Genomic DNA, 56752 nt, shown 5'->3' with positions numbered 1-56752 from the left:
GTGGTTCAACAAGGAGAAGGGCTTCGGCTTCGTCGAACTCGGCGACGGTTCGGGCGATGCCTTCCTCCACATCCGCGCCGTCGAGGCGGCAGGCCACGATGACCTGATGCCGGGCACCCGGCTGACGGTCACGACGGCCCAGGGTCAGAAGGGCCCGCAGGTGACCAGCGTCACCAGCGTCGACACGTCCACGGCCGAGGCGCCTGCGCCCCGGCGCGAGTTCCGTCCGCGCACCGGCGGCTTCGGTGGTGGCGCTGGCGGCGGCTACGGTGACCGCGACCGCGGCGGCGGTGGTGGTTACGGCGGCGGCGGCGGTTTCGGTGGTGGTGGCGGTGGTGGCCGCTTCGCCAGCGGCCCGTCCGTCGAGATGAGCGGCACCGTGAAGTGGTACGATCCCGCCAAGGGCTTCGGCTTCGTGTCGGTGAACGACGGCGGTAAGGACGTCTTCGTGCACCGCTCCGCTCTGTCCCGCGCCGGGCTCGATTCGCTCGCCGAAGGCCAGCAGGTCACGCTCGGCGTGGTCGAGGGTCAGAAGGGCCGCGAGGCTCAGAGCATCAACGTCGAGGATTGAGGGCGCGCGGCGGTCGCTTTGCCGCCGCGATCCTGAGAAGACTACGAGGCGGCGGTCCTGTCTGGGACCGTCGCCTTTCTCGTTCCTGGACGATCGATGCGCTGCTTGATGCTGCCGACGGCTCTGCTCCTGCTTTCGGGCAGCGCCCGGGCTGAGGATTTCACGGGCTTTTATGCCGGGATCAACGCGGGCTACGGCTGGGGCACCGGGCACCGCGGCCCTGAGGGAGGCCGCCCCGTGACCGCCGGATCGTCGGCCCTCTCCAAACCGGAGGCCGGCCCCGATCTGCCGCCGAGTGCCCGGAATGCCGCCATCGCGATCCGCGGATCCGACCGATCCGCAACGCCCGGAACGACCGGTCGTTGAGACGGGCTGCCGCGCAAGCCGGGACTTTCATCTCTCGGCCCGACCCGGGCCATCCTAACCGCCTCAATTCACACTGGAATCGTTCTGGAACATACGCGTTGCCTGCCGGGCGCAGCCGCTGCTAGGTCGCGTTATGACTTCACGGAAGCGAGAGGGCGCGCGATGAGTGCCCATGCCGTGCCCACGCTGGCCGATCGCTTGGCGGTCGCCGGCCGGGTGCTTCTGGCGGCGTTCGGCGGTTATGCCGTTGCCGCACTCGCGTGCGCCTGGCTCGCGCTGATTCTCCCCGGCCCGAGGGCCGAAGCGGTATCCGCCGCGACCCTCGCGAGCTTCAGCATCATGGCGGCGGCCGTGATCTGGGTGTTCGCCGCCCGGACGATCGCGCGTGCCACCCTGGTCCTGGGGGCTGCGGCGCTTCTCCTGACCGTGGCCTTATTGCTGGCCGGCGGCTTCAGGCACGGGGTCGCCCTGTGAGCCGCGCGCGGAGCTTCCGCCAGTCCATGGCGTGGCTGCACACGTGGTCCGGCCTCGTGGTCGGCTGGGTGCTGTTCGCCATCTTCGTCACCGGGACGGCCAGCTATTACCGCAGCGACATCTCGCGATGGATGCGGCCCGAGCTGTCCGAGGAGGCGCCGGATCCGGTGGTGGCGGCAACGCGCGCCGGTGTGTTCCTGCGCAAAACCATGCCGGACGCCGCCGGCTGGTCGGTCAAGCTGCCGAACGCCGAGGCTTCGGTCGTCGAGGTCTACTGGTGGCAGAACCTGGATGGGCCCTACCATCAGGCGCTGCTCGATCCGGTGACGGGCGAACCCGCACGCGTCCGCGACACGCGGGGCGGCGACTTCCTCTACCGCTTTCACTTCGAGTTGAGCCTGCCGCCGATCTGGGGGCGCTGGATCGTCTCGGGCTGCGCGATGATCCTGCTGATCGCGCTGATCTCCGGGATCGTGACACACCGGCGCATTTTCGCCGACTTCTTCACCTTCCGCCGGGACAAGTCCGTCCAGCGCGGCTGGCTCGACGCCCACAACGTGATGGGCGTTCTGGCGCTGCCCTTCCACCTGATGATCGTCTACACGGGCCTCGTCACCCTGTCGTCGATGCTCATGCCCTGGGGCGTGAAGGCCGTCTACGGCGACGACCTGCTCCGGTACTATGCGGAGGCGGGGTTGGCGGCGCCGGGAGCCGGCCCCGCCGGGCGTCCGGGCGCGCCGCTCCCCTTGGGCGAGATCGTGGCGCGCGCCAGCGCGGCGGGCGGCGAGACGCCCGAGATGCTGATGGTGACGCTTCCCGGGGACGCCAATGCGACCGCGACGGCGTATTTCGAGGAGCCGCATGGGCTGGCGCATCTCCATCCGCAGATCGTCTATGCGGCCGGAACCGGCGCGGAACTTGCGCGCGTCAGCGACGCTGGCGCCGCGACCCGGACGGCCGCCGTGATGGCGGGGCTGCACGAGGCGCATTTCGCGGCCGCTCCGTTGCGTCTCGTGTTCTTCCTCTGCGGCGTGATGGGCGCGGCCACGGTTGCGAGCGGGCTGGTCCTCTGGACCGTGGCGCGGGCGCCCAAGGGCGCGGATCCCGACCGATTCGGTCTACGGCTCGTGCGATTCCTCAACCTCGGCACCATCGCGGGGCTGCCGGTGGGACTCGCGGCCTATTTTCTGGCCAACCGTCTGCTGCCCTACGGGCTCGAGGCCCGGGCCGATTGGGAAGTCCGCGTATTCTTCGCCGCCTGGGTCGCCGCGGCGCTCGCCGCAGCCCTGTATCCGCGACAGCGGGCGTGGCCATTCGCCCTCAGGGTGGCGGCCTGCGCCTTCCTGGCGATCCCGTTGGTCGATGCGGTCCTCGTGGGCCAGAACCGGTTCCTCGGCTTCGATGCGGCGATGGCGGCTGTGGGTCTGGCCCTTGTCGCGGGCTCCCGGCTGGCGGCACGGCGACGGCCGGCGGAATCGCGGCACGGCCAGCCCAGCCTGTCCCGGGCGGCGGAAGCATGACTGCGGCGGCACTGATCCTCAGCCTTCTCCTGAGCTTCTCGGGCTTCGCCGCCCTGGCCCTCAGCCTCGACCGGCATCACCGGGCAGCCTACCGGATCAGCGTCCCGGACCGGCGCGTCGCCAGCTTGCGGATGGCAGGCTGGTGCGGGCTCGCCCTCTCGTTCGCGGCGGCCATCGCGGCGGCCGGCTGGAATTTCGGCCCGGTGCAGTGGATCGGATCGCTGACCGGGTCCGCCTTAATCGTGGTGGCGTTCATCGCCTATCGGCCGACTTGGCTGCGCAACGCGGCCCTGGCGGCGCTGCCGCTCGCGGCGGCGGCCGCTCCGCTCGCCCTGTTCAGGTAAGCAGGCGCATCGGAGTCTTCGTCGATTGGCGGTGATTCGAACGGTCATCGAGACGCGGGAATGGCCTCCGAAGGCGGTTCGGACCACTCTGACGCCGAGGACATCTGTCCGCTCGCGGTGAGGTCCGGAAGAGCGTAGGATCGGCCCACTCGCGCACTGGCCAAAAGTCCACCTTGATTCGGCAGGCCAAAAGCCATTGGCTGCGAACAGAGCGGAAGCGGATGCGGCCCCGACGATCGGTCGCCCGAGCGCCAGCTTAAGCCCAAGAGCCGCGGTTCGCGAGGCCGGGGCCTATGGAGGGAACACAGCGATGAACAAGCCGGAATTCCTCGGCGACGCCAAGGTCAAGTCGCCGTTCTCGGCCCGCTACGAGAACTTCATCGGCGGCCAGTGGGTCGCCCCCGCGGCCGGCCGCTACTTCGAGAACACCTCCCCGATCACCGGCAAGGTGGTGTGCGAGGTGGCCCGCTCCGACGCGCAGGACGTCGAGAAGGCGCTCGACGCCGCCCACGCCGCCAAGGAGGCCTGGGGCCGCACGGCGCCGGCCGAGCGCGCCCGCATCCTCCTCAAAATGGCCGACCGGATGGAGGAGAACCTCGATCTGCTCGCCCTCGCCGAGACCTGGGACAACGGCAAGCCGATCCGCGAGACGACCCACGCCGACATCCCGCTGGCCATCGACCACTTCCGCTACTTCGCCGGCTGCGTGCGGGCGCAGGAAGGCTCGATCTCCGAGATCGACCACGACACGGTCGCCTACCATTTCCACGAGCCGCTGGGCGTGGTCGGCCAGATCATCCCGTGGAACTTCCCGATCCTGATGGCGGTGTGGAAGCTCGCCCCGGCGCTCGCCGCCGGCAATTGCGTGGTCTTGAAGCCCGCCGAGCAGACCCCGGCCTCTGTGCTGGTGCTGGCCGAGATCATCGGCGACCTGCTGCCGCCGGGCGTGCTCAACATCGTCAACGGCTTCGGCCTGGAGGCCGGCAAGCCGCTCGCCTCCTCGCCGCGGATCGCCAAGATCGCCTTCACGGGTGAGACGACCACCGGCCGCCTCATCATGCAGTATGCGTCGCAGAACCTGATCCCGGTGACGCTGGAACTCGGTGGCAAGTCGCCGAACATCTTCTTCGCCGACGTGGCGAACGAGGACGACGACTTCTTCGACAAGGCGCTCGAAGGCTTCACGATGTTCGCCCTCAACCAGGGCGAGGTCTGCACCTGCCCGAGCCGCGCGCTCGTGCATGAGTCGATCTACGACCGCTTCATGGAGCGGGCGGTGAAGCGCGTCGAGGCGATCACGCAGGGCTCGCCCCTCGATCCGGCCACGATGATCGGCGCCCAGGCGTCGGGCGAGCAGATGGAGAAGATCCTCAGCTACATCGACATCGGCAAGCAGGAGGGCGCCCAGCTGCTCACCGGCGGCGAGCGTAACGTCAAGGAGGGCGAGTTCGCCGAGGGCTTCTACGTGAAGCCGACGGTGTTCCGCGGTCACAACAAGATGCGGATCTTCCAGGAGGAGATCTTCGGCCCGGTCCTGTCGGTCACGACCTTCAAGGACGATGCCGAGGCGCTCGCGATCGCCAACGACACGCTCTACGGCCTCGGCGCCGGCGTCTGGACCCGCGACGGCACCCGCGCCTATCGCTTCGGCCGGGCGATCCAGGCCGGCCGCGTCTGGACGAACTGCTACCACGCCTACCCGGCTCACGCGGCCTTCGGCGGCTACAAGCAGTCCGGCATCGGCCGTGAGACCCACAAGATGATGCTCGATCACTACCAGCAGACCAAGAACATGCTGGTCAGCTACTCGGCCAAGAAGCTCGGTTTCTTCTGAGCTTCTTCCCGGGTTAACCCCCCGAGACAACTTCAGCCCCGGCCTCACGGCCGGGGCTTTTTCGATCCCGCAACACCGCGCTCAGTTGAGGCCGTAGCCGTAGCCCTCGAAGGGGGCGTTGACGATCGAGCCCGGCGCCATCGGGCCGGCATCGCCGCTGACGCTGGGCACGTCGTCCGGCGGACCGTCCCAGCCGATGACACCCATGGGATTGTCGGGCGTGACGTTGGGATTCCCCGCGACGCGCCACGCATGCTGGACGAACAGCGGCTGTTCGCGGGGCTGGACGCGGAGCGACAGCGGTTCGGCGGCGGCGGGACCGGCGAGACCGGTCAGGGCAAGGACGACGCAGGCGGCTTTTCTGAGAACTGACATGACGGGCGCTCCCGAGGCGTCGGGCGGCAACCGCCGCCCTCCGTCGACACAACGCGCATCGCGACGTTTCGGGACCTGCATTCGCTCGCGTTGCGGTGGAAACCCGCCGGCAACCGCGCATATTTCAACATCGACTGGGGAGGATGGCATGAATTCGGACCGGACCTTGGACGCCAACGTCGCCGAGCAGGCCGGCGCCGACGGGACACCCCTGCGGGTGACCGCCACCCCGGCGGCTCTCGCTCTCATCGACGAGCTGCGGAGCGAGTACGGCCCGGTCATGTTCCATCAGTCCGGCGGCTGCTGCGACGGCTCCTCGCCCATGTGCTACCCCGTCGGTGATTTCCTGGTGAGCGACGGGGACGTCCGACTCGGCACCGTCGGCGGCGCCGAGTTCTTCATCAGCCGGTCGCAATTCGAGGTCTGGAAGCACACCCACCTGCTCCTCGATGTGGTGCCGGGGCGCGGCGGCATGTTCTCGCTGGAGAATGGTCGCGAGAAGCGCTTCCATATTCGCTCGCGCCTGTTCTCCGACGCGGAGAACCGGGCCCTCGAAGGGGCCTGCAAACTCTGAAGACGAGCTTCGCGGGGAGGGGGCACGATGGCCACCGTCAAACTCTGGTCCGATGCCGAGGCCGAAACCGACCCGCGCATCGGCGCCGTGTTCGCCGACATCCGGGCGACCCGCGGCTCCGACTTCATCAACAATTTCTGGCGGGGCCTCGCCAACGATCCGGCACTGCTCGAACGGACCTGGTCCGTCCTGAAGACCGTCATGGGACCGGGAACACTCGATCCCCTGACCAAAGAGCTGGTCTACATCGCGGTCTCGATCGCCAATGGATGCCCGTACTGCATCCATTCCCACACCGCCGCTGCGCGGGCCAAGGGCTTGACGGACGCGCAGCACGGCGAGTTCCTGGCGGTGGTCGGCATGGCCAACCAGACCAACGCGCTGGTGAATGGCATGCAGATCCCGGTCGATCCCGCCTTCAGAGTGGAGGAAGGTCCATGAGTTCCGTGTCCGGTCAAGGAGAGCAGGGTTTCCGGGTGGTGCGCGAGAGTGCGCCCTTCCGCGGCAAGCAGGGGCACATCTACCGGCCGGCGGTTTCCGCCGAAGCCGTGGGCTCGAAGGCGCTGCACATGCAGCTTCTGGAGATACCGCCCGGGGAGCGTGCCCATGCGCACAAGCACGAATCGCACGAGACGGCGATCTACGTGCTGTCGGGGGTGTCAGGCTGTTTCTGGGGCGAGCGGCTGGAGCATCACGCGATCGCGGGGGCCGGCGAGTTCGTCTATATCGCCGCCGACGTGCCGCACCTGCCTTACAACCGCAGCCAGACGGAGCCCGTCACCGCCGTGATCGCCCGGACGGATCCCAACGAGCAGGAGAGCGTCGTCCTGCTGCCGCACCTCGAGGCCGGCGTCGACTGGTCCAAGGCCGAGGGGTAGCGCTCAGCGCTGTTCGATCCGCTCATTGGCGAGGCGCTCGGCGCGCGAGCGCTCGTCGGCGGAAAGGCCGGACAGCGTCTGATCCAGCCACGCGTCGGACAGGCCCTGTCCGGCAGCGGCAAGGTTCCAGGCCGCAGCCTCGACGGGATTCTTGGCGACGCCACGGCCGACCGCGTAGAGGCGCGCGACGCGGTTCTGCGCGATGGCGTTGCCGCGCGAGGCCGCGTGCAGGAAATAGCGGGCGGCCGCCCGCTCGTCCTTGGTGACGCCGGTGCCGTTGAACAGAAGGATCGCGTACTCGACCTCACTGGCGAGATCGCCATTGTCGGCGCCGCGCCGGAACAACTCCGCCGCCTTGGACGGATCCTTCGGCACCCCGCGCCCCTGCAGGTAGAGAACGCCCAGATCGTGCTGCGCGGGGCCGATCTCCGCATCGGCCGCCTTGCGGAACTGCGCGGCGGCCGCCGCCTCGTCGGCCGTGGCCCCGGTGCCGATCAGGATCAGGCCGAGATTGTAGGCGGCGGTCGGTGAGCCTTGGGACGTGGCCTGTTCCAGCCATCGGCGCCCGGCCTTCGGATCCTTCGGCATACCGCGTCCGTCGAGCGCCATGAGCCCGAGGGATGCCATGGCGGACGGGTCGTTCTGTGCGGCGGCCAAACGATACCAGTCGGCGGCCTTCACCGGGTCCTGCTTCACGCCGAGGCCCTGGTTGTACAGCTCCCCGAGAAGCGTCATGGCGGCGGCGTCCTTCGGATTCGCCTCGATGCGCTTCGTCGCCTCGCGGAAGGCCGTGACGTACTGGCCTTTCTGATAGGCGCCGTAGGCGAGATCCGGCGGCTGACCGCCCTGCGGCGGCACGGCGCCCCGGGTGTAGTTCGGCGTATAGGGGCTCGGCAGTTCCGGCATCGGCTTCTTGCCGGTCTGCGCGGTGGACCCGATCGATCCGGGCGCCGCGGTCGCGGCCGGGTCGGCCGGAGCGGAGACGGCCCAGGTCGGCAGAGCGAGCACTGCCGCTCCGACGAAAGCCAACAGATGAGGGGCGTTGCGGCGCCTCACGCGGCAGCCTCCCGAAGGACGCGCTGGGCCCGCTCGACGGCTGCCGGATCCGACAGCCAGAGGCCGCTCTCCAATCCCACGAACTCCGCGCCTGTCGCGCCGAGCGGCCCGATCTCGTCGGCGGCGACGGCGACCGCGATGCACGGCGTCTCGAAGATTTCGGCCCACCAGGTGGCGCGGGCCCGGACGGTCTCCGCCTCCGGCGCGACACCGTCCGGATACAGCCCGCCGAACATCAGATAGTCGATACCCGCCTCGCCGGCTTCCATGGCGCCATGCTTGGTCTCGATGCCTCCAGCACCGAGGATGCGCCCGTCGCGCAGCCGGCCGCGCAGATCCTTCAGGTCGCGCGGCTTGTCGACATGGATGCCATCGGCGCCGCCGCGGATCGCCACCGTGGCGAGATCACCCGTGAAACCCGGACAGGCCACGACCAGGGCCGCGCCCCGCTCCTGCGCCACCGGAGCGACCGCCTTCACGCGGGCCGTCAGCCCGCGCTCGTCGGTGGCGGCGAGCCGCAGGATCACGGCGGCGACATCGCCCGCTTCGCAGGCGGCCTTCAGGGCCGCCACGAAGCCTTCGAGTCCCTCGGCGTCGAGACCGTGCGGTCCGAGAAGGGCGAGGCGGGCATTGGTGCTCATCGGGGGCGACAACCGGCGCCTTACCGCGCGCCGATCTTCGGATCCAGGGCGCCGCTGGCGTAGCGCTTGGCCATCTCGGCGACCGAGATCGGCCGGATCTTCGAGCCCTTGCCGGCGGTGTTGAACTCCTCGAAGCGCTGCTTGCAGAGCTTGGTCATCGCCTCCATTGCGGGCTTCAGGTACTTGCGCGGGTCGAATTCGGAGGGGTTCTCGGTGAGGACTTTCCGGATCTGACCGGTCATCGCCATGCGGTTGTCGGTGTCGATGTTGATCTTGCGCACGCCGTGCTTGATGCCGCGCTGGATCTCCTCGACCGGAACGCCCCAGGTCGGCTTCATCTGGCCGCCGTACTGGTTGATGATGTCCTGCAGGTCCTGCGGCACCGACGAGGAGCCGTGCATGACGAGGTGGGTCGTCGGCAGGCGGCGGTGGATCTCCTCGATCACGTTCATCGCCAGCACCTCGCCGTCGGGCTTGCGGGTGAACTTGTAGGCGCCGTGGCTCGTGCCCATGGCCACCGCCAGCGCGTCCACCTTGGTGGCCTCGACGAACTTCACCGCCTCCTCCGGGTCGGTCAGGAGCTGGTCGTGGCTGAGCGTACCCTCGGCGCCATGGCCGTCCTCGGCCTCGCCCTGGCCGCTCTCCAGCGAGCCGAGCACGCCCAGCTCACCCTCGACCGAGACGCCGGCCCAGTGGGCCATCTTGGTGACGTTGCGGGTGATCTCGACGTTGTAGTTGTAGTCGGCCGGGGTCTTGCCGTCGGCCTTCAGCGAGCCGTCCATCATCACCGAGGTGAAGCCATACTGGATCGCGGTGGCGCAGGTGGCTTCGTTGTTGCCGTGGTCGAGATGCATGCAGACGGGGATGTGCGGGTAGATCTCGACGAGGCCGTCGATCAGCTTGGCCAGCACGACGTCGTTGGCGTAGGCGCGGGCGCCACGGCTCGCCTGGAGGATCACCGGCGAGTCGGTGGCATCGGCGGCCGCCATGATGGCGAGCCCCTGTTCCATGTTGTTCAGGTTGAAGGCGGGCACGCCGTACTCGTACTCAGCGGCGTGATCGAGGAGCTGCCGGAGGGTGATGCGTGCCATCGTGCGTGTCTTCCCGTTTCCCGTTTCGTTGTCCGACCGATCGCCGGAGGCGCGGTGAGGCCCTCAGCTGGGCTGTATCGTTTCGCTCTGCCGGGTGCCTTGCTTTCGGTCAATCTCCGACGCGGCGCAGGCCATTCTTTCGGCGGATGATCCCCGGTCGGTCCGGCTCACCGGGGACGCGACGCGGTCCTCGACCTCGCTGACCCGCGCGTCAGACCTTACCGCCGTGGCCCGCATCGTCACGCGCATCCCGGCCGCGTTCAGACGATCGATCCGCGCCTCGAGCCTGTCGAAGCGCGTCACCGTCTCGGACCGCAGATCCGCCAGGCTCGCCTGGATGCCCCTTAGATTCTTGAGGGTCGCGTTCTCCCCATCGTCACCCATCGCCCCGGCCCCCCGGCTGATCAAGCCCGGCAGTATAGATAGGGTCGGGCCAATGGGGGAGGAGAGCAAGGTGGCCGTCTCAGCCCTTCGCCCGAAGCGCCTCGACGCCCGGGAGGGCCTTGCCCTCAAGCCATTCGAGGAAGGCGCCGCCGGCGGTCGAGACGTAGGTGAAGTCCTGCGCCACGCCGGCATGGTTGAGCGCGGCCACGGTGTCGCCGCCGCCCGCAACCGAGACGAGCTGGCCATCCTTCGTCCGCGCGGCCGCGTGCTTGGCGGCGGCCACGGTGGCGGCGTCGAACGGGGCCAGCTCGAAGGCGCCCAGCGGGCCGTTCCACACCAGGGTCTTGGCCCCGTCGATGGCGGCATTGATCTCGGCGACCGAGCGCGGGCCGGCATCGAGGATCATGCTCGCGTCCGGCACGGAATCCACCGGCACGGTCTCGTGGGGAGCCTGCGCCTTGAACTCGGTCGCGGCGACCGCGTCGACCGGCAGGATGATCCGGCAACCGGCCTTCTCGGCCGCCGCCAGGATGCGCGTGGCGGTCTCGGCGAGATCCTTCTCACAGAGGGACTTGCCCACCGCCTTGCCCTGCGCGTGCAGGAACGTGTTGGCCATGCCGCCGCCGATCACCAGCATGTCGACCTTGGCGACGAGGTTCTCCAGGAGATCGATCTTGGACGAGACCTTGGCGCCGCCGACCAGCGCGATCACCGGGCGCTGGGGCGATTCCAGGCCCTTGGTCAGCGCGTCGAGCTCGGCCTGCATCTCGCGGCCGGCATAGGCCGGCAACCGGTGCGCCAGACCCTCGGTGGAGGCGTGGGCGCGGTGGGCTGCCGAGAAGGCCTCGTTGACGTAGACGTCGCCGTTCGCCGCCAGGGCGTCCGCGAAAGCCGCGTCGTTCTTCTCCTCGCCGGGATGATAGCGGGTGTTCTCCAGGAGGAGGACGTCGCCGTCCTTCAGGGCCGCCACCGCCTGCGCGGCGGCGTCGCCCACGCAATCCGCAGCGAAGGCGACGGTGCGCCCGAGGGCCGCGCCGAGGGCCGGGACCACCGGCTCCAGCGAATCCTTCGGCTCGCGCTTGCCTTTCGGCCGGCCGAAATGGGCGAGCAGGATCACCCTGGCGCCCTGCTCGGCGACTTCGCGGATCGTCGGCGCGACGCGCGCGATGCGGGTCGCGTCGGTCACCCGCCCGTTCTCCATGGGCACGTTCAGATCGACGCGCATGAGGACCCGCTTGCCCTTGAGGGAGCCGGCATCGTCGAGGGTGCGGAAGGCGCTCATGCGGTCTGGTGCGGTCCTGTGCGGGGCGAGGGCGATTACTGCGCGGTCGTGCCGATGGTGGCCCGCTGCGGCAGCAGGCGGTCGAGATTCAGACGCTGGACGGCGACCATCAGGACCACGGTCAGGATGGCGGTGATCACGGCGGTAAGGACGAGGGCGCCGGTCCCGGGCAGGCGCCGGGTGCGCTCGGCGAGGCCGCGCATCTCCGTCCGAAGGGCCGCCAGGTCGGACTGGCGCGCCGATTCATTCATCCGGTTCGCCGCATTCTCGACCTTGTCCTCGACTCGGGACAGCAGTGCCTCGGAGCGGGCATACTTGTCCTCGATCCGCGAACACTTGTCCTCGATCCGCGCGAGCTGATCGAAGAGCTGGTTGGCCGGAAGCGGGTGGGACGGGACCGCGGATGCGGCAGGGGCCGCGGCGGTCGGTGCGGCGGCGGGTGTGGCGGGCGGCGGCGGAGCCGGCCTGGGGGCGGGCGGCACGGCAGCCGGTCCGCTCGACGTGCCCTGCGAAGCGTCGGTCATCCCTGGAGAGTCCCTGGTTCGAAGAAAGGCCGTCCGAAGAGTGGTGCGGCCGCCGACCTTTCAGGAGGCGGCGACCGCTGCAGTCCGGCTCAGATGAGCTTGGCCATCGCCACGGCGGTGTCGGCCATGCGGTTCGAGAAGCCCCACTCGTTGTCGTACCAGGTCAGGATGCGCACCAGCACGCCGTCCATCACCTTGGTCTGGTCGAGGTGGAAGGTCGAGGAATGGGGGTCGTGGTTGAAGTCGATCGAGACGTTCGGCCGGTCGGTGACGCCCAGCACGCCCTTGAGCGGGCCGGCCGCGGCGGCCTTGATGGCGTCGTTGATCTCCTGGACCGTCGTCGCGCGCTTGGCCGTGAAGACGAGGTCCACCGCCGAGACGTTCGGGGTCGGCACGCGGATCGCGGTCCCGTCGAGCTTGCCCTTCAGCTCCGGCAGCACGAGGCCGACGGCCTTCGCGGCGCCGGTCGAGGTCGGGATCATCGAGAGCGCCGCGGCGCGGGCCCGGTAGAGATCCTTGTGCATCTGGTCCAGCGAGGGCTGGTCGTTGGTGTAGGAGTGGATCGTGGTCATGAAGCCGCGCTCGATGCCGACCGCGGCGTCCAGCACCTGGGCGACCGGCGCCAGGCAGTTGGTGGTGCAGGAGGCGTTCGACACGACGTGGTGCTCGCCCGTGAGCTTGTCGTGGTTGACGCCGTAGACCACCGTCAGGTCGGCGCCGTCGGCCGGGGCCGAGACGAGGACGCGCTTGGCGCCGGCGTCGAGATGGGCCTTCGCCTTGTCCTTCGAGGTGAAGATGCCGGTGCATTCCAGCGCGATGTCGACGCCGAGGTCGCGGTGCGGCAGCTCGGCCGGGTTGCGCACGGCCGTGACCTTGATGCGCTTGCCGTTCACCACCAGGAACTCGCCGTCCACGGCGACCTCGCCGGGGAAGCGGCCGTGCACGGAGTCGTAGCGGAGCAGGTGGGCGTTGGTCTCCACCGGGCCGAGATCGTTGATCGCCACGACCTCGATGTCGCTGCGGCCGGCCTCCGCGATCGCGCGCAGGACGTTGCGGCCGATGCGTCCGAACCCGTTGATGGCAACCTTCGTCACGGCGTGACTCCTTCCTGATGCGGCTCGCCGCGCGCCGGACCTGGGGGGTGGTCCGCGGAGCGGTCTCGGCGGCCCGCCATACCGTCCGGGCCGGGCCGGGCGGGATCTGTGCGGGCGGGTTTGAACCTGCGATGAACCGGACCGGGAGAGGCCGGGCTTCCACGCGCGTGACCGTCGGATCGGACGGTGCCGGCTGAGGCCTCGGAACTGTCGCGGACCGGCCCTCCGGCATGTCTCGCGCGGTCCCTCTCGGGATCGCGCGGCTGTCTAGCATGGAGCCTCGACCTGTCAAACGCGTCGCCGTGACAAAGACCTTCGATCCACCGTCCAATAAACAGGGATCGGCACGATCCATTCGGAGTTCACCCGGATCGGGGATCGAAGGCCATTTCCCCCTGGAATTTCGGCTGCATTCGACGGAAAGCTTGCTGTCGAGGTAGACACAGAACCATGGCCGACGAGACCGAGCTCCGTTCCATCGACGACGCCCTCCGCCGCCTCGAGGCGGCCATCAACCGCCTGGATGCCGTCGTCCAGCGCCGCGTTGAGGTGGCCGCGCAGCCCGACGACCGGGATGCGGAACTCGCGCTGATGGACGAGGATCGGGCCCGCCTTGCCGCGGCTCTCGATGCTGCGAGCGCCCGTCTCGCCACCGTCTCGGCGACCACGGGGGAGGTCGGGCATCGGCTCGACCGGGCGATCGAGACCGTCCAGGATGTGCTCGGGCGCGCCTGATCCCCACGCCTACGCCTGTCGAGCGCACAGCGGAGCCGCCTTTGCCGCAGATCAACGTGACCATTGATGGCCGCTCTTACCGCATGGCCTGCGGGGAGGGGGAGGAGGCGCATCTCACCGGCCTCGCCGCCACCCTCGACGGGCGCATCGGCGAGATGCGCAAGAGCTTCGGCGAGATCGGGGACATGCGCCTTCAGGTCATGGCGGCGTTGACCATCGTCGACGAGCTCGCGGAGCTGCGCATGCGGTACGCGACCCTCGAGACCGACGTCGCGGCGCTGCGCGCCGCTGCCGAGGCTGCCGAGCGCGGGCGAGCGGAGGATGCCGAGCGGGCGGCCGTCGGAATCGGTCGGGCGGCCGAGCATATCGGAAAGCTCGCCGACGCGCTCGGCGGGGTGAGTCCGCGCACGTGAACGACACCACGTGAACGACAAGGAGCCGGACGTCTGCACTGTCGAACCGGTTCGCATTCCGCCGCCGCGCGCGAGCCATTCGCGGACCGCAATCCGACCCCGGCGGCGCCGAAAGCGGCGGGATTGCCGGGAATCCTCACCCCTCTGGACTGACGTGGATGCGGGCACGACGCCGGTCCCCTTGAACACGACCGTCACCGGCTGCCGGTGCTGATCGACCGTTCGAGGCCCTTTCGGTTCGTGGTCGGACTGGTCTTCGCGCAACCGTGAGGCCGTCCGGGGCCGGGTTGCCGCGCCGGACCGATCATCGCTGTCGAAAACCTCATTCCGTCTCGGCGATGTAGCGCCCCAGCGCCGCCGCCGCCCGGAGCATGTGGGCGCGCATACGCCGGGCGGCCGTCTCGCCGTCCCCTTCGGCGATCGCCGCCAGGATCTCGCCGTGCTCCTCCCGCGAGCGGCGGATCCGGTCGGCGTGGCGGAGCTGCGTGCGCCGGAACGCGGCGAGGCGCTCGCGGATCGCCAGGGCCTGCTCGGCCATGAAGCCGTTGTGGGTCGCCGTGTAGAGCGCCTCGTGGAAGGCGCGGTTGAACCGGTCGTAGGCGTCGACGTCGCCCGCCTCGACCGCCTTGGCGGATTCCTCGTGAAGCTCCATGAGCTCCCCGCGCTCCAGGGGCGTCATCCGGTAGGTGGCGAGCCGGGCGCACATCGCCTCGATCTCGGCGGTCGTCTCGAACATGTCGGCGATCCGCTGCGGCGTGAGGCGCACCACCACGACGCCCCGGCGGGGCCGGATTTCCACGAGCCCTGAGGCCGCGAGCTGGCGCAGCGCCTCCCGGACGGGCGTGCGCGACGCGCCGTAGCGATCGGCCAGGTTCTGCTCGTCGAGGGCCGTGCCAGCCGCGATCGTCCCTGACGCGATGGCGTCGGTGAGCGCGTCGCGGATCCGGTCCGAGAGCAGCCCGCTGTCGATCTTCTGAAAGTCGCCGTGCATCCGCCGTTCCTCAATCGTCCCATGAGCGGCGCCTGCCAGTCTTCGGGAAGACGATACGGAACCATACCCTAATCCGCACGGGCGAATCCGCGTCGCGACCGGACGCGCCGGAACGAAGCCGCTTCAGCCGACCAGGGCCCGCACCGTCAGGAACAGGATCGAGGGGCCGACGAGGCAGCCGATTCCGGTGTGGAACGTCGCCGTCAGCGCGCCGTAGGGGACGAGCTTCGGATCGGTCGCCGCGAGGCCGCCCGCGACCCCGCTGACCGTGCCCATCAGGCCACCATACGCCATCGCGGAGCGCGGGTTGTCGAGGCCGATCAGCCGGGCCACCAGGGGCGTCCCGACCATGACCATGACCGCCTTGGTCACCCCGGTCGCGATGGACAGCGCCATCACGGTGGAATCCGCGCCGATCGCCGCGCCGGTGACGGGCCCGACGATGTAGGTGATCGCCCCCGCGCCGATCGTCGTGATCGAGACCGCGTCGTGATAGCCGAAGGCCACGGCGGTCAGGGTGCCGACGATGAACGGCAGGATCGTCCCGAGGGCGAGGGCCAGGACGCCCAGCAGGCCCGCACGCCGCGCCTCGATCACGTCCACCTCGAAGGCGGTGGCGACGATGGCGAAGTCCCGCAGCATCGCCCCGCCCATCAGGCCGATCCCGGCAAGCGCCGGGATGTCGGCGAGGCCCTTCTTCCCACCCGTGTAGAGCCCGCCGAGATAGGCGAGCGCCAGCCCCAGCACGATCGCGATCGCGGAGCCGTGGACGCGGCCTTTGGTGAGGCGCTTGGCGGCGTAGTTCGAGACGAGGATCAGCGCGCCGACCACCGCGAAGGCGGCCACGAGGCTCTGCTCGACGAAGACGTGCTCGATGCCGTGCCAGATGTCGTGTCCCATGGCGTTCACCCCTTCCTGGCGCCGGGCGCGACGGCCGGCGCCACCGCTTCGGGCTCGGCGTCGCCGCCGATCACAGAGCCGCCATGCTCCACGGCGCCGCTGCCGGGATCGCGCCGTCCGATCCGGCTGAGCAGGGCGACGGCGCCGAAGCACAGGACCAGGGAGCCTGTCGCCGCGATCAGCACGATCGGACCGCCGCTTACGGCCGCCACGACGTTCTGCTGGGCCGCCATGGCGACCACGATCGGGATGTACATCCCCGCCCAGAATTCGACGCCGAACTGGACCCCTTTGGTCAGGCGACCCCGGTGCGACAGCCACAGGCGCGCGGCGATGAGCAGGATCATGGCGATGCCGACGCCGCCGACATTCGCCTTGACGCCGAGAGCGAGGCCAAGAAGGTCGCCGAGATACACGCCGATCAGCGTGGCGGCGGCGAGCAGGGCGACACCGAGGACGATCATCGGCGTTGCCCGTTCACTGGAGCGGCGCTTCCGGCCGCATCCGACGGCCGTGTGGACGCGTACAACATGGCGCGTTCCCTTCCCGGATCGGCCTCGGGGGGCCGTTGCGCGAAGTATGCAATATGTTCACACACACGCAATCCCGTATACGAAACTGTGATTGCGTCGGGTTTGAAAATACCGAAACAATCGCTAGATATCATTTGGTACACCGGTTGGAGCACGCGGATGGGCGAGTGGCGCGGTGAGAGGCGGGCGCGGGACGCGCGCATCGCGGCGGGGCGCGCCCACGCGGACGGCAAGGTCGTGCCGGCCGGGGCCGTAGTCGACCTGCTGGAGTCGATCCTGCGGCCCGGCGACCGTGTCTGTCTCGAGGGCGATAATCAGAAGCAGGCCGACTGCCTCGCCCGCGGCCTGAGCGCCTGCGATCCCGACAAGATCCACGACCTGCACATGGTCCAGTCGGGGATCGTGCTGCCCGAGCACCTCGACGTGTTCGAGACCGGGATCGCGAAGCGGCTCGACTACTCGTATTCCGGTCCGCAGGGCGCCCGCATCGCCAAGATGCTCTACGGCGGCCAGATCGAGCTCGGCGCGGTCCACACCTACCTGGAGCTGTTCGCCCGCTACTTCGTCGATCTGACGCCCAACGTGGCGCTGATCGCCGGCGTTTCGGCCGACCGGAACGGCAACCTGTATACGGGGCCGAACACCGAGGACACGCCGACCGTCGTGGAGGCGACCGCCTTCAAGAACGGCGTCGTGGTCGCGCAGGTCAACGAGATCGTCGACACGGTGCCGCGGGTCGACATCCCGGGCGACCGGGTGGACTTCGTGGTCGAGGCCGACACGCCGTTCTACGTCGAGCCGCTCTTCACCCGCGATCCGGCGGCGATGACCGAGACCCAGATCCTGATCGCCATGATGGCGATCAAGGGGATCTATGCCGAGTACGGCATCCGCCGGCTGAACCACGGAATCGGTTTCGGGACCGCGGCGATCGAGCTGCTGCTGCCGACCTACGGCGAAAAGCTCGGCCTGAAAGGCAAGATCGCCACCCACTGGGCGCTCAACCCGCACCCGACCCTCATCCCGGCGATCGAATCCGGCTGGGTCAAGCAGGTCCACTGCTTCGGCTCCGAGGTCGGGATGGACCGCTACATCCGTGAGCGGCCCGACATCTTCTTCACCGGCGCGGACGGAAGTCTGCGCTCGAACCGGGCTTTCTGTCAGACCGCCGGTCTCTACGCCTGCGACATGTTCATCGGGGCGACGCTCCAGATCGACCTGATGGGCCATTCCTCGACCGTCACGCAGTCCCGGGTGGCGGGTTTCGGGGGGGCCCCCAACATGGGCTCGGACCCGCATGGCCGGCGCCATCCCTCCGATGCTTGGATGAAGGCCGGCCGTGAGGGCCAGATCGTCGGCGACCCGGCGCTGATGCGCGGGCGCAAGCTCGTGGTGCAGCTGGTGGAGACCTTCGGCGACAAGCTGGTCCCGACCTTCGTGGAGAAGCTCGACGCCCTCGAACTGGCGAAGAAAATCGGCCTCGAACTGGCGCCGGTCATGATCTACGCCGACGACGTGACCCACATCGTCACCGAGGAGGGTATCGCGAACCTCCTGCTCTGCCGGGACGCGGACGAGCGCGAGCAGGCGATCCGGGGCGTCGCCGGCTACACCGAGGTCGGTCGCGGCCGGGACCGGACGAAGGTGGAGGCGCTGCGCGCCCGGGGTGTCATCCGTCGCCCCGAGGATCTCGGCATCGAGCCCCTGGACGCCGACCGGGCGCTGCTCGCCGCGAAGTCGATCAAGGATCTCGTGCATTGGTCCGGCGGGCTCTACGAGCCGCCGGCCCGGTTCCGGAACTGGTGAGCGGCGCGCGATGAAGGGTCCTCTGGCAAGGAGCCGGCCATGGAATCTCTGACCTTCCGCCACACCACGAAGAAGCCGCTGCCCGGCTCGGTGCCGAGCGCGATCACCGGCGTCGTGGCGTCCGGCAACCTGGAGATCCTGCTGGAGCGCGTCCTGCCGCCGGATGCCTGCGAGGTGGCCGTCGAGACCCCGATCGCCGGCTACGGCGACGTCTGGGAGGCGGTGGTGGCCGATTTCGTCGCCCGGGCGCAGCCCGGGGGCCTGCGCATCAGCATCAACGACGGCGGTGCCCGCCCCGACACCGTGTCGCTGCGCCTGCTCCAGGGCGCGCGGCTGATGGAGGCCTGACCATGGCTGGCGACCGCGCCGCGAGCATCGATCCGGACGCCCTGAGCTGGTACGAGGCCACCGCCCGCCAGCGGGTGCTGGCGCTCACCGATCCGGGAAGCTTCCACGAGTTCCTGCCGCCGACGGAGCGGCGCATGAGCCCGCACCTGCCGCTGTTCGACCTGCCGCGCGCTTTCGACGACGGCATCGTGGTCGGCCGCGCGCGCCTCGACGGCGAACCGGTCCTGATCGCCGCCCAGGAGGGCCGCTTCATGGGCGGGGCCTTCGGCGAGGTGCATGGGGGCAAGCTGGTCGGCCTGCTCCGGGCAGCCCTGGCGCTGAAGCCGAAGGCGGTGCTGATTCTGTTCGACACCGGCGGCGTCCGCCTGCAGGAGGCCAATGCCGGCGAGACGGCCATCGCCGAGGCCATGCGGGCCATCGTCGATGTGCGCGTCGCAGGCATCCCGGTGATCGGGCTGATCGGCGGCCGGGCCGGCTGCTACGGCGGCGGCGGCCTGATCGCCGGCACCTGCTCGCGGCTCGCGGTCTCGGAGGGCGGCCGCATCTCGGTGTCCGGCCCCGAGGTCATCGAGACCAACAAGGGCGCGGAGGAATTCGATTCCCGCGACCGGGCGCTGGTCTGGCGCACCATGGGCGGCAAGCACCGCCGCCTGATCGGGGGTGCCGACGCCTTCTGCGCCGACACCGTCTCGGCCTTCCGCAAGGCCGCCCGCGATCTCGTCGGCCGCGCGCCAGCCTTCGACCTGGACACCCTCGAGGCCGAGCAGGCCCGCCTGGAAACCCGGATCGACCGGTTCGGCGATTGCCGCGACGCCACGGATGTCTGGGCCCGCCTGGGCGTGAACGATCCCGAATCCGTGCCGGCGATGGATACGGACGCCTTCGCGGAGACCGTGGCGCGGAGCCCGGAGGCAGACCATGACGCTCGCTGAGATCCTCGCCTCCCTCTTCCCGCAGGGCCACGCGGTCGCGGTGCGCGAGGGCCTCGTGACCGGCACCGGTCCGTTCGGGGACGGCCCGATGCACGTGGTGGGCATCGACGGCGACACGCCCCTCGGCGTCGACGGGGCGCTCGTCCTGTCGCGCGCCGTGCTCAATGCCGTGCGCACCGGCGACCGCGCGCCGATCCTGGTGGCGGTGGATTCCGACAGCCAGCGCATGAGCCGCCGTGACGAGCTTTTGGGTCTCAACGAATGCCTCGCCCATCTCGCCAAGGCGCTGCTCCTGGCGGATCGGTCGGGCCATCCGACGATCGGGCTGATCTACGGCCACTCGGCCGCCGGCGCCTTCATCGCCACGGCCCTCGCGACGCGGGTCCTGGCGGCACTGCCCGGGGCCAATCCCAGCGTCATGGATCTGCCGTCCGTCGCCCGGGTGACCAAGCTGCCCCTCGACACCCTTGAGGAGATGGCCAAGTCGACCCCCGTCTTCGCCCCCGGCCTCGACAACATGGTGGCGGCCGGTGCCGTCCACGTCGTTCTGGACCCGGACCGGCCCCTTGGCGGCCAGATCCGCGCGGTGATCGACACGATGGAGGCGGAGGACGTCCGCGACCGGCTGGGCGCCGAGCGGGGCGGCCGCCCGGTCGCCCACACCGTCGCGGCGGCCGTCGCCGATCAGGCGCGCCTTGGCTGAGCCCTTCCGACGCCACGACCTCGTCCGCGTCGATCCGGCAGCCTGGGACGCGTGGCGCGCGGACCGGCCCGATCTCGGCGCCGTCCCCCATCTGGAGGGCTGGGCCGCGGCGGGCCGGCCCTTGATCGTCCGCCGCCGTGTTCCCGGGGAGACCGGCGACCCGGTGCCGCTCGGCCTGCCGCTGCCGCCCGCGGACGGCAAGCGGCGGATCGGGCTCGCCCTGCCGGCATCCGCGCTGTCGCCCGTACCGGCGGTGAGCCTCGCCGAGGCCGCCGCCGACGCCCCGGCGTCCTGGGGTCCGGCCGTCGACGCCCTCACGGCGCTCGGCCGACGGCACGGCCTGGTGCCGCGCCCCTTCGGCAGCCTCCTCTGGCAGGCTGTCACGGGCCTCACCTACCTGAGCGCCGCCTCCGACCTCGACCTGCTCTGGCCGTGCCGAGTTCCGGTGCCGGTCGGTCTTCTCGACGGCATCGCCGCCGTGGCTGGGACGGCACCGATGGGCATCGATGGGGAGATCCTCCTGCCGGACGGCGCCGGTCTGCACTGGCGCGAACTGCGCGACGCGCCGGAGGACGGTTCGGTGCTCGCCAAGAGCCTGGACCGTCTGGCCCTGCAGGCGGTCGCGGGCCTGCGCGGCCAGAGCCCGGCATGACCCTCGCGATCCTCCTCTCCGGCCAGGGCGGCCAGCACCCGGCCATGTTCGACCTCACGGCCGATCATCCGGCCGCGCAGGACGTGTTCGCTTCCGCCAGACCGCTTCTCGGCGGCACCGATCCGCGCGACCTGGCCCGCGCGGGCGGCGACAACCTGCAGGCGAACCGAACCGGTCAGATCCTGTGCTGCGTCGCCGCCCTGACGGCGTGGCGGGCGCTGGCCGGGGCGGCTTCGGACCGCTCGATCGTGGCCGGCTACAGCATCGGCGATCTCGCGGCCTGGGGCGTCGCCGGACGCCTCGACCACGCGGACGTGCTCGCTCTCGCTGCGCGACGCGCGGAGGCCATGGATGCCGCTTCCGGCGCGGGGTTCGGGTTGGCGGGGATCCGCGGTCTGAGCCTCGACGCGCTCGCGGATCTTGCGGCACGCCACGGTTGCCACATCGCCATCCGCAACGCGGCCGACAGCGGCGTCGTCGGCGGTCCGCGCGCGGCGCTGGCGGCGCTGTGCCGGGATGCGACCGGCTCGGGCGCGCAGCGGGCCGTGGTCCTACCCGTCCACACGCCGTCGCATACGCCCCTGCTGGATGCCGCAACGGTGGGCTTTCGGGACGCGCTCGCCGCGGTGTCGCCGCGCCGCCCGCCGGCCCGCGCGCCGCGCCTGGTCAGCGGGCTGGACGGGAGCACGGTGTTTCGCGACGCGGACGGTCGCGAGAAGCTGGCGCTTCAGATCTCGCGCACGATCGACTGGGCCGCCTGCCTTGAGGCGTGCCGCGAGTACGGCGCGGACCGCGTGCTCGAACTCGGACCGGGGCATGCCCTCGCCACGATGGCCCGGGCCGCCCTCCCGGCGGCACGCGTCCACGCCGTCGAGGAATTCCGCTCGCTCAGCGGTGTGACGGACTGGCTCGCGCGACCTTAGTCACGCCGCACATATGCCGCACATCCATTGCGGTTGGCCGTGCCTCTGCGACGCTAGTCTGGTGATGGGCCAGTCCGGCCCCGCTCGCCTGGCACAATACTGATGTCGACACCTCGCCTTGACGCGCGGCCCGTTGCGGTCGTAGCAGCCGGGCATCTTCGGGACGGGACGGGTTCATGACGGCCAAGCGAGCGCTGATCACGGGTGTGACGGGCCAGGACGGCGCGTATCTGGCACAGCTGCTGCTGCAGAAGGGCTACGCCGTCACCGGCATCGTGCGGCGCTCCAGCCATGCCGGCGTGTTCGACCACCGGTTGAAGTGGCTCGGCATCCTCGACGATGTCGAGCTGGTCGACGGCAACCTGCTCGACCTCTCGGCGCTGATGCGCATCGTCCAGGCCGCCAAGCCCGACGAGATCTACAACCTCGCCGCCCAGTCCTTCGTGACCTCGTCGTGGCAGCAGCCGCTTCTCACCGGGCAGGTGACCGGCCTCGGCGCCGCGCACATGCTGGAATGCCTGCGCTCGGTCGCCCCCCAGGCGCGCTACTACCAGGCCTCGACCTCGGAGATGTTCGGGCTGATCCAGGAAGCCAAGCAGAGCGAGTCGACGCCGTTCTACCCGCGCTCGCCCTACGGCGTGGCCAAGCTCTACGCCCACTGGATGACCATCAACTACCGGGAGAGCTTCGGGCTGCACGCGTCGAACGGGATCCTGTTCAACCACGAGAGCCCGCTGCGCGGGGTCGAGTTCGTGACCCGCAAGGTCACGGACGCGGTGGCGCGGATCAAGCTTGGCACGCAGAAGGAGCTGCGGCTCGGCAACATCGACGCCAAGCGCGACTGGGGCCACGCCCGCGACTACGTGCAGGCGATGTGGCTGATGCTGCAGCAGGACCGCCCGGACGATTACGTGATCGCCACCGGCCGGACCACGACGGTGCGGGACATGTGCGCGATCGCGTTCAAGCATGTCGGCCTGACCATGGACGACCACCTCGTCATCGACCCGGCGCTGTTCCGGCCCGCGGAGGTGGAGGTGTTGCTCGGCAACCCCGCCAAGGCGAAGGCGACCTTCGGCTGGGAGGCCGAGACCAGCCTGGAGGCCCTGATCACCGAGATGGTCGACGCCGACATCAAGCGCCTCAGCGCCAACGCCTGAGACGGCCGGGCTCGCCGGAGGCGGGCCCCGGATCCATATGGCGCGCATCCGCAGTCGGAGGAGCGCGCCGTGAAGACCTACCAGCTCTACATCGACGGGCAATTCGTCGATCCGGTCGAGGGCTCGTGGTTCGAGTCCATCGATCCCTATCGCGGTGAGCCCTGGGCCCGGATCCCACGTGCCGGGCGGGCCGATGTCGACCGGGCAGTGGCCGCCGCCAAGCGCGCCATGTGGGAGGGCCCCTGGGCCACCATGACGGCCACCGCGCGCGGCAAGGTGCTGCGCCGGATCGGCGACCTCGTGGAGCGCGAAGCGAAGGCTCTCGCCGAGGTCGAGGTCCGCGACAACGGCAAGCTGTTCGCCGAGATGTACGGCCAGACCCGCTACCAGCCGGAATGGTGGTGGTACTATGCGGGGCTGGCCGACAAGGTCGAGGGCGCCCAGGTGCCGATCGACAAGCCCGAGACCTTCGCGTTCACCCGGCACGAGCCGGTGGGCGTGGTCGGGGCGCTGACGGCGTGGAACTCGCCGCTCCTGTTCGTGGCCTGGAAATGTGCGCCCGCGCTCGCGGCCGGCTGCGCGGTCGTGGTGAAGCCCTCCGAGTTCGCCTCAGCCAGCACGCTGGAATTCGCCCGGCTCACCAAGGAGGCGGGGCTGCCCGACGGGATGTTCAACGTCATCACCGGCTTCGGCGGCGAGACCGGCAGCGCGATCGTCGAGCATCCGGACGTTGCCAAGATCACCTTCACGGGCTCTGACGTGACCGGCGCGAAGGTCTACGAAGCGGCCGCGCGCCAGATCAAGCGCGTCTCCCTGGAACTCGGCGGCAAGTCGCCCAACATCGTCTTCGCCGATGCCGACCTGAAGGCCGCCGCCGCGGGCGCGATCTCGGGCATCTTCGCGGCCACCGGGCAGACCTGCATCGCCGGCTCGCGCCTGCTGGTTCAGAACAGCATCCGCCAGGAATTCACCGACCGACTGATCGAACTCGCCCGAACCGCCAAGCTCGGCAACCCGATGCAGGCGGACACCAATATCGGGCCGATCACCACGCCGCCGCAATACACGAAGGTGCTCGACTACATCGCGCTGGCCAAGCGCGAAGGGGCCCGCTGCGTCTTCGGCGGCAATCCCGCCTCCGGTCCCGGCGTGCTCGGCGGCCAGTTCGTCGAGCCGACGATTTTCACCGGCGTCACCAACGACATGCGCATCGCCCAGGAGGAGGTGTTCGGCCCGGTCCTGTCGATCATCGGCTTCGAGGACGAGGCCGAGGCGCTCCGGCTCGGCAACGACGTGATCTACGGGCTCGCCGCCGGCGTTTGGACGCAGGATATCGGCCGCGCGATGCGGATGTCGAAGGGGCTGCGGGCCGGCACCGTCTGGGTGAACACCTACCGGGCGGTGAGCTACATGATGCCGTTCGGCGGCATGAAGCGCTCCGGCATCGGCCGCGAGAGCGGCATCGAGTCGATCCGCGAGTTCCTGGAGACCAAGAGCGTCTGGATCTCGACCAGCCGCGACGCGCCGGAGAACCCCTTCGTCATGCGGTGATGGCAGCGGCCGCGCCGTCGCAGATCGCGGCGGCGCGGCCGGCCTTCAGGGTCGCTGTCCGGTCGCGGATGCCGCGCGGTCGGGCGGCAGGGCGAGGGATGCCAGGATGAAGCCCATGAAGAAGAGGAAATACTGGTTGACCGACAGCTCCTCGAACATCAGCGACGGGATGAGGAACAGGGCGCTGTAGGTCAGGAACGGCCCGAAGGCGGCGGGCGCCAGCAGGATCCGGCCCAGACCGGAGAGGAGCAGCAGCGCCACCGCGATGCCGCTCTGAAGCGCCAGCGAGACGAAGCCGTTATGCGGCGTCACGAGGCCGGTCAGGGCCTGAAGTTCCTCCCGCCTGGCGACCTCGCCGACGCCGAACGGGTATTCAACGACGAGCTGGAGCGCGGTCACGCCCGACAGGAACCGCTCGTCAAAATTGCCCGTGACGTTGCGATCCTCGGCAAAGCGCCGCTCGATCGCCTGGGACAGGGTTCCCGGCAGAGGGATCTCGCCCGTCACCGCCCAGGCCACGAGCAGAAGACCGAGCACACCGAACACGGCCAGCACGGCGGGCGCCTTGAGGTTCCGCCGCATCAGCAGGCCGAGGAACAGCAGCGGCATGAACAGGCCGGCGCGGTTGTTGGTGAAGGGGAAGCTCGCCAGCAGGGCCGCGAAATAGGCGAGATAGATCGCCTTCAGGCGATAGCGCAGGCTGAGCACCAGGGCCGCCGCCCCGCCCAGGGCGAAGACATGGCCGGTCTCGTTTCCCGAGGCCCAGAGGCCACCCTGCTTGTCCTGCACGAACAGCTTCAATTCCTCGTCGAGCCCGTCCGTGGGGACCGCGAGCCCGAACCGTTCGAGCTGCAGGCCCGAAGCGGCGAGCAGCAGCACGGCGAGGGAGGCGAGCAGGCCGGCGAGCAGGCCGATGCAGAACGCCTCCTCGACGCGCCGGTCGCGGAACATGACCAGCAGGATGAACGCCTGGACCACGTAGAGCAGGAGGACGAGGGTCAGGTAGACGTCGCCGGCCTGCTTGTGCGCCTTCAGCACCAGCGAGGCCGCGATGAGCACCAGGATGCCGGCGAGCGGCGCGGCCTGACGCAAAGCTTCCGCGATGACGGCGCGGCGCAGCCCGAGCCAGGGGATGAGCAAAAACGGGAGAAGGTCGGACAGGCGCTGAAACGGCAGCCCGAAAGTCGAGGTCAGCACGTTGAAGTTCAGGGCCGCGCCGAGCAGGAACACCGCGACGCGATCCGCCAGCAGGGACGCGGCCGGCGCACCTGTTCCGATGGGCACCGCCTGTCCCGTCATGGTCCCGCACCGTCTGAACGCGCACCCGCCGCCGATGAACCGTTTCCGCCGGCCGCGACCTTCGGCGGACAATGTCGCCCAGAAAGGTTGGCGGAGGGTGCAGATCAGGCGGCGCGACGCAGGAAGAAGCCGAGCGCCGTACGAAGCGTGTCCCGCATGAGGAGCCAGGCGAGACCCAGATAGGCCACGATCCCGATGCCGATTGCCGCGAAGAGGCCGACCCGATCCCCGAGAGCGGCGTCGAGCGGGTTCTGGACGAGCAGCACGAGCCCGGCCATCGCCCCGGCACAGAGCGTGATCGGCGTCAGGATCCGGACGAGGCGCCCATTCGTCACCGGGACGATGCGCCCGGCACTGGCGACGATCGCGGGCGAGAACAGGTAGGCCCGCACCACGTGCCCGGCGACGAGGGCCGCGAGGCCGAAGGGTGCGGTCACGACGGCCGCGACGGCGCCGAGGCCGAACTGAGCGCCCGCGAGCCGCAGGGCCATGCCGTTCCGCCCAAGCGCCGTGAAGATCATCCACAGCATCGAGGTGGCGACGAATTCGGGGGCCAGGAACGCCAGCATCCGGAGCACCGGCGCCGCGTCGTGCCACTGATCGCCGAACAGGAAGGGAATGAGGGTCGGGGCCACGGCCGCCATGCCGAAGAAGGCGGGCACCGCCAGGAAGGACGAGGCCTCGGTGAAGCCATAGAAGGCCGTCGCCAGCTCGCCCGGCCGATCCTGCAGGCGCGCGTAGGTGGTCAATCCGACCGTGGTCAGCGGGATGACCGCCACTTGGCTCACGAGGTCGATGCAGCGCCACGCGAGGCGCAGGTAGCCGACATCGGCCGCGGACAGGAAATAGGCGGCGATCACCTCCTGGCTCCGGATCGAGGCGACGAGCAGCAGGTAGGTGCAGAACAGCCGCGAGCCGAACGCGATCTGCTCGCGCACGGAGGCAAGGTGCAGCCGCAGCGGCGGAATCCAGCGGGCCGCGACCCAGGTGAGGAGCGTGGTCGCCGTCGCGGCGACGAGGCGCTGAACCACGAGGCTCCAGACACCGTAGCCGTCGAGGGCCAGCACGAGGGCGACGGCGCCGCCGAGGATGTTGGCGCCCAGTGCCCGCAGGGCGAGCTTGCGGAAGCCGAAGCTTCGCTGGAGCCGCGCCTCGTGGATCGCGCCCGCGGCCGTGATGACGAAACAGGCGGACAGCGCGCACAGGACCGGTTGCAGCGCCGGAAGGTCGAAGATCCAGGCGATCGGCCCGGACAATGCGACCAGCCCCACGGCACAGAGCGCGCCGGTGGCGAGCATGACCCAGAAGGCGGTGGCGGCGAAGTCCTCGTCGAGGTCTGCCCGCTGGACGACCGCGTCGGGCAGGCCGCAGCGGGCGACGATCTGCAGGATGTCGATGAAGACGGCGGCGATCGCCACCATCCCGAACTCAGCGGGTCCGATCAGCCGGGCGAGCACGAGGAACACCCCGAAGCTCAGGACGACGTTGCCGACGGACGCGACCGCCACCCAGCGCGCGGCGTCGAACGAGCGGCGCGTCACCTCCGCGCCGGAGGCGAGCCCAGGCTCCTCTTCGGCAGCGGCGGCTTCCGAAAGCACCGGCGCGGCAGCGCTCACGGGCGGGTTGCCCGGCGCTCGGCGACGAGTTCGGCATAGAGGTCGAGATACTTCTCGGCGACGCGCTCGGACGTCGACTCGCGGATCACGTGCTGGAAGGCGCGCTCGTCCGGGAGGTCTTTGCGCCCCCGGGCGATCACGCTTCGTAGCCGCGCCGCGAGATCGGCATCGTCGCCCGGCGTGAACAGCCATTCGGCGTTGTCCTCACCAACCAGCTCGGGGATCCCGCCCGAGGCCGCGCCGATCACCGGAACGCCCATCGTGTAGGCCTCGTAGATCGTCCGCGGCGAAGGCTCGGCCCAGAACGAGGGCACGATGAGCACGTCGATGGCGCTGAGGAAGTCGGCGGGCTTGGCCCATCCGACGAACTCGATGGGGAGGCCCTCGGCCTGCGCGGTGAAACGCGCGATGGAGTCGTCCATCGCCTGGCCGGCGACGAGGCAGCGCCAGTCGCCGGGGCCGATCCGGCGGAAGGCGTCGATCATCGTGCCGACCCCCTTCTCGGTGTTGATCCGACCGAGATAGCCGAAGGTCATCGGCCGGTCCGTCCGGTCGATCTGCCGCCGCGCCGCGGGATCCCCCTCCGGGACCGTGCAGGAATAGAAGATCACCCGGCGCCGCTCGGGCGCGAGATGCGCGAACAGGCCGTGATCGACATGGGTCTTGAGGATCTCGGTGCCGACGGAGACGACCGCGTCCACAGACCGGTTGGTGATCTGCTTGGCGGCGTTCACGACCTTGCATCCCAGATGCCAGCGGTCGCACGGCTTGCCGTCCCGGAACATGGCGGCGTTGCCGCAGATCAGGTCGTACTCGCAGACCGTGTGGACGATCGGGATCCCGCGCTTGGCCGCCTCGCGCCAGACCAGGGTCGAGACGTCGAGCAGCGAGTGCGTGTTGACGATGTCGGGCCGGAAATCGTCGAGGACGCGGCCGAACTCGGCCGCGACGGCGAAATTCCATTGCTGCTTGAGCTTGGCCCAGGCGCGGCCGAACCGGGTCGCCTTGGGCCAGTCCTCCAGCCAGAAATCGTTGTGGTGCGCCATGCGGTAGACGGTGACGCCGCCGCGCACGCTCTTGGGCTCCGGGTCCCGGGCAATGCAGGCCGCCGCCACCGTGTGGCCGGCGGCGACCAGTTCCTCGGCGAGGTGCTCCACCGAGCGCTCGGCGCCGCCCACGATGTAGGGCGGGTAGAGGGCACTGAGGTGCAGGATCCGCAAGGGGCCGGTCACCGCGCGTGCGGCGGCCTGATCGCTCGGCCGGTCCTGGCCCTGGGGGCGCGGCTCTTCGGTGAGGATCCGGGCATAGGTCGAGGACAGGGTCGGGGTGATCATGGACGGCACTCGCTGAGGTGCGGGCGCTCCGCGCGCGCGGAAAGCTCGAGAGGCAGTTCGGGGCGGGCCGCGTCGCGGGTCGCGGCGTAGAGGGCGAGATAGGCGGCCGCGACGACGACCGGGTCGGTGCCGGCGCGGATGCGGGCGGCGCGGGCGAGCCCCTCTGCGAGGCGGGCGGGCTCCGCGACGATCCGGGCCATCGCGGCGGCGAGTGCCGGGGCATCGCCCGGTGGCACCAGCCACGGCCCCGGTCCGACCTGCTCGCCGATGCCGCCGCTTGCGGTTCCGATCACCGGGACGCCGCGCCCGTAGGCTTCCGCCACCGTCCGGCCGAAGGGTTCGGGCCAGATCGGGGGGACGACGAGGCAGTCGATGCCATCCAGGAAGGCGTCGCGCTCCGCGTAGCCCAGGAAGGTCGCGGGCAGGCCCTCGGCCCGGGCGCGGTAGCGGTCGAGCCCGTCCACGGCGCGGCCGGCAACGGAGAGGTTCCAGCCTGCCCGCGGCAGGCTCCGGCAGGCTTCGAGGAGCGTGTCGAAGCCTTTGGCGGCCTCGATCCGACCCAGATAGCCGAACCGAACCGGCGCCCCCGGAACCCGCGGACGCCGTGCCGGCGGCAGGCCGGGCGGGATCGGATTCCAGATCACCCGGCGCAGCGCCGGCGGCACGTCGGTGAAGAAGCCGGCATCGAGATGACGCTCGAGGATGTCTGAGCCCACGGCGGCCAGAGCCGTCACGGCGCGCTGACAGCGCCGGTGGATCCCACCGTAGAGGCGGCATTTGAGATGCTGACCGTCACAAGGCCGGCCGTCCCGCACCATCGCGCCGTTGGTGCAGAGACTGGTGAAGTCGTGGAGCGTGTGCACGATCGGCAGTCCGAGCTGCCGGAGCATCGGCCAGAGCGCCGGCGGCAGCTCGGAGATCGAGTGCGTATTCACGAGATCGGGTTCGAAATTCCGGACCGCCGCCGCCATCCGGTCGAGCGTGGGTCGGTTCCACTGCGCGGCGAGCTTGTAGCGGAGGCGGTCGAGCCGCCCGCGTTCAGGCCAGTCGAGGATGTGGAAGGGCGTTCCGTGGCCGGTCCGATAGACGGTGACGCCGTCCTGAAGGACCGGCTCGCCCTGCGCCCGTGCCGCGCAGACGACGGCAACGTCATGGCCGAGGCCCGCTTGGTTGCGGGCGAGTGTCTCGACCATCAGTTCGGCGCCCCCGACCTGCTCGGGCGGATAGAGCGAGCTAAGGTGCAGGATGCGCATGCGGCACCTCCCGAGCGGGGCGCGCCGGAGCGCCGTCCCGGAGCGCGTCGAGCAGCAGGCCCTCGTAGCGGCGGGCGGTTTCGGCCCAGTCGTAGCGACGGACATTGTCGCGGCCGCGCGCGATCAGCGTGGCCCGGAGCCCCGGCTCGTCGAGCAGGCGGCGCAGGCCCGTGGTCAGCGCCGCAGCGTCGGCGGGATCGAAGGTCAGGGCACCGGCTCCGGCGATCTCGGGCGTCGCGGAGCGGTCCGAGCAGAGAACCGGGCAGTCGAGGGCCTGCGCCTCCAGCACGGGCAGGCAGAACCCCTCGGCGAAGGACGGGACACACAGGCACAAGGCCGCGCGGTAGAGGCCTGCCAGCTGGTCGTCGTCGATCCGCGACAGGCGCGTCAGCGGCACCGGGGCGCCGCCGAGCGCGGCGGCGATCGCCTCGTCGGGATCCTCGCCCACGTGCACGATCCCGATCCCCGGCCGGCCGAGCCCGACCACGGCGCGGGCGAGGGTCGCGAAGTTCTTGTTGTACAGGGCGTTGCCGACCGCCAGCACGAAGGACCCGGCCGGGAGTCCGGCCCGGGGCCCGTCGCGCGTGGGATCCAGCATCGCCGCGGAGGGCACGGTCTGAGCCCGTCCGCGAAGCCGGGGATAATGGTGCTCCAGATCGCGCCGGGTCGCCTCGGACACGGTGATCACCCGTGCGCTGTTGCCCAGCACCAGCCGGAAGATCGGATCGGTGGTCAGGGCCTCGCGGGAGCGGATGCGCTCGGGCAGCGTGCGGAAATAGAGATCGTGCACGACGCTCACCCGCGCGCGACCGCCGAAGGCCGCACCGTAGGGGTCGGCATTCAGCACCACGTCGATGTCCAGGGCCCGGCACAGCCGCGGGACCGCGAGGCTCTGGCGCAGGACGTCGAACAGCATGATCCGCGGCCGCGGCACCGTCACGACCTCGACGCGGTCGCGGATCGCCGCCGGCAGCTGGTCGCGGCGCCAGGGAGAGCGGAGCACCACCGTGAAGGTGCCGCGCGCGATCAGGCCGGCGATCACCCGGAAGGCGACGAGGGCGACGCCCGACGGCCGACCGGCATGCTGGCTCGGCATGTTGACGAGGACGCGCGGCATTGCGGTTCTGACGGCTCCGGGCGAGAGGGGAGGGATTGCCGGCCCGTCAGGCGCGGCCGGCAACCTGGAGGATGATGTCGGCGAGCGCGCGCTGCATCCGGTCCGCTCCGTAGCGGGACAGCGCCCGTTCCCGGGCGAGATCGGTTCGCGGCGCGAAGGCGTCGGGATTGTCGAGCAGCTCCGACAGGGCGGCCGCCAAACGGTCCGGTCGCCGTGGCGGCACCAGCGTTCCGGCCGCGCCGCCGTCGAGAATCTCCGCAGAGGCACCCGCATCCGTGGCGACCACCGGCACGCCGACGCGCATCGCCTCGACGAGGGTGCGGCCGAACGGTTCCGGATCGACCGAGGGGTGCACGACCACATCGACCGCCTGCATCAGTCGGGGGACGTCGTCGCGCTGGCCGAGGAACGTGATCCGGTCCGACAGCCGGTACTTGGCCACAAGGTCCCTCAGATGCGCCGCGTAGGCATCCTCGCCGAAGAGCGGCGCCCCCACCACGATGCAGTGGAGGCCGGGCAGGCGCGCGAGCGCCTCGATCAGCACGTCCTGTCCCTTCCAGGGCGCGATGCGGCTGAACACGCCCACGAGCGGACCCGCCGGCAGGCCGAGTTCCGCGCGCAGCGCCGCGGCGGGCCGGGGATCGCGGTCGAGGTCGAGGCCGTTCGGCACGATACGGATCAGGGATCGGCGTCCCCCGCCCTGAACGAAGGCCCGCGCTGCGGCTTCGGACGGCACGATCACCCGGGTCGCGCAGAGATTGGCGAGGCACACCTGGGCGATGCGCTGGGCCCGCCCGAAATGCGCGCTGTCGAGGATGTCGTGCAGGTGCCAGACCAGGGGGCGTCCGACGCAGCGCGCGGCGAAGGCGGACAGCAGGAAAGCCTTCTGCGAATTCGCGTAGACGACGTCGCAGGCGCGCGCCGCCCGCGCGATCTCCAGGGCCAGGGCGCCGAGCCGGCCTAGCACCGGCAGGGCGCTCAGGGGCGAGGCATCCCGCCGGAGAGCCGCCAGGGAGGTCCGACGCCGTGCAAGACGGATCTCCAGACCCTGCCCGCGCAGGGCGTCGGTGAGGGCGCCGTCCTCGAACAGGAAGGCGGTCGAACCCGCCCATGGCTGGACGGCGTCGCGGAGCACCAGTTCCGCTCCCGACATCGTGCCGGTGTGGCTGACGAACAGAACGCTGGGACGCGCGGCGATCCCGGACCGGGCGGCCAAAACCCGGTCGACGGAGCCACGCTCCGGAAGCGTCGCGGCGGGAAGGACGTCTGTCATCGGGCGCCCGCGGCCGTGCGTGGATCGGGCAGCGGCATCACATCGTAGGTCGGTTGGGTGCCCGGCCGGACCATCGTCATCGCGATTCCGAGCACGTGTCCGCCGGCGCGGCGCAGGTTCGCCACGGTCTCGACGCTGTCGGAGAGCTGCGAGCGGCCGTAGCGGGCGCAGCAGAGCACGCCGTCGACGTGGCGGGCGAGCGTCGGCGCGTCCATCAGGAGGCTGGTGGGCGGCGTATCGAGAAGGACGAGGTCGTAGCGGCGGCTCCAGTCGAGAAAGCCCGCCATCCGGTCGCTCATCAGAAGCTCGGTTGAGTCGGCCGTCGGCGTCCCCGCCGGGATGACGTCGAAGCGCCCGGCCGGGACCACGGCCTCGGCCGGGTCGATCTCGCCGCGGAGCACGCCGCCGAGGCCCGGCCCGCGGCCGAGCCCGAGCGACGCCTCGAAATTCGGGCGCCGCAGGTCGCACTCGACGACGAGGACCCGTCGCCCGCCGGCGGCGCCGATCCCGGCCAGCGCGAAGGCCGTGAACGACTTGCCCTCGCGCGGCTTCGCCGAGGTCACCAGAATGACGCGGGACTTGCCGGAGCCTGCCAGGACGAGATGGGCGTGCAGGTTGCGCAGGACGTTCTGCATCACCGGATCGACCCGCGCCCGCGCCAGGGCCTCCGGGAGGTCGAGCGCCCGCTGACGCTCGGAGAAGCGTCCGACCAGCCCGGCTGGCTCCAGGCTGGGCAGCTGCGCGAAGACCGGGGCGCCGGTGCCGGCCATGAGCTGCGCGGAGCTGCGCACCCGTCGGTCGGTGTAGTCGCGCAGCAGCGCGGCAGCGGCGGCGAGGACGCCCGCGAGCACGAAGCCGCCCGCCAGGAACGGCACGGCCTTCGGCGAGAACGGCTCCTGCGGCAGCTCGGCGAGGCTGACCAGCCGCGTGCTGCCGGTGAGGATGCGCCGCTCGGTCTCCAGCTCGCCCGCCCGCTTCACCAGATCGGCGTAGCGGGTGCGCTTGATCTCCGCGTTGCGGACCATGCCTTCGATCGAGGCCTCGTCGTCCATGGCGGCGGCGGCGTCGGTCTTGGCGGTTTCCAGCTGGGCGCGCAGCGACTTGGCGAGGGCGTTCGACGCCTCGTAGGACTTGCGCAAGCCCTTCGCCACGTTGCCGACCTCCTGCTCGATCCGCGTGCGCAGGCTCGCCTGCTCGGTTTCGAGCGCCCGGATGACCGGGTGGCTCGCCCCGAGCAGCGTGCTCTGGTTGGCGAGCTGCGCGCTGACGCCGCTGAGTTGCTGCTTCAGGGATACGACGGTCTGACTGGCCAGCACCGCCGGGGCACTGTCGGCGCCGCGAGCGCCCTTGTTCTCGATCTCGCTGAGACGCGCGGCGGCATCCGCCTTGGCCGTCTCCGCAGCGGCAAGCTGCTGGCTGATGCTGGTCAGTCGCTCGGCGCTGATCGGGGCCGTCGAGCCCTTCAGCAGGCCCTTGCGACGGCGGAAGGTCTGGATCCGGGTCTCGTCCGCGCGAATCGATGCATCGAGCTGGCTGATCTCGGCATGCAGCCAGTCGGCGGCCGCCTTCCGGCTCGAGGCCTGCGTCTCGCGCTGATCCTCCAGGAAGGCGTTGATCAGGCCGTTGGCCATCGTCTGCGCCGTCTCGGGCAGCGGCGACTTGTAACCGATGGTGATAATGCGCGAGCGGCCCGAACTCAGGACCGTGTAGCGTTTCTGAAGATACTCCACGAGGGCGTTGCGATCCGTCGTGAGCTTCGTACAGGCCGCTTCCTTCTTGGCGCTGATCTCGTCGGGATGCCCGCGGGTCGCCGCAGAGCGGCACTCGGCCATGACGGCCGCGATCAGGCCGTCGTCGATCGCGAGACGCAGCAGCCGGGGCGAGCGGATCACCAGGATCTGGCTCTCGATATCGGCCGGATCGCCGATCTTTTGGATCCAGGCCATGGAGGCGTTGTTCGCCCCGGGCTCCGCTTCGGCGACGATCACCGAGCCGCTCGCCACGTATTGCGGCTGGATCATCAGCAGGGCGGTTACGGCGAGGCCGAGGATCCCGACGAACACCGCTGCGAACAGGTAGCGGCGATGCCAGATCCGGGAGAGGGCGGCGGCCAGCGGGCCGCCGCGCACCGGCTCCTGGGGGAGGGCGCGGACCGGCGCCCGGTCGGCCAGATCGACAGTCAGGAAGGACATGCGGCGCGTCCTCAGCCGACGGCTTCGAGCCGCGGCAGGATCCGCGGGCGCGTCTCGCAGGCGGCTTGATGGAGAGCCATCTGCTGACCGACGAAGCTCGCGAAGCGGCTTCGGAACAGCTCGGCCGAGAACATCTCGGCCTGCGCCCAGCAGGCCTCCCGGGTGAACAGGCTTTCCTGCTGCAGGAACTGGCCCACGCAATCGGCGATGGCCTGCGGCTCCGGCGTGTCGAAGAACATCCCGGTGCGCTGCGGGCCGCGGACCTGAACCGTCTCGCGGGCGCCGCCGCGGCCCAGCGCGAGGACCGGCGTGCCCTCCGAAGTGGCCTCGACCACGATGATCCCAAAATCCTCCTCGGCTGCGAAGATGAAGGCCCGGGCCGTGGCCATGAGGCGCCGCAATTCACCGTCGGAGACGAAGCCGGAGAACGACACGTTGGGCCCGGCGATCTCCCGCAGCCGTGCCGCATCCGGCCCGGTGCCCGCCACCACGAGTTCGAGATCGGGAAGCAGGGCGAAGGCGCGGATCACGGCCTCGACGTTCTTGTAGGGGACGAGCCGGCTGGCCACGAGGAAGTGGTTGCCGCGCGGCCCGTCGTAGCGCTGGCTCGGCAGATTGATGGGCGGGTGGATGACCTCGGCGGTGCGGCCGTAGACCTTGTGGATGCGCCGGGCGACGAAGGCGGAATTGGCCACGATCGCGTTGGGTCCGGCCGCGGTGCGGAAGTCCCAGACCCGCATCCGGTGCAGGATGAGCCGGGCGAGCAGGCTCTTCATCCCGGCGTCGCAGCCGCTCTCCCTCAGGTAGGTATGCTGCATGTCCCAGGCGTAGCGCATGGGCGAGTGAATGTAGGAGACGTGCAGCTGGTCGGGTCCGGTCAGGACGCCCTTGGCCACCGCGTAGCTGCTGGAGATGACGAGATCGTAGGCCGAGAGGTCGAACTGTTCGATCGCGAGCGGCATCAGGGGCAGGTAGTTGCGGTGCCGCGTCCGCGCGAAGGGCATGCGCTGGATGAAACTTGTCCGCGCCTGCGTGTAGCCCAGCCGCTCCCGATCCTCTTCGGACAGGAAATCGAAGAGCGCGAAGACATCCGCGTCGGGATAGATCCGCAGCAGCTGCTCGAGGACACGCTCGGCGCCACCGACGATATACAACCAGTCGTGAACAATCGCGACACGCATCACAGCTTCCTCGTCGGCACGCCAGACGCGGGACCAATCAATACTGTCCTGCCGCCCCCGCCTGTGACAGCGAGCAAAGGCGCGCTGGAAAGAGTAATGGAGACATCGGCCCTAAAAAAGGGGTCACCGCCTCGACAACAGTTGGAAATAGGCCCTGTTCAGATGTGTAATACCGAGTGTAAACTTAATTTTTATGAATTAGTAACGTTAATGATCGGCATTCTCTGCACGGTCAGCGCGTGGCTTCGGTCTATGCACTGGCAGCGCAAGCCGGTTGCGGCCTGCGCCGCGGAGATCCTGCGTGGCGCAGGCTACGAGGCGATCGGCGTCGGCTGAGAGGCAGGACGCGTCCGTCGATGGAGCCGGTGTCGCAGGCCGGCGATCAGAGGGGTCTCGACATATCGGAACAGCACCTCACCCGCGGCCACAGAGGCCGGAAACGCGATGGCGAAGATGAGAGCGGCACGCGCGTATCCGGGGGCGACGAGGAGCGCTGCGAGCTTGGCGGCGCTGTGAAGCAGCAGGTTGTGGACCAGGTAGAACGAGTAGCTGGCGTTGCCTTGCGAGAGCAGCCAGCGCGATTTCAGCGCGACGCCGCCCTGCTCCAGAAGCAGCATCGCACCGACGACGAGGACGGCCGCGGAGCCCCAGACCAGCGGCCGGGCGAATCCAGACAATTCGGGGCAGGCGTCGAGCAGCGTGGTGGCGATCTGGCCGCCGAGGATGAGCAGCGCCGCCGCGGACAGGGCGGCACAGGCCAAGCGTCTGACCGGGAAGCCCGCGGGCGGGATGCCGAGGCGCAGATAGGCGTAGCCCAGGCCGATGCCGGCGGCGAACTCGATGATGATCGGCTTCGTGTAGTAGGCCCAGTACAGGCCCGGGGCGGGCAGAAGTCCGAGCAGGATCAACGCGAGGAAGATTGCGGCCGCGCCCAGCGCCCGGACGGCGGCCTTCGGCACCAGCAGCAGGCCCGCGAAGACCACGTAAAAAAACATTTCGTAGTTGAGCGTCCAGCCGACGGAATTCAGAGGCTCGATGAAGCCTCCGCGGGAAAACGGCAGGAACAGCAACGACTGGATGAGGTAGTCCGGCCGGACCTCCATGATCCCGATGGGCTTCAGGCCGGTCAGCGCGATGAGCGCCAGGCCGATCGTGACGAGCCAGTAGACCGGGACGACGCGCGACGCCCGGCGGAGCAGGAACCCACCGGGGCTCTCACGGCGGCCGCTGGTGCTCACGAACATGATGAACCCGGACAGGACGAAGAAGACGTCCACGCCGAAGGCGCCGAAGGCCAGGAGATCCGGTCGCGGCAAAACCGGTCCGATATACAGGCCGTAATGCGTGAGGAAGACGAGGTACGACGCGACGGCACGCAGAATTTGAAGATTGTCGATCATCGCGCGCCGGCTGATGCCTGGGGCTCCGCCCGGGACAGGCGAAGCCGCAACCTTATGGCCACGATGGCCCCGCCACGTCACGACGAGTCCCGAATCGTCCTAAATGGCTCCTCATCCCGAACTGACGTCACGCCGCGCATTTAAGCGCGTAAGTTGCTGAATCCGCGAATTGGCGGGAGAGTCGATCGCGAATTAAAGAGCCGGAAAGTGATCGTAAAGGTAGCGGCGGCCAATATAGCGCTCGGGCCGCGTGAGCTGCCTGGATACGCCGCGCGCATCCCCGTATCGCAACACGCGCACGGCTATTTACTATTAATCAATAGATAATTTGACGGCGGGCCGATCCGTTCAATAGCGTCGTTATGACGGGAATAGGGAGTTCTGCCTTGAACATCGCTCAGGATATCCGTGAGATCCTAGGATCGAACGAAGCCTTCGCCGGCAAGGCCGACCAGCTCTCCGAGGATGACAGCCTGTTCGATCGCGGGCTGGATTCGTTCGGCTCGGTGCAGCTGATGTTGGCGCTGGAGGAGCGCTTCAACATCGAGTTCCCCGATGAACTCCTGAACCGCAAGTCGTTCTCGTCCATCCGCGCGATTCGCGAGGCCGTCTCCACGCTGATCCAGCAGGAAGCCGCATGAGCACGTTTGCCGCGCGCGCCGAGCGGGTGGCGGCGGTGGCGGCGCGTCACGCCGACGCCGTCGATCGCGAAGGCCGCTTCCCCGAAGAGGCGGTGGCGGCGCTGAAGGCCGAGCGCCTCCTCGGTCTTCAGATCCCGGGGCAGTTCGGCGGCGAGGGGGCTGGGCTCGTCCAGATCGCCGAGCTGTGCAGCACGCTCGGGCAGGCTTGCAGCGCGGCCGCGATGGTGTTCGCTATGCACCACATCAAGGTGTCGAGCCTTGTGACCCACGGGCTCGACAGCCCGTGGCACGGCCGCCTGATGGAGCGGATCGCCCGCGAGCAATTGCTGGTCGCCTCCTCGACCACCGAAGCCGGCATCGGCGGCGACCTGCGCAACAGCCTCTGCGCCGTGGAGACCACCGGTGAGGTCTTCGCCCTCGGCAAGGACGCGTCGGTGATCTCCTACGGCGCCCGGGCCGACCTGATCCTCGCCACGGCCCGGCGCCATCCGGACGCGGCGACGTCCGATCAGGTCCTCGTCGCGCTGATGGCCGATCAGATCTCCCTGGTGCGCACGGGGGATTGGGACACCCTCGGGATGCGCGGGACGTGCAGCGACGGCTTCCGCCTGGAGGCCCGGAACGTCCCGGTCGAGCAGATCCTGCCGAAGCCGTTCGCGGAGATCGCCGCCCAGTCGATGCTGGCCTCGTCGCACCTCCTGTGGAGCAGCGTGTGGTACGGGATCGCGACCTACGCGGTGGACCGCGCCCGCGCCTTCGTGCAGGCCGAGGCCCGACGGCGGCCCGGGCAGGTCCCGCCCACGGCCCTCCGGCTGGCCGAGGTCTCCAACGCCCACCAGGCTATGCGCGGCACCATCGTGTCGGCCCTGCGCCGCTTCGAGGATGCGCACGGGGACGCCGACACGATCGGCTCCGTCGGCTTCTGCGTGATGCTGAACAACCTCAAGGTCACCGTCTCCGACATGGCGGTCGAGATCGTGCGGGGTGCGCTCGCGATCGTCGGTCTCGCCGGATACAGGAACGACACGCCCTTCAGCCTGGGACGGCCGCTGCGCGACGTCCTCTCCGCACCGCTGATGATCGGCAACGATCGCATCCTCGCCAACACCGCCAAGCTCCTGCTCGTGCAGAAGGGCAGCGGCCAGCTCATGAGTGCGTGATGGAATCGATTTCCTCTCCCGCCGGCGACGTCCTCCCCGAGGACGAGCCGGCCGGCGGTCCGACGTTCCTCGACCGCCTGTTCGACCACGGGCTGCTGGTCCGGACCGGCGTCGACGGCCTCTACGGCCGCAGCGGCGGCTTCGAGAGCGTCGTCGACGCCCTCGACCGGATCATCACGCGTCTCGGCGCCGCCGAGGGGGCCGAGGTGCTGCGTTTCCCGCCCGCGATGAGCCGGTCGGCCTTCGAGCGCAGCGGGTACCTCAAGGGGTTCCCGAACCTCGCCGGCACCGTCCACAGCTTCTGCGGCGACGCCCGCGGCCATGCCGAGATCCTCGCCTGTCTGGAGGCCGGGACCGACTGGACCGGCCAGCAGGAGGCCACCGACGTCGTCCTGACGCCCGCGGCCTGCTACCCGGTCTATCCGGTGGCTGCCGCCCGGGGGGCGCTGCCCGCCGCGGGCCGCCTCTTCGACCTGCAATCCTATTGCTTCCGGCGCGAGCCCTCGCTGGAGCCGACCCGGATGCAGCTCTTCCGCATGCGCGAATACGTGCGCATGGGCAGTCCCGAGCAGGTTCTGGCCTTCCGCGCGTCGTGGCTTGAACGCGGCACGGCGATGATGCGCGACCTCGGTCTTCCGCTCGCCATCGACGCGGCCAACGACCCGTTTTTCGGACGCGCCGGCCGGATGCTCGCCAACAACCAGCGGGCGCAGGGCCTCAAGTTCGAACTGAACGTCCCGGTCAACAGCGTCGAGAATCCGACCGCCTGTCTCAGCTTCAACTATCACCAGGACCATTTCGGCAGCACCTGGGACCTGCATCAGGCGGATGGCGCGGTCGCCCATACGGCCTGCGTCGGCTTCGGCCTGGAGCGGATCACCCTGGCGCTGCTGCGCCACCACGGGCTCGATCTCGCCGCCTGGCCTGAGGCCGTCCGCGCCGAGCTGTGGGGTTGAGGCGGTGACCGCCGCTCTGCGCCGGCCGGAGGGTCTCGGAGCCGCGGGACCCTACGTCCCGCACCCGCTCCACGGGTCCGGCCGCGATTGGCCGGAGACGAACTGCTACGTCGACCTCTGGATCGAGCTCCTGCACGGACGCGGCCTCGTGCCCGAGGCGATGCTGGGCTTCACCCTGCGGCAGGATTTCGAGGGCGACCAGTTCACCTTCTTCAAGCCGCCGCCCGGCGACATCGAGCGGCTTTACGGGCTGGAGGTGCTGGAACTCGCGGTCTACGGGGGCCTCGAGGCCCATGCCGTGCGTCAGGCGGAGGCCGGTCGCCCGGTACTGGTCGAAGTCGACGCGATCTATCTGCCCGATACCCAGGGGACGACCTACGGCCGGGACCACGCCAAGACCACGATCGGCATCCTGGCCCTCGACCCGGTGACCCAGGAACTCGATTACCTCCACAATGCCGGGCGCTTCCGGCTATCGGGGGCGGATTATGCCGGGATCTTCGCGCCGGCGCTGCTGCCGCCCTACGCCGAGTTCGTGAAGTCGGTCGCCTCGCCCCTGAGTTCCGCGGACCTGCCGGGGGCCGCCCGCGCGCTGCTCGTCCGGCATCGCGCCCGGGCGCCCCGCCGCAATCCTGTCCTGGCGTTCCGCGACGCATTGGCGGCGACGGCCGGGGATCTGGTGTGCCGGCCGCTCAGCGTGTTCCACGCCTACGCCTTCAATACGACGCGCCAGCTCGGCGCCAATTTCGAGATGCTCGCCAGTCATCTCTCGTGGCTCGAGGCGCGGGATGCCGGTGGGTTCGCGCCAGCGGCCGCGGCCGCCGCGGATGTGAGCCGCGAGGCGAAGGCCTTCCAGTTCCAGCTTGCCCGCGCCTTCCACCGTCGCTCGGCCGAAGGACTGGCACTGCGTCTCGACCGCCTCGCGGCGACCTACGACCGCGTCTTCACCGACCTCGACCGCGCGCTGGACCGCTGAGAGTCGCGATGGCCCGCATCCGCTGCGTCGACGAGCGTGCGCCGGAGGTCCAGTTCGGGCCCTGGATGCTCGCCGTCACGCCGCCGGGCGCCTGTGCGGGCCCCGGTGACCTCGACGCCGTGACCGGCTGGATCCCCGCCACCGTTCCGGGCACCGCCGCCGCCGCCCTGCGGGCCGCCGGGCGCTGGAGCGAGGCCGCGCCGGAGCCGATCCACGATCGCGATGTCTGGTACCGGTCGCGCATCGCCGGGGCGGGCCCGGCCCGTCTTCGATTCGAAGGGCTCGCCACCCTGGCCGAGGTCTGGCTCGACGGCGCGCCGATCCTCTGCACCCGCTCCATGTTCGAGGCGCACACCGTCGATGTCGAGCTCGGCGGCGTCTCCGAGCTGGCGCTCTGCTTCCGTGCGCTCCGGGAGGAACTCGACCGACCGGCCAAGCGCGGGCGCTGGCGGCCTCGGATGATCACGCCCGGATCGCTGCGCCATCTGCGAACCAGCGTCCTCGGCTTCATGCCGGGCTGGTGCCCGGAGATCGACCACGTCGGCCCCTTTCGACCGCTGACTGTCGGGCCGGTCCGACCCCGTATGGCGGCCGCGGATGTGCGTTCGACCCTCGAAGGCGACATCGGCCACCTGGCCGTGCGCCTGCGAATCGACGGGCGGACCGACTCGGTCATCCTCGCGTGCGGCGGGGGTGAGGCTTCTCTGACCGAGGTCGAGCCGGGCCTGTTCGCAGGCGCGCTGGCGCTTCCCGGCATCGCGCCCTGGTGGCCGCACACCCACGGCGTGCCGAACCTCTACCCGGTCGAGGTGCGCGTCGACGGCGCACGCTTCGACCTCGGCCGCGTCGGCTTCCGAAGCCTGACGCTCACCCGTCCGTTCGAGGACGGCCTGTCGCTGGCGGTGAACGGCGTGCCGGTCTTCTGCCGGGGCGCCGTCTGGACGCCGCCGGATCTCGTCGGGCTGGGCTCCGACGGGACCCGAACGCTGCTCATGCGCGCCCGTGAGGCCGGCATGAACATGCTGCGCGTCCCGGGCACGACGCTCTATCCGGATTCCGACTTCTACGATCTGTGCGACGAATTCGGCATTCTGGTCTGGCAGGACCTGATGCTCGCCAATTTCGACTATCCGCACGCGGACCCGGCTTTCGCGTCCCAACTCGACTGCGAGCTGACGGGGTTTCTCGAGCGGACGCAGACCGCGCCGTCGCTCTGCGTGCTGTGCGGGGGCAGCGAAGTCTGGCAGCAGGCGGCGATGCTCGGCGCGCCCCGGGCCGTCTGGGCCGACACCTTCTGCGCGACGACTTTGCCGGCGCGCGCGGCGGATCTGCGACCCGATCTCATCGTCGTGCCGAACTCGCCCTCCGGCGGCGACTTGCCCTTCTCGCCGCGCGGGGGCTGCACCCACTATTTTGGCGTCGGCGCCTATCGACGGCCCTTGGAGGATGCCCGCCGGGCAGAACCTGGCTTCGCCAGCGAATGCCTCGCCTTCGCCAATCCGCCCGAACCCGGCACGCCGGGACCGACCGGACCGGCCGATCCGCTCTGGCCGGCCGGCATCCCCCGGGACCGGGGGGCCGACTGGGACTTCGAGACGGTGCGCGACCACTATGTCGCCCTGCTCTACGGCGTCGACCCTGCGGCGCTGCGCGCCGAAGATCCGGACCGCTACCTCGAACTCGGCCGTGCTGCGGTGGCCGAGGTGATGGAGGCGACCTTCGCGGAGTGGCGCCGTCCGCGCTCGCCGACGGCCGGCGGCCTCGTCCTGATGCTGCGCGACCTCGGACCCGGCGCCGGCTGGGGCGTCATCGACTGGACGCAGAGGCCGAAATCGGCCTGGTATGCGCTGAAGCGCGCCTTCCGTCCGGTCCAGGTCCTTCTCACCGACGAGGGCCTCGACGGCCTTCACGTTCACGTCCTCAACGAGACGGCAGCGGCCCAGGACCTGACGCTGACGCTGACCCTGTGCGATGTCGGGGGGCGGGTCGCAGCGCGGGCCGAGCGGGTCCTTACGGCCGGCCCGCGGGCGGCCCTCACGCTTTCTTCCGCCGCCGTTCTCGGCCGATTCTTCGACACCACGGACAGCTACCGGTTTGGGCCACGGATCCACGATCTCGCGCATGCCCGGCTGAGCGATGCCGACGGCCGCGTGATCGCCGAGAGCTTCCACTTCCCTGGCCTGCGACCAGTCCTCCGTGAGGCTGTCGGCCTGCGGGCCGAACCGGTCGCGACCGGGGAGGGTCCGGGTCTGCGGATCAGCACCGCGCGCTTCGCCTGCAGCGTCCAAGTACAAGCCTCCGGAGTGTGGCCGGTCGAGAGCGGATTCCATCTCGCGCCGGGATCGAGCCGGATCGTCGCCTTCGCGGACGCCGACCGGCTGCCGCGCGGGAGCGTGCGGGCGATCAACAGCAGCGAGATCGTGGAATTCGGTCATGACGCCTGAGGTCGAGTCCGACGCCGCGGTGCCGGTGACGTTCGAAGGCCTGTTCGGGTGGCTTCATCCGGCCGCCGGACGGCGCGGCGTCGTCCTCTGCGGGACCTGCGGTTTCGAGCAGATGGCCGCGCACAGACCCTGGCGTTCGCTGGCCGAAGGCCTCGCCGCGGCGGGCTGCCCGACCTTGCGCTTCGACTACCCGGGGGAGGGCGACTCGGCCGATCCCGAAGCCGCACGGGTCCTGGCCTGCGTCGCGGCGATCCGGCGAGCCGTCCAGTTCCTGCGCACGACGGCGGGCGTGACGGAGATCGTCCTCATCGGTCTGCGCCTGGGCGCCACCTTCGCGGCCCTGGCGGCCCAGGACGAGGCCGTGGAAGGCCTCGTGCTGCTGGCACCGGTCACGACCGGGCGCGCCTATCTGCGCGAGATGCGGCTGCGGGCGCAGACCATCGGGCGCCTGCCGGACGGGTCGGTCCCACCACAGGAGGCGGACAGCCTCACCGTCGGTGGCTTCCGGATGGAATCGGTTGTCCTCAGTGAGCTCGCCGCCCTCAACCTCGAACGTCTCGAACGGGCGCCGGCGCGGCGCGCGCTGCTCCTGGCACCCGAGACCAGGACCCTGGCCGCCCGCCTCGAAACCCTCGGCTCCACGGTCGCGACGGGGCCGTTCCCCGGTCTTGCCGCACTCGTCGGCGACCCGATCTTCTCCGATGTCCCGGCGGCGGATTTCGCGCGCGTCATCGCCTTCGCGACCGCGGGCGCGGGAGACAGCGGCCTGACGCGCAGCGGAACGGCCGTCGGCGCCCTGGCTTCGCCGCATCTGACCGGGTCGGGCTGGGAGGAGGAGCCGGTGCGGTTCGCCCGGGGCCTGTTCGGCATCCGGTGCCGTCCAGACCGGGCTGACGCAAATGCACCCACGATCGTGTTCGTCTCCACCGGCATGAGCGTGCATTCCGGATGGGGACGCCAGACCACCGATCTCGCCCGGCGTCTCGCTGCCGACGGAATCGGCTCGTTTCGGTTCGATCAGCGGGGCATCGGCGACAGCGCCGATCGAGCTGACGGCCGCACGCCGCTCTTCGCGGCGGACGGATTCGCCGATGTGATCTCGGCCGTCGACGAGATCGCCGGCACGGTCGGCCCGATCCTGCTCGTCGGCGGCTGCAGCGGCGCCTACGCGGCCTTGCACGCCCTCTGCCGGGACAGCCGGGTGGACGGGGCCCTCCTGCTCAACCTCTACTGTTTCGACTGGGATCCGGATGAGGACCTCGACCAGGTCATCCGGCAAACCTTCGGGAGCGCCTCCACCTACGCGGCCCTGCTCAAGCGGGGTGCGACGTGGCGCCGGCTGATCCGCGGCGAGATCCGGATCGGCGCGATCGCCGCGGTGCTGGCCCGGCGCGGGATCGATGCCGCGTTCCGCCGGATGCGCCGGGCCATACGCCCCGGCCCGCCCGGCGGATCACCCGCCCGGCGGATCGCGGCCCTTCGCCGCCGGGGTGCAGAGATCCGACTGCTCTACAGTGCCGGCGATCCCGGTCTTGCGGCGCTCCGCCGCCACCTGGGACGCTCGCCCGGGAAGGCGGACCGCCGCCTCGGCGCGCCCGTGACGGTCGTTCCGGGTGTGGACCACAATTTCGGATCCCGTGAGGCCCAGGCCCGGCTCGCCGAGGCTCTGCACGACCTTCTGCAGGCGGTGCAAAGGTCGAAGGCGAGGCACTCCGGCACGGCGGTTTCCGCAAAGCCCGGCCGTGTCCTCACCCTGGCGGGCCGGACATGACACGGCTTACGCGCCGTTCGGCCCTCGCCCTGGCGGCGGGATCCCTCGCGACAGGCACCTTCGCGACGGCTGCCTTCGCGGCAGGGCGTGGCACCACAGCGGAGCCGCTGCATCGGTGCGAGGCGCTGATCGATTCCATCGGCGTGAACGTGCATCTCGGCCATCGCGGCAGCCCGTATGTCGAGCGCTTCTCGGCCTGCATCGAAGCCCTCGACGATCTCGGCGTCCGCCATCTGCGCGACGATATCGTGCTCACCGGCGACGAGCCGGCTGGACAATTCGAACGGATCGCGGACCTGACCGGCCGGGGCTACCGCTTCAGCCTGATCTTCTATGACGGGCTCACGCCGGGGCCGCGGGTTGCGCCGGAGCGCTTCGCCGAGATCGCAGGCTGGGCTAGCGCGGGACTCGTCGTGGCGGAGGGCGGCAACGAGCCCCCGGTAGGAACGCGGCCCGGTTTGGCGGAGCAGTCGGCCGCGCACCAAGCCGCCCTGTTCCGCGCCGTGCGGGCGGATGCCCGGGCCGGAACCGTCCGGGTCGCCGGGCCGAGCTACATCCAGGGCAACGTCGCAGCGGCGCAGAATCTTGCGGCCGTGATCGATTTCGCGAACATCCACGCCTATCCCGGCGCGGAGCCCCCGGAAACCGATGGCGCCGGCAGCCTCGCCCGCTTCATGGCGGCATCCCGTCCGGTCTTCGGCGATGCTCCGGTGTTGGCCACCGAGAATGGTTACCACACGGCGCTTGCCACCGGCAGCGCCCATCTGCCGATCTCGGCCGGTCTCCGGGCCCGGTACCTTCCGCGGATGCTGCTCTGGAGCTATCTGCAGGGGGTACGCCGCACCTACCTCTACGAGCTGATCGCCAGCTTCGATCGCGGCGACGCCGACCCCGAAAGCCATTTCGGCCTCCTCGCTCACGACGGCCGGCCGACCCCCGCCTTCCGGGCGGTTCGCAGCCTCGTCCGACTGTTCGGAGCGAATGCCGGCACGGTCGCCGCCGTTGCGGCCGATCGCGACGTCACATTGTCCGCTGCAGTGCCCGATCTCGTCTTCGCACGGTTTGCACGACAGGACGGGGCGACGCTCATTCCGATCTGGCTCGGTCTCGACGGCTGGGATCGGCGCAACCGGATCCCGCTTCCGGATGCGCCGGCGCGTCCCGCCGAGATCCGTCTGTCGCGCCAGCCGCGGCAAGTCAGGCTGCATCGCTTCGATGACGACGGATCGGTCACCGTCGCGAACCTTCCGGCGGACAGGCGCGTGCCGGTCCAGGTCACCGACCGCCTCGGCGTGATCGAGCTGACATAGAACCTATCCTGCCAGGCCCGGAACCGGCCCGCAGACCGACACACGCCCCCCTCCGACGTTCGCGGAAGTCGATCCCATGCTGAGCTATCTGGGCGATAAGATCGTCGGTCTGACCCTGGCAGTTCTGAATGTGCTTGCGCCCTTCGAGGTGCATGTGACCAAGGGGGTGGCCTACGCGGACGGGATCGAGCACCGCGCCGACATCTATCGGTCGGCCGCGCGGGGAGCGCGTCCGGTCGTTGTCTTCCTCTATGGCGGGGGATGGCGGACCGGGTCCAAGGATGAGGTCGCGTATGTCGGCGCCGCCTTCGCGCGGCGGGGCTTCGTTGCCGTTATCCCGGACTACCGCCACGTTCCGGCTGTCGGACTGTCAGACATCCTGGCGGACAATGCCGCCGCGGTCGCCTGGACCATCGCCCACGCGGCCGAATATGGCGGCGATTCGAGGCGTGTCGTGGTCGTAGGCCATTCCTCCGGCGCGTGGGCCGCCGCCATGCTGGGTCTCGATCCAACATGGCTGGAGCAGGCCGGCTCAAGCCCGGCGAAGCTCGCCGGCATCGTCGGATTGGCGGGCCCCTATGCGAGCGCGGCGCTGATGGAGCCGTTGGATCGTGAGGTCTTCGTCGGCAGCGATCCCACTCTGCAGCCGATCAATCATGCTTCGGACAGGCATCCTGCGATGCTGCTGGCCGCGGGCGCGGCCGATCTCGACGTCAACCCGGCCGGGACCTTGGCGCTCGACGGAGCCATGCGGGCCTTCGCCGGCGATGAGACTATGAAGATCTATCCCGGCCTGGGCCATGGCCAGATCGTTCATGCCCTCAGCTTTCCGTTCAGTCTCCGGTTCCCGGTCGCCGACGACGTCGCGCGATTCATAAAAGGGGCCCATGCCGGGCCGTGATGCGCCCGAGCCGACGGAGCCGCCGAGGCCCCGATCGGCTTCGCTTGGCCAATGAGCGCGGGCCGGTCCGAGACGCGCCGGCCCATCCTACCAGTGCCGTCGCGATGCGACCTGCGCCGGCCTCAGTGATAGCCCGGTGCTCCCGCCGCGACCTTGCCGCGGAACAGCCAGTACACGTAGGCTGTATAGACCAGGATCATCGGCACGAGCACGACAGCACCGGCCAGCAGGAAAGCTTGGCTGCTGGGATGCGTCGCCGCATCCCAGATCGAGATGGCCGGCGGTACGATCATCGGCCACAGGCTGATCCCGAGCCCGATATACGACATCAGGAACAGACCCAGGGCGCACAGGAACGGCGTCACCTCGGCGCGTCGCTCGAGGGCGACGAAGAAGCGCCAGGCGAGGACGGCGACCAGGGCGGGAACCGGGGCAGCCAGCGCGATATTCGGCCAGGACAGCCACCGGGCCCGGAACGCGTCGCTCAGGATCGGCATGGCGGCCGAGACGATCGCAATGGCCGCCAGCGTGACGAAGCCGAGTTGGCGTGCCAGCCGATAGGCCCGGAGCTGGAGTTCACCCTCGGTCTTCCAGATGAGCCAGCAGGCGCCGAGCAGGCCGTACCCGCCCACCAGGGCGATGCCCGTCAGCACGGAGAACGGGGTCAGCCAGTCCCACCAGCCGCCCGCATAGGCGCGGCCCTCGACCCGGATGCCCTGGACCAGGGCACCGAGGCAGATGCCCTGGCAGAAGGTCGCCACGTAGCTGCCCCACGAGAAGGACCGATCCCAGGCGCGCTGGCTTCGGAGAGTGGCGGCCCGGAACCGCATCTCGAAGGCGACACCGCGGAATACCAAGGCCAGAAGCATCAGGATCAGCGGCATGTAGAGCGCCGGCAGGATCGTGGCGTAGGCGAGGGGGAACACTGCAAACAGACCGCCGCCGCCGAGGATCAGCCAGGTCTCGTTGCCGTCCCAGACCGGGGCGACGGTGTTGACCATAAGATCCCGATCCGCCTTGCCGCGGACTGCGGGGAACAGGATGCCGACCCCGAGGTCGAAGCCGTCCATCACCACGTAGAGGAACACGGCCGTGGCGATGAGGAACGCCCAGATGAGGGTGAGATCGAGGGACATCGGGCCTACTCCGCGGGCTGGGCGAGGGGACGGCCGGCGCCGGGCGTGCCGGAGACCAGGGCGGGCGCGGGCGTGATGCCGGCGGTGCGGATCGGCTGCCCCGGGGGCGGCCCGGGCTCATGGACGTGCGGCGTCTGGTTGAACAGGTGCAGGAGGTACCAGATGCCGGCGCCGAAGACGGCGAGGTAGACCGCCGCGAAGGCCGCCAGGGAGGCCGCGACCGCCGGGGCCGCCACCGGGGAGACGCTGTCGACGGTGCGCAGCGCGCCGTAGACGGTGAAGGGTTGACGGCCCGCCTCCGTGACCGTCCAGCCTGCCGTGACGGCGATCAATCCGGACGGCCCCATGGCGACGGCGAAGCGGTGAAGCCACGGCGTGTCGTACAGCCGCCCCTGACGGCGCAGCCAGAGCGCGGCTAGACCCAGGGCGATCATCAGAAGGCCGAGCGCAACCATGATCCGGAACGACCAGAACACCAGGGGTAGGTTGGTCGGCCACTGATCGCGCGGGATGTCCCTGAGACCGCGAACCTCGCCGTCGAGGTCGTGGGTCAGATAGAGGCTGGCGAGACCGGGGATGCCGATCCGATTCTGCACCACGCCCGCATTCGCGTCGGGCCAGCCGAACAGGATCGCGGGGGCGCGGCGCTCGGTCTCGAAATGTCCCTCCATGGCGGCGACCTTGGCGGGCTGGTGCGCGTAGGAATTGCCGCCGTGCAGGTCGCCGATCACCAGCTGGGCCGGAGCCACCACGGTGGCCATCCACATGGCCATGGAGAACATCAGCCGCGCCTGGCGATTGCTCCGGTCGCGCAGCAGATGCCACGCCCCCACCGCCCCGACGATCATCGCGGTGGTGAGATAGGCGCCCGTGACCGTGTGGGCGAAGCGGTAGGGGAAGGACGGGTTGAAGATGATCGCCAGCCAGTCGGCCGGTTCGAAGCGCCCGTCCGGCCCGATGGCGTGGCCGGTGGGCGTCTGCATCCAGGAATTGGCCGATAGGATCCAGAATGCGGAGGTCAGCGTGCCGAAGGCGACGAGGCAGGTCGCCAGGAAGTGCAGCCCCTTGCCGACCCGCTCCAGGCCGAACAGCATGACGCCGAGGAAGCCCGCCTCCAGGAAGAAGGCCGTCAGAACCTCGTAGCCGAGCAGGGGGCCGAGCACCGGCGCCGTCCGGTCGGCGAAGACCGACCAGTTGGTGCCGAACTGGTAGCTCATGACCAGTCCGGAGACGACGCCCATCGCGAAGGCGACCGCGAAGACGCGGAGCCAGTACCGATAGGTATCCAGATAGACGGCCTCGCCGGTCCTGAGCCAGAAGCCTTCGAGGACCGCGAGATAGCTCGCGAGTCCGATGGTGAAGGCCGGGAACAGGAAGTGCCAGACGACGGTGAGCGCGAATTGGGCTCGCGCGAGATCGACTGCGCTCGGCAGTTCGAGAGCGGACATCACGGTCTCCCAGGGGACGAACGGGCCGGATGTGCCGCAGCTTGAGCGCTGCCGCGTTGATTCAGCTCAAGGCCGGAGCGCGCGAATCCGACAAGCCGGTGCGGTGGCGATTGCGCTGGATCAAGGTTGCGGCCCCTCCCACCGACCATACGGCTCTGGTCGGGGCCGTGTGTCGGTCGCGCGGAGACCGCCATGTCCTATGCCAACATCCTCGTTTCCGTGGACTTCGCGGAATCGACGCCCGACCGCGTGCGGCTGGCGGCGGCCTTGGCGCGCCGCTTCGATGCGACGCTGACCGGCGCGGCCGCCGCCGAGGTGCCGGCCCCCCTGTTTGCCCATGACATCCGCGACGCGCAGGCCCAGCACGAGCGCCTCAAGGCCGAAGTCCTCGTGGACCTTGAGCAGGCGCAGGCAATCTTCGCGCGCTGCGCAGGCGCGGCACCGCGGACCGCTTGGTGTGGCGGCCTCGACCGGCCGTCCGCTCATCTCGTGGACAAGGGCCGTGCCGCCGACCTGATCGTCGTCGGCCGGGCCGGCGAGAGCGAGATCGACCCCGGGCCGTTCGGCGTGGCGATCGCGCCGGTTCTGATGGAGGCCGGACGGCCGGTCCTCGTCGTTCCCCCGCGCGTCAGAGGGGAGCCGGGCCGGCGCATCGTCGTGGCCTGGAAGGATTCGCCGGAGGCGCGACGGGCGGTAGCCGGGGCCCTGCCGTTCCTGCGCTCGGCGGATCGGGTCTTCGTCGCCACGGCGGGCGAAGGCGCCCGCCTGGAAGGCGCGGACGAGGTGGCCGCTCATCTCGCGCTCCACGGCGCGTCCGTCGCCACGCATCTGTTGTCTCCGACGGTCAGCGATGGCGACGAGATCCTGCGTTTTGCGCACGACCATCAGGCTGACCTGATCGTCATGGGCGCGTACGGCCACTCACGCCTGCGGGAATGGATCTTCGGCGGCGCGACACGCCACATCCTTCACGCGACCGATGTCTGCTGCCTGATGGCGCATTGACGGGCCTGCGGCGATGCTTCGTCGTCGGGGATCGGTCATCCGCACGTCGCCAGACGGAGCCGGATCATCCTCGCGACCCGAGCGGATGACCGTGCGGGCCGCGTCCATGCTCCGCAGGCGCGGCCTGCCGGTACGCCACGCGACACCGGACGGGAGAGGTCCGCGCCGGTTCTAGCGGGAGAAGTGGGTTGTCGACATCCGGTCCGTGACGAGTTCGGACGGCACCCAGTCGAATTGCGGCACCGGCTCATGCCGGATCAAAGCCAGGGCATCATCGATCGCACGACGGCCTTGTAAGCTCGCATCCTGGTGGATCGTTACGGCAAGCCGTTTGTCCTGCATGGCCTGCATCCCGGCGGCGGTCGCATCCACGCCCCCGATCAGGATCCGGCCCGCCGGAATTCCGGCCGCCTCCGCGGCTTCGGCAGCACCGATCGCCATCTCGTCGGTGACGGCCGCGATCGCATCGATGGTCGGCTTCCGGGCGAGCCAATCGGCCACCGCGGCTCGGGCCGCCGAACGGTCGCAGTCCACCGCCGCCTCCGCGACCAGCCGGAGGCCCGGGGATTCGGCCAGGACCTCCTTCACGCCCTCGGCGCGAGGCGTCGACCCGGGGTGCGACGTGCAGCCCGCAAGGATCCCCACGCGGCCCCTCCCGTCCAGCATCTGCCCAAGCTTGCGCATCTGCAACCGCCCGGCGACGAGGTCATCCGGCTGGACGAAGGCGACTCGTCCGGCGAACCAAGCCGAACGGGGTGCGCCGTTGACGGCGACCAGCGGAACATCCGCCTCTTGCGCCAGCCGGATGATCGCGGCCCAAGCCGACGGATCGACAGGGCTCACCACGAGCGCATCGACCTTCTCGGCGATGACGCGCCGGGCCTGCGCGATCTGCTGCGCGCCCGCGCCCTCCGGCGCATAGTCGAAATGCACCGTAATCCCGCGCGCCACCGCGTGCTCCTGCAGGCTGTCGTGCAGAAGGCGGGTGAGGGCCGCCGGCGGAGTCATCAGAACGGCGATCGTGGTGGCAGTCGCCGGTTTCGCGCAGACGATGACGGCGAGAGCCCCGGCCCAGGCGGCTCGTCGCAGGCGCGAGCGCATCTGCGCCCGATCTGTCCGGCCCATGACGCTCGCTCCGTTCCGGTCGTTCCGTGCCGCGCGTCAGGCCGCGCGGAGATTGTCGAGAAAGCCTGCGATCTCGCCGCCGAGACGTTCGGCGTCCCGCGACAAGCTGCGGGCCGCGGCCAACATGCCGGCCGCGACCGTGTCGGCCTCCGCGGCCGGATCGGTTGTTCCTGTGATGTCGAAGCCGGGTTCCACGGCGTCGGCGGTACAGGGGATGACGATCTGGACGGCCTCCCGCGCTGCAGCGCCCTGCTGCTCGACGGCGACGGCGATCGAAGCCGCCGCCCGGCTCATATCGGCGATCCGGGCGGTGATGCCTGCGATCGCCGACGTCGCCTCGACAGTCGATCCCTGCAGTTCGGCCACGTGCCGGCCGATGACTTCGGTGGCCTCTTTGGTCTGTCCCGCCAGGGTCTTCACTTCGGCGGCCACAACCGCAAATCCGCGCCCTGCCTCACCGGCCCGCGCGGCTTCGATCGCGGCATTGAGGGCGAGGAGATGGGTCTGGGCGGCAATCTTGGTGATCATGCGGACCACATCGCCGATCCGGTCCGCGGCGCCGCTGAGGGCTTGAACACGCGAGAGGGTCTGTTCCGCCTCCACCGCCGCGCCACCTGCCAGAGACGCCGTGATCTCGGCTTGGCGATTGACCTCGTGGGCCGCAGAGTCGAACGCCCCGGTAGCGGCGGCAATCCGCCGGACGTCGGACTGAGCCTGTTCCGCTGCGGCGGCCATCGTCGCCGCGTGACTCGTCGTCAACGTGACCATCTCGCACAGTCTCTCGGCCGTGGCGCGCAGCTCCGCCGAGTCGGATGACACGGTCTCGACAACCCCGCCGATCTCCGCTTCGAACCGCTCCGTCATGTTGCGAAACGCGTCACGGCGTTGCTGTTCACGGTGCGCCTGCACCCGGGCCGCCTCCTCTTCGCGGCGTTCGGCGTGCCGAATCCTGTTCTCACAGGCCCTGAGAGCCCCCGCCATCGCGCCGAGTTCGACGTCCTGCATCAGGGTGGAAATCGGAACCGTCGACCCGTTCTCCGCCCATCGCCGCAGGGTGGCGGTGATCGCCGACACCGGTCGAACGACATGGCGCAGGACGATCCACGCCAGCCCGAGGCTGATCGATGCGGAGGCCGACACGGCCATGGCGAGCGCCCACCACGCCATCCGGCCGGTTGTATCGACGGTCTTGGCTTCTTCGGCGATCCTGCCTTGACGGTTCATGAGCAACGCGTCGACCGCCTGCAGAAGCGCTGCCGCATCGGCCTCCAGCACCGTCGACAGGACCTGGTCGGCCAGTTCGCGTTCCCCGGCCCGGTCGAGGGCGGCCGCCTCGGCCCCGACAGCGAGGACGTGCTGCCAAGCTACGCGCAGAGTTGTCGCCAGCTTTTGGTCATCGGGCGCCGTAACGGTCGAAAGATACGCGCTCCAGGCGGCCGAGAGCGATCGATGCGCCGCGTCGATCTTGACGAAGCTTTCACGACGGGCCTCCTCAGTCGGCGCAGCGTGCGCCAGAACCGCAAGCGTCCGAAGATCCTGACTCAGTTGCTTGATGGTGCCGAGCAGGGTCGTGGCCTTGATCTCACCGGCCAGGGTGCGACACGCTGCTTCGACAATGCCGATCCGGACTGCAGAGACCAATCCGACACCAACCGGAAGACAGAACATCGTCACGGCAAATGCAATAACGATCGATCGAACGCTTAATTCAAGCCGCAGCCCAAGAAATGACAGACGCACATGCATCCAATTATTTCCGATAAGATCATTCGAATGACTTCTATAAAATAATCTCTCTGGAATCAACGCTCGTAGAAAGACATGTATTAAACTTGAATGATCTCATATTAAAACATACTTGACTAGTAAAATACAAACAGGCTAAGCAAATATAATGATATTCGCATCTATCACTCTTCAGATGACCGTCTCATTTGCGGGCGGACGATCTCCGCAGATTGAGTGTCGCGCGTCGCAAATCTGATCTGCCTGTGGGCGGCACACGCCGCCCGTCGCGCTGCGGCACGCCGCCGATCCCATCCGCACATCGCTTGCACGCCGGATCGGCCGCGCCGCCTGCCGAGCGCCGCAGATGCGCCGCTCAGTCTACCCCGCCAACGCCGGGCGAGGCTGCGTCTGCACCGAGGTCAGAGCGGCTTGGTCTGCTGGGCGCGCATCCATAACAGGCCGGCCAAGCCCATCCACGGGCACACGAAGACGATGAAGGCGACCAATCCCATGGATCATCTCCCGGCGAACCGTGTGTGACGTCAAGAAACGCTCGCCGATTTCGCCGGATCCGCCTCATTGTCCGCAGCCCGAGCTTGGCGCGCCATCGCGATCAATTCCGATGCCGTAAAGCCGCGGTGCGGGGGCGGTTCAGGGAGGTTACCCGGGGTCGGCAAGCGCGGCGCCGGCGGAAGGGGCGATGCCCGCCCCGGCCACAACCGCTTCAGCCGACCTGCCTTGCGCAAGGTTCGCTCCACCACGCATCCGTCTCCCGCTCATGAACTGCGGTGACGGGTAGGCGAGGGCCTGCCGCCGGGTAAGCCGGCTCGGGACAAGTGTGCAGCCGAGGCCCGGCGCGTGGCGTATGGCCCACCCTCTGGGCGGCCGCCGGCATTGCCCTATGGCACGCTCTTCAGACGCGAGACGCACAGGGGCTCAGACCCGATCAGCCCGCACCGCCGGTTGCCGTGCGGACAGCCGGTGCAGTTGAGCTGTCTCGTCATCCGCGACATTGCCGTCGACGCTCGAAGTCCGGCTGATCGGACCCGCGCGCGAGCCCGAAGGTTTCGTTCTGCAAAGTCGTTTGACCAAATTGCTTCAAATACAGCTCATTGCGGCGCACGATATCGAATGAGCCACCAATTTCGTCCGGCTCCGGATGGGCGGTCCGTCGTACGCGAGTGCCGACGCGCGTGCGGATAGCGGCGGAACTGTTTGACCTGCGCGACGTCCGGCCCTTCCACCTTCAGCCGAAGGCGCGCGAAGCTTCCCGGACCTGACGCGTCGCCCGGTCTGCGCGGGCGCTGGCCTGCGCGATCGTGTTCATGCCCGCCGAGATCGCGGACACATCCTGCGCTGCGGTCTGCATGCTGCCGGACATTGCCCGCATGACCACGGATTGTTCTTCCACCGCAGCCGCGAGGGTGGACGATACCGTGTTCAACGTATGGATCGTTCCCTGGATCGCATCGATGGCGTCGACGGCCTCACGGGTCGCCGACTGGGTGGAGGCGATCTGGAGTCGGATCTGGTCCGTCGCCCGTCCCGTCTGGGCGGCGAGGGTCTTCACCTCCGTGGCCACCACCGCGAAGCCGCGTCCCGCCGCGCCGGCCCGCGCCGCCTCAATGGTCGCGTTCAAAGCCAACAGGTTGGTCTGGGCAGCGATCCCGGAGATGAGGCCGAGGACATCGCCGATCTGGCTGGCGTTTTCGCTGAGCCCCGTCACGATCTGACCGGTGCGCTGCGCCTGTTCCACGGCTTGTCCCGCGACATCCGCCGCGTGATTCACCTGCCGATTCATGTCGTCCACCGACGCGGACAGCTTTTCCGCGCCGATGGCGACCGACTGGATGTCGCTCGACACGCGGCCGACGCGCGTGACCGCCTCGTCGGCTTGGCGCGTGACGTCCGCCACGGCGCCGCCAATGGCGTCGAGCTCATCGCCGATCGCGCGCTGCGCGGCCGCGCGCTGCTGACGTTCATGGACTTGCGCAGTGATGTCGGTGGCGAATTTGACGACGCGGATCGGCTTGCCGTCCGCGTCGGTGATGGGGTTGTACGTCGCCTGGATCCAGATTTCGCGACCGCCCTTTCCGGTGCGTTTGAAGGCCCCGGATTGAAATTCGCCGCGCGCCAGCGCCGCCCAGAACAGGCGGTAAGCCTCGCTGGTGCGCTCGGCCTCGCTCACGAACAGGCTGTGATGGCGTCCGACGATCTCGTCCAGTTCGTAACCCACTGCGGTCAGAAAATTGGGATTGGCGGTGACGATGGTGCCGTCGAGGGAGAAGGCGATGACGGCCTGCGAGCGATGCAGCGCGGTGATCTGCCCTTCGAGATCGAGGGTTCGCAGCTTCTGCGCCGTGATGTCGGTGGCGAATTTGACGATCTTCACCGGCTTGCCGCCCGCGTCGAGCACCGGATTGTAGGTTGCCTGGATCCAGACCTCGCGGCCACCCTTGGCGAGGCGCTTGTACTCGGCGCTCTCGAACGTACCGTGCCGCAGGCTCTCCCAGAAACGGCGATAGTCCTCACTCTCTCGCACGGCCGGTTCGACGAACAGGCTGTGGTGACGGCCCTGGATTTCCGCGAGCGTGTAGCCCATGGCCGCGAGAAAGTTCTCGTTGGCGTCCAGAATTGTGCCGTCGAGCGCAAACTCAATCGTCGCAAGGGATCGGCTCAAAGCTGCAAGTTTTGCGGCTTGGTCGTTCCGAGTCCTGAGTCCCTCGAACATTGATCCTCCACATATCACGACCGCAGTGCGGCGGAAGCGCGCAACAGCACGGTCGATGCTGGCTTTTTTCTAGTCCAGGCGTCGTTTGTCGTCCCAAACG

General features: G+C 69.6%; 53 protein-coding genes (1 of these 53 cut by a window edge). 28 read left to right on the top strand and 25 right to left on the bottom strand.

The features are described 5' to 3' along the window. From ABIC70_RS08300 to adh, 5 genes are all read left to right on the top strand, one after another. Positions 1-571, top strand: the 3' portion of a protein-coding gene (locus ABIC70_RS08300) for a cold-shock protein (protein ID WP_043755040.1). Its footprint begins 215 nt before the window's first position; the window shows 571 of its 786 coding nt (coding positions 216-786); the start codon falls outside the window, past its left edge; it ends in the stop codon at positions 569-571. A gap of 528 nt (positions 572-1099) precedes the next feature. Further along, on the top strand, positions 1100-1411 hold the full coding sequence (locus ABIC70_RS08295; protein WP_043755044.1) for a hypothetical protein: 312 nt from the start codon (positions 1100-1102) through the stop codon (positions 1409-1411). 26 nt (positions 1412-1437) lie between these two features. Continuing rightward, entirely contained in the window at positions 1438-2931 is a 1494-nt protein-coding gene (locus tag ABIC70_RS08290; RefSeq protein WP_354439427.1) for a PepSY-associated TM helix domain-containing protein, read from the top strand. Beyond that, on the top strand, positions 2928-3275 hold the full coding sequence (locus tag ABIC70_RS08285; protein WP_279897619.1) for a DUF3325 domain-containing protein: 348 nt from the start codon (positions 2928-2930) through the stop codon (positions 3273-3275). Before ABIC70_RS08290 ends, ABIC70_RS08285 begins: the two co-directional genes overlap by 4 nt. A 310-nt stretch (positions 3276-3585) precedes the next feature. Further along, on the top strand, positions 3586-5109 hold the full coding sequence (gene adh, locus ABIC70_RS08280; RefSeq protein ID WP_043345235.1) for an aldehyde dehydrogenase: 1524 nt from the start codon (positions 3586-3588) through the stop codon (positions 5107-5109). 81 nt (positions 5110-5190) lie between these two features. Here the strand turns inward: adh and ABIC70_RS08275 are convergent, their stop codons facing one another. Then, entirely contained in the window at positions 5191-5484 is a 294-nt protein-coding gene (locus tag ABIC70_RS08275) for a hypothetical protein (RefSeq protein WP_354439426.1), read from the bottom strand. A gap of 148 nt (positions 5485-5632) precedes the next feature. Between ABIC70_RS08275 and ABIC70_RS08270 the strand changes: the two genes are divergently transcribed. The 3 genes from ABIC70_RS08270 to ABIC70_RS08260 are packed head-to-tail and all read left to right on the top strand — an operon-like array spanning position 5633 to position 6936. Continuing rightward, complete coding sequence (locus ABIC70_RS08270; RefSeq protein WP_354439425.1) at positions 5633-6058, top strand: DUF779 domain-containing protein; 426 nt, start codon at positions 5633-5635, stop codon at positions 6056-6058. Between the two features lie 27 nt (positions 6059-6085). Then, positions 6086-6499: a carboxymuconolactone decarboxylase family protein gene (locus ABIC70_RS08265; RefSeq protein ID WP_043345227.1), complete on the top strand. Its 414-nt coding sequence runs from the start codon at positions 6086-6088 to the stop codon at positions 6497-6499. Continuing rightward, positions 6496-6936 (top strand): cupin domain-containing protein, encoded by a 441-nt coding sequence (locus tag ABIC70_RS08260; RefSeq protein ID WP_051044584.1) that lies wholly within the window; start codon positions 6496-6498, stop codon positions 6934-6936. Before ABIC70_RS08265 ends, ABIC70_RS08260 begins: the two co-directional genes overlap by 4 nt. A gap of 3 nt (positions 6937-6939) precedes the next feature. On the opposite strand, the gene ABIC70_RS08255 is transcribed toward ABIC70_RS08260, so the two are convergent. The 7 genes from ABIC70_RS08255 to gap all read right to left on the bottom strand — a co-directional run bounded on the left by ABIC70_RS08255 (position 6940) and on the right by gap (position 13008). Further along, a complete protein-coding gene (locus ABIC70_RS08255) occupies positions 6940-7944 on the bottom strand; it encodes an SEL1-like repeat protein (protein WP_306307416.1) in 1005 nt (334 codons plus the stop codon). A 44-nt stretch (positions 7945-7988) separates the two neighbouring features. Then, a complete protein-coding gene (locus ABIC70_RS08250) occupies positions 7989-8633 on the bottom strand; it encodes a thiamine phosphate synthase (RefSeq protein ID WP_043380249.1) in 645 nt (214 codons plus the stop codon). Between the two features lie 20 nt (positions 8634-8653). Next, positions 8654-9724, bottom strand: a complete 1071-nt coding sequence (fba, locus tag ABIC70_RS08245) for a class II fructose-bisphosphate aldolase (protein WP_043345222.1) — start codon at positions 9722-9724, stop codon at positions 8654-8656. 63 nt (positions 9725-9787) lie between these two features. After that, a complete protein-coding gene (locus ABIC70_RS08240) occupies positions 9788-10108 on the bottom strand; it encodes a hypothetical protein (RefSeq protein ID WP_354439424.1) in 321 nt (106 codons plus the stop codon). 79 nt (positions 10109-10187) lie between these two features. Then, complete coding sequence (locus ABIC70_RS08235; RefSeq protein WP_345822024.1) at positions 10188-11390, bottom strand: phosphoglycerate kinase; 1203 nt, start codon at positions 11388-11390, stop codon at positions 10188-10190. 35 nt (positions 11391-11425) lie between these two features. Beyond that, positions 11426-11914: a hypothetical protein gene (locus ABIC70_RS08230; protein WP_043380244.1), complete on the bottom strand. Its 489-nt coding sequence runs from the start codon at positions 11912-11914 to the stop codon at positions 11426-11428. An 89-nt stretch (positions 11915-12003) separates the two neighbouring features. After that, positions 12004-13008 carry a type I glyceraldehyde-3-phosphate dehydrogenase gene (gene gap / locus ABIC70_RS08225; RefSeq protein WP_043345211.1) on the bottom strand — a complete coding sequence of 335 codons (1005 nt, stop codon included), beginning with the start codon at positions 13006-13008 and terminating at the stop codon, positions 12004-12006. A 450-nt stretch (positions 13009-13458) separates the two neighbouring features. Between gap and ABIC70_RS08220 the strand changes: the two genes are divergently transcribed. Continuing rightward, complete coding sequence (locus ABIC70_RS08220) at positions 13459-13743, top strand: DUF4164 family protein (protein ID WP_354439423.1); 285 nt, start codon at positions 13459-13461, stop codon at positions 13741-13743. 41 nt (positions 13744-13784) lie between these two features. Continuing rightward, positions 13785-14156, top strand: coding sequence for a cell division protein ZapA (locus tag ABIC70_RS08215; protein WP_043345206.1), 372 nt, complete (start codon positions 13785-13787; stop codon positions 14154-14156). A gap of 322 nt (positions 14157-14478) precedes the next feature. Here ABIC70_RS08215 and ABIC70_RS08210 read toward each other — a convergent pair whose 3' ends face one another. The 3 genes from ABIC70_RS08210 to madL all read right to left on the bottom strand — a co-directional run bounded on the left by ABIC70_RS08210 (position 14479) and on the right by madL (position 16511). After that, on the bottom strand, positions 14479-15147 hold the full coding sequence (locus ABIC70_RS08210; protein ID WP_043380236.1) for a GntR family transcriptional regulator: 669 nt from the start codon (positions 15145-15147) through the stop codon (positions 14479-14481). A 123-nt stretch (positions 15148-15270) separates the two neighbouring features. Further along, positions 15271-16035, bottom strand: coding sequence for a malonate transporter subunit MadM (madM, locus tag ABIC70_RS08205; protein ID WP_043760600.1), 765 nt, complete (start codon positions 16033-16035; stop codon positions 15271-15273). Positions 16036-16052: 17 nt separating this feature from the next. Then, positions 16053-16511: a malonate transporter subunit MadL gene (gene madL, locus ABIC70_RS08200; protein ID WP_053609397.1), complete on the bottom strand. Its 459-nt coding sequence runs from the start codon at positions 16509-16511 to the stop codon at positions 16053-16055. A 228-nt stretch (positions 16512-16739) separates the two neighbouring features. On the opposite strand from madL, the gene mdcA reads away from it, so the two are divergent. The 8 genes from mdcA (at position 16740) to ABIC70_RS08160 (ending at position 24655) form a co-directional block, all read left to right on the top strand. After that, on the top strand, positions 16740-18386 hold the full coding sequence (gene mdcA / locus ABIC70_RS08195) for a malonate decarboxylase subunit alpha (RefSeq protein ID WP_043755058.1): 1647 nt from the start codon (positions 16740-16742) through the stop codon (positions 18384-18386). A 39-nt stretch (positions 18387-18425) separates the two neighbouring features. Then, complete coding sequence (gene mdcC / locus ABIC70_RS08190) at positions 18426-18734, top strand: malonate decarboxylase acyl carrier protein (RefSeq protein ID WP_043380229.1); 309 nt, start codon at positions 18426-18428, stop codon at positions 18732-18734. A 2-nt stretch (positions 18735-18736) separates the two neighbouring features. Beyond that, a complete protein-coding gene (locus ABIC70_RS08185) occupies positions 18737-19666 on the top strand; it encodes a biotin-independent malonate decarboxylase subunit beta (protein ID WP_354439422.1) in 930 nt (309 codons plus the stop codon). Beyond that, entirely contained in the window at positions 19653-20369 is a 717-nt protein-coding gene (gene mdcE, locus ABIC70_RS08180) for a biotin-independent malonate decarboxylase subunit gamma (RefSeq protein WP_274926045.1), read from the top strand. Before ABIC70_RS08185 ends, mdcE begins: the two co-directional genes overlap by 14 nt. After that, positions 20362-21021: a malonate decarboxylase holo-[acyl-carrier-protein] synthase gene (mdcG, locus tag ABIC70_RS08175; protein ID WP_354439421.1), complete on the top strand. Its 660-nt coding sequence runs from the start codon at positions 20362-20364 to the stop codon at positions 21019-21021. Before mdcE ends, mdcG begins: the two co-directional genes overlap by 8 nt. Then, on the top strand, positions 21018-21944 hold the full coding sequence (locus ABIC70_RS08170; protein WP_354439420.1) for an acyltransferase domain-containing protein: 927 nt from the start codon (positions 21018-21020) through the stop codon (positions 21942-21944). The genes mdcG and ABIC70_RS08170 overlap by 4 nt, the downstream gene beginning before the upstream one ends. 176 nt (positions 21945-22120) lie before the next feature. Next, positions 22121-23104: a GDP-mannose 4,6-dehydratase gene (gene gmd, locus ABIC70_RS08165; protein ID WP_043350641.1), complete on the top strand. Its 984-nt coding sequence runs from the start codon at positions 22121-22123 to the stop codon at positions 23102-23104. Between the two features lie 69 nt (positions 23105-23173). Continuing rightward, positions 23174-24655 carry an aldehyde dehydrogenase gene (locus ABIC70_RS08160; RefSeq protein WP_354439418.1) on the top strand — a complete coding sequence of 494 codons (1482 nt, stop codon included), beginning with the start codon at positions 23174-23176 and terminating at the stop codon, positions 24653-24655. A gap of 45 nt (positions 24656-24700) precedes the next feature. Here the strand turns inward: ABIC70_RS08160 and ABIC70_RS08155 are convergent, their stop codons facing one another. The 8 genes from ABIC70_RS08155 to ABIC70_RS08120 all read right to left on the bottom strand — a co-directional run bounded on the left by ABIC70_RS08155 (position 24701) and on the right by ABIC70_RS08120 (position 35920). Then, positions 24701-25939: an O-antigen ligase family protein gene (locus ABIC70_RS08155; RefSeq protein WP_354439417.1), complete on the bottom strand. Its 1239-nt coding sequence runs from the start codon at positions 25937-25939 to the stop codon at positions 24701-24703. Positions 25940-26058: 119 nt separating this feature from the next. After that, positions 26059-27570 carry a lipopolysaccharide biosynthesis protein gene (locus ABIC70_RS08150; RefSeq protein ID WP_354439416.1) on the bottom strand — a complete coding sequence of 504 codons (1512 nt, stop codon included), beginning with the start codon at positions 27568-27570 and terminating at the stop codon, positions 26059-26061. Then, positions 27567-28790 (bottom strand): glycosyltransferase family 4 protein, encoded by a 1224-nt coding sequence (locus tag ABIC70_RS08145; protein ID WP_043760601.1) that lies wholly within the window; start codon positions 28788-28790, stop codon positions 27567-27569. Before ABIC70_RS08145 ends, ABIC70_RS08150 begins: the two co-directional genes overlap by 4 nt. Positions 28791-28900: 110 nt before the next feature. Continuing rightward, a complete protein-coding gene (locus tag ABIC70_RS08140) occupies positions 28901-30157 on the bottom strand; it encodes a glycosyltransferase family 4 protein (protein WP_354439415.1) in 1257 nt (418 codons plus the stop codon). Next, positions 30138-31274 (bottom strand): glycosyltransferase family 4 protein, encoded by a 1137-nt coding sequence (locus ABIC70_RS08135; RefSeq protein WP_354439413.1) that lies wholly within the window; start codon positions 31272-31274, stop codon positions 30138-30140. Before ABIC70_RS08135 ends, ABIC70_RS08140 begins: the two co-directional genes overlap by 20 nt. A 46-nt stretch (positions 31275-31320) precedes the next feature. Next, on the bottom strand, positions 31321-32547 hold the full coding sequence (locus tag ABIC70_RS08130) for a glycosyltransferase family 4 protein (RefSeq protein WP_354439412.1): 1227 nt from the start codon (positions 32545-32547) through the stop codon (positions 31321-31323). Beyond that, entirely contained in the window at positions 32544-34739 is a 2196-nt protein-coding gene (locus tag ABIC70_RS08125) for a GumC family protein (RefSeq protein ID WP_354439411.1), read from the bottom strand. Before ABIC70_RS08125 ends, ABIC70_RS08130 begins: the two co-directional genes overlap by 4 nt. An 11-nt stretch (positions 34740-34750) precedes the next feature. Next, positions 34751-35920: a glycosyltransferase gene (locus tag ABIC70_RS08120; protein WP_354439410.1), complete on the bottom strand. Its 1170-nt coding sequence runs from the start codon at positions 35918-35920 to the stop codon at positions 34751-34753. On the opposite strand from ABIC70_RS08120, the gene ABIC70_RS08115 reads away from it, so the two are divergent. Then, positions 35900-36256 carry a hypothetical protein gene (locus ABIC70_RS08115; protein ID WP_354439409.1) on the top strand — a complete coding sequence of 119 codons (357 nt, stop codon included), beginning with the start codon at positions 35900-35902 and terminating at the stop codon, positions 36254-36256. The two genes, ABIC70_RS08120 and ABIC70_RS08115, sit on opposite strands and share 21 nt — an antisense overlap. On the opposite strand, the gene ABIC70_RS08110 is transcribed toward ABIC70_RS08115, so the two are convergent. Continuing rightward, positions 36232-37320, bottom strand: a complete 1089-nt coding sequence (locus tag ABIC70_RS08110) for an acyltransferase family protein (protein ID WP_354439408.1) — start codon at positions 37318-37320, stop codon at positions 36232-36234. The two genes, ABIC70_RS08115 and ABIC70_RS08110, sit on opposite strands and share 25 nt — an antisense overlap. 386 nt (positions 37321-37706) lie before the next feature. Between ABIC70_RS08110 and ABIC70_RS08105 the strand changes: the two genes are divergently transcribed. The 8 genes from ABIC70_RS08105 (at position 37707) to ABIC70_RS08070 (ending at position 47479) form a co-directional block, all read left to right on the top strand. After that, the gene (locus ABIC70_RS08105) at positions 37707-37961 is read left to right on the top strand and encodes an acyl carrier protein (RefSeq protein WP_043353394.1); all 255 of its coding nucleotides are present in this window, start codon (positions 37707-37709) and stop codon (positions 37959-37961) included. After that, entirely contained in the window at positions 37958-39121 is a 1164-nt protein-coding gene (locus ABIC70_RS08100) for an acyl-CoA dehydrogenase family protein (protein ID WP_043353391.1), read from the top strand. The genes ABIC70_RS08105 and ABIC70_RS08100 overlap by 4 nt, the downstream gene beginning before the upstream one ends. Continuing rightward, positions 39121-40077 (top strand): amino acid--[acyl-carrier-protein] ligase, encoded by a 957-nt coding sequence (locus tag ABIC70_RS08095; RefSeq protein WP_354439407.1) that lies wholly within the window; start codon positions 39121-39123, stop codon positions 40075-40077. Before ABIC70_RS08100 ends, ABIC70_RS08095 begins: the two co-directional genes overlap by 1 nt. 4 nt (positions 40078-40081) lie before the next feature. Beyond that, positions 40082-41053 (top strand): DUF1839 family protein, encoded by a 972-nt coding sequence (locus tag ABIC70_RS08090; RefSeq protein WP_354439406.1) that lies wholly within the window; start codon positions 40082-40084, stop codon positions 41051-41053. An 8-nt stretch (positions 41054-41061) separates the two neighbouring features. Further along, positions 41062-43497 (top strand): glycosyl hydrolase 2 galactose-binding domain-containing protein, encoded by a 2436-nt coding sequence (locus tag ABIC70_RS08085; RefSeq protein WP_354439405.1) that lies wholly within the window; start codon positions 41062-41064, stop codon positions 43495-43497. Continuing rightward, positions 43487-45268, top strand: coding sequence for an alpha/beta fold hydrolase (locus ABIC70_RS08080; protein WP_354439403.1), 1782 nt, complete (start codon positions 43487-43489; stop codon positions 45266-45268). The genes ABIC70_RS08085 and ABIC70_RS08080 overlap by 11 nt, the downstream gene beginning before the upstream one ends. Beyond that, positions 45265-46578 (top strand): glycoside hydrolase 5 family protein, encoded by a 1314-nt coding sequence (locus ABIC70_RS08075; RefSeq protein ID WP_354439402.1) that lies wholly within the window; start codon positions 45265-45267, stop codon positions 46576-46578. The genes ABIC70_RS08080 and ABIC70_RS08075 overlap by 4 nt, the downstream gene beginning before the upstream one ends. A 76-nt stretch (positions 46579-46654) precedes the next feature. Further along, positions 46655-47479 carry an alpha/beta hydrolase gene (locus tag ABIC70_RS08070; RefSeq protein ID WP_053608979.1) on the top strand — a complete coding sequence of 275 codons (825 nt, stop codon included), beginning with the start codon at positions 46655-46657 and terminating at the stop codon, positions 47477-47479. 122 nt (positions 47480-47601) lie between these two features. On the opposite strand, the gene cydB is transcribed toward ABIC70_RS08070, so the two are convergent. Then, complete coding sequence (gene cydB, locus ABIC70_RS08065) at positions 47602-48615, bottom strand: cytochrome d ubiquinol oxidase subunit II (RefSeq protein WP_043755099.1); 1014 nt, start codon at positions 48613-48615, stop codon at positions 47602-47604. Between the two features lie 5 nt (positions 48616-48620). Further along, positions 48621-50063, bottom strand: a complete 1443-nt coding sequence (locus ABIC70_RS08060) for a cytochrome ubiquinol oxidase subunit I (protein ID WP_354439399.1) — start codon at positions 50061-50063, stop codon at positions 48621-48623. Between the two features lie 192 nt (positions 50064-50255). On the opposite strand from ABIC70_RS08060, the gene ABIC70_RS08055 reads away from it, so the two are divergent. Beyond that, a complete protein-coding gene (locus tag ABIC70_RS08055; protein ID WP_354439398.1) occupies positions 50256-51068 on the top strand; it encodes a universal stress protein in 813 nt (270 codons plus the stop codon). A 171-nt stretch (positions 51069-51239) separates the two neighbouring features. Here ABIC70_RS08055 and ABIC70_RS08050 read toward each other — a convergent pair whose 3' ends face one another. The 3 genes from ABIC70_RS08050 to ABIC70_RS08040 all read right to left on the bottom strand — a co-directional run bounded on the left by ABIC70_RS08050 (position 51240) and on the right by ABIC70_RS08040 (position 56652). After that, positions 51240-52193: a substrate-binding domain-containing protein gene (locus tag ABIC70_RS08050; RefSeq protein ID WP_345822013.1), complete on the bottom strand. Its 954-nt coding sequence runs from the start codon at positions 52191-52193 to the stop codon at positions 51240-51242. A gap of 36 nt (positions 52194-52229) precedes the next feature. After that, the gene (locus ABIC70_RS08045; protein ID WP_354439396.1) at positions 52230-53939 is read right to left on the bottom strand and encodes a methyl-accepting chemotaxis protein; all 1710 of its coding nucleotides are present in this window, start codon (positions 53937-53939) and stop codon (positions 52230-52232) included. 1228 nt (positions 53940-55167) lie between these two features. Further along, entirely contained in the window at positions 55168-56652 is a 1485-nt protein-coding gene (locus ABIC70_RS08040) for a methyl-accepting chemotaxis protein (protein ID WP_354439394.1), read from the bottom strand. Between the last annotated feature and the right edge of the window lie 100 nt (positions 56653-56752).

Source organism: Methylobacterium sp. 1973 (genome assembly GCF_040545035.1).
Classification (GTDB): Bacteria; Pseudomonadota; Alphaproteobacteria; order Rhizobiales; family Beijerinckiaceae; genus Methylobacterium; species Methylobacterium fujisawaense.
This window is presented reverse-complemented; position numbering and strand designations above follow the sequence as displayed.

Coding starts and splice junctions, on each gene's coding strand:
- ABIC70_RS08295 (WP_043755044.1), top strand. CDS start 1,100: ATGAGTGCCCATGCCGTGCCCACGCTGGCCGATCGCTTGGCGGTCGCC.
- ABIC70_RS08235 (WP_345822024.1), bottom strand. CDS start 11,390: ATGAGCGCCTTCCGCACCCTCGACGATGCCGGCTCCCTCAAGGGCAAG.
- mdcE (WP_274926045.1), top strand. CDS start 19,653: ATGACGCTCGCTGAGATCCTCGCCTCCCTCTTCCCGCAGGGCCACGCG.
- mdcA (WP_043755058.1), top strand. CDS start 16,740: ATGGGCGAGTGGCGCGGTGAGAGGCGGGCGCGGGACGCGCGCATCGCG.
- ABIC70_RS08045 (WP_354439396.1), bottom strand. CDS start 53,939: ATGCATGTGCGTCTGTCATTTCTTGGGCTGCGGCTTGAATTAAGCGTT.
- ABIC70_RS08265 (WP_043345227.1), top strand. CDS start 6,086: ATGGCCACCGTCAAACTCTGGTCCGATGCCGAGGCCGAAACCGACCCG.
- ABIC70_RS08260 (WP_051044584.1), top strand. CDS start 6,496: ATGAGTTCCGTGTCCGGTCAAGGAGAGCAGGGTTTCCGGGTGGTGCGC.
- ABIC70_RS08070 (WP_053608979.1), top strand. CDS start 46,655: ATGCTGAGCTATCTGGGCGATAAGATCGTCGGTCTGACCCTGGCAGTT.
- ABIC70_RS08285 (WP_279897619.1), top strand. CDS start 2,928: ATGACTGCGGCGGCACTGATCCTCAGCCTTCTCCTGAGCTTCTCGGGC.
- ABIC70_RS08100 (WP_043353391.1), top strand. CDS start 37,958: ATGAGCACGTTTGCCGCGCGCGCCGAGCGGGTGGCGGCGGTGGCGGCG.
- ABIC70_RS08135 (WP_354439413.1), bottom strand. CDS start 31,274: ATGCCGCGCGTCCTCGTCAACATGCCGAGCCAGCATGCCGGTCGGCCG.
- ABIC70_RS08060 (WP_354439399.1), bottom strand. CDS start 50,063: ATGTCCGCTCTCGAACTGCCGAGCGCAGTCGATCTCGCGCGAGCCCAA.
- cydB (WP_043755099.1), bottom strand. CDS start 48,615: ATGTCCCTCGATCTCACCCTCATCTGGGCGTTCCTCATCGCCACGGCC.
- ABIC70_RS08140 (WP_354439415.1), bottom strand. CDS start 30,157: ATGCGCATCCTGCACCTTAGCTCGCTCTATCCGCCCGAGCAGGTCGGG.
- madL (WP_053609397.1), bottom strand. CDS start 16,511: ATGATCGTCCTCGGTGTCGCCCTGCTCGCCGCCGCCACGCTGATCGGC.
- ABIC70_RS08120 (WP_354439410.1), bottom strand. CDS start 35,920: ATGCGTGTCGCGATTGTTCACGACTGGTTGTATATCGTCGGTGGCGCC.
- mdcC (WP_043380229.1), top strand. CDS start 18,426: ATGGAATCTCTGACCTTCCGCCACACCACGAAGAAGCCGCTGCCCGGC.
- fba (WP_043345222.1), bottom strand. CDS start 9,724: ATGGCACGCATCACCCTCCGGCAGCTCCTCGATCACGCCGCTGAGTAC.
- ABIC70_RS08220 (WP_354439423.1), top strand. CDS start 13,459: ATGGCCGACGAGACCGAGCTCCGTTCCATCGACGACGCCCTCCGCCGC.
- ABIC70_RS08270 (WP_354439425.1), top strand. CDS start 5,633: ATGAATTCGGACCGGACCTTGGACGCCAACGTCGCCGAGCAGGCCGGC.
- ABIC70_RS08290 (WP_354439427.1), top strand. CDS start 1,438: ATGGCGTGGCTGCACACGTGGTCCGGCCTCGTGGTCGGCTGGGTGCTG.
- ABIC70_RS08170 (WP_354439420.1), top strand. CDS start 21,018: ATGACCCTCGCGATCCTCCTCTCCGGCCAGGGCGGCCAGCACCCGGCC.
- ABIC70_RS08275 (WP_354439426.1), bottom strand. CDS start 5,484: ATGTCAGTTCTCAGAAAAGCCGCCTGCGTCGTCCTTGCCCTGACCGGT.
- ABIC70_RS08080 (WP_354439403.1), top strand. CDS start 43,487: ATGACGCCTGAGGTCGAGTCCGACGCCGCGGTGCCGGTGACGTTCGAA.
- ABIC70_RS08095 (WP_354439407.1), top strand. CDS start 39,121: ATGGAATCGATTTCCTCTCCCGCCGGCGACGTCCTCCCCGAGGACGAG.
- ABIC70_RS08050 (WP_345822013.1), bottom strand. CDS start 52,193: ATGGGCCGGACAGATCGGGCGCAGATGCGCTCGCGCCTGCGACGAGCC.
- ABIC70_RS08230 (WP_043380244.1), bottom strand. CDS start 11,914: ATGACCGACGCTTCGCAGGGCACGTCGAGCGGACCGGCTGCCGTGCCG.
- ABIC70_RS08125 (WP_354439411.1), bottom strand. CDS start 34,739: ATGTCCTTCCTGACTGTCGATCTGGCCGACCGGGCGCCGGTCCGCGCC.
- ABIC70_RS08075 (WP_354439402.1), top strand. CDS start 45,265: ATGACACGGCTTACGCGCCGTTCGGCCCTCGCCCTGGCGGCGGGATCC.
- ABIC70_RS08130 (WP_354439412.1), bottom strand. CDS start 32,547: ATGACAGACGTCCTTCCCGCCGCGACGCTTCCGGAGCGTGGCTCCGTC.
- ABIC70_RS08240 (WP_354439424.1), bottom strand. CDS start 10,108: ATGGGTGACGATGGGGAGAACGCGACCCTCAAGAATCTAAGGGGCATC.
- ABIC70_RS08210 (WP_043380236.1), bottom strand. CDS start 15,147: ATGCACGGCGACTTTCAGAAGATCGACAGCGGGCTGCTCTCGGACCGG.
- ABIC70_RS08250 (WP_043380249.1), bottom strand. CDS start 8,633: ATGAGCACCAATGCCCGCCTCGCCCTTCTCGGACCGCACGGTCTCGAC.
- adh (WP_043345235.1), top strand. CDS start 3,586: ATGAACAAGCCGGAATTCCTCGGCGACGCCAAGGTCAAGTCGCCGTTC.
- ABIC70_RS08085 (WP_354439405.1), top strand. CDS start 41,062: ATGGCCCGCATCCGCTGCGTCGACGAGCGTGCGCCGGAGGTCCAGTTC.
- gmd (WP_043350641.1), top strand. CDS start 22,121: ATGACGGCCAAGCGAGCGCTGATCACGGGTGTGACGGGCCAGGACGGC.
- ABIC70_RS08055 (WP_354439398.1), top strand. CDS start 50,256: ATGTCCTATGCCAACATCCTCGTTTCCGTGGACTTCGCGGAATCGACG.
- ABIC70_RS08040 (WP_354439394.1), bottom strand. CDS start 56,652: ATGTTCGAGGGACTCAGGACTCGGAACGACCAAGCCGCAAAACTTGCA.
- ABIC70_RS08185 (WP_354439422.1), top strand. CDS start 18,737: ATGGCTGGCGACCGCGCCGCGAGCATCGATCCGGACGCCCTGAGCTGG.
- ABIC70_RS08110 (WP_354439408.1), bottom strand. CDS start 37,320: ATGATCGACAATCTTCAAATTCTGCGTGCCGTCGCGTCGTACCTCGTC.